General features: G+C 58.7%; 36 protein-coding genes and 2 riboswitches. Of the genes, 24 read left to right on the top strand and 12 right to left on the bottom strand.

The window, feature by feature from the left end:
* Positions 1-40: 40 nt before the first annotated feature.
* The 3 genes from ACFQZG_RS26960 to ACFQZG_RS26950 all read left to right on the top strand — a co-directional run bounded on the left by ACFQZG_RS26960 (position 41) and on the right by ACFQZG_RS26950 (position 7,201).
* Positions 41-3,910: a calcium-binding protein gene (locus ACFQZG_RS26960; protein ID WP_378157832.1), complete on the top strand. Its 3,870-nt coding sequence runs from the start codon at positions 41-43 to the stop codon at positions 3,908-3,910.
* Positions 3,903-4,364, top strand: coding sequence for a calcium-binding protein (locus ACFQZG_RS26955; protein WP_378157831.1), 462 nt, complete (start codon positions 3,903-3,905; stop codon positions 4,362-4,364). The genes ACFQZG_RS26960 and ACFQZG_RS26955 overlap by 8 nt, the downstream gene beginning before the upstream one ends.
* A 140-nt stretch (positions 4,365-4,504) precedes the next feature.
* Entirely contained in the window at positions 4,505-7,201 is a 2,697-nt protein-coding gene (locus ACFQZG_RS26950) for an SLC13 family permease (RefSeq protein WP_378157830.1), read from the top strand.
* A gap of 87 nt (positions 7,202-7,288) precedes the next feature.
* Here the strand turns inward: ACFQZG_RS26950 and ACFQZG_RS26945 are convergent, their stop codons facing one another.
* Positions 7,289-7,435, bottom strand: coding sequence for a YqzM family protein (locus ACFQZG_RS26945; RefSeq protein WP_378157829.1), 147 nt, complete (start codon positions 7,433-7,435; stop codon positions 7,289-7,291).
* 211 nt (positions 7,436-7,646) lie between these two features.
* On the opposite strand from ACFQZG_RS26945, the gene uvrC reads away from it, so the two are divergent.
* Entirely contained in the window at positions 7,647-9,593 is a 1,947-nt protein-coding gene (gene uvrC, locus ACFQZG_RS26940) for an excinuclease ABC subunit UvrC (protein WP_378157828.1), read from the top strand.
* A 577-nt stretch (positions 9,594-10,170) separates the two neighbouring features.
* Here uvrC and ACFQZG_RS26935 read toward each other — a convergent pair.
* Entirely contained in the window at positions 10,171-11,892 is a 1,722-nt protein-coding gene (locus tag ACFQZG_RS26935) for a hypothetical protein (RefSeq protein ID WP_378157827.1), read from the bottom strand.
* A gap of 272 nt (positions 11,893-12,164) precedes the next feature.
* Positions 12,165-12,346, top strand: a riboswitch (cyclic di-AMP (ydaO/yuaA leader).
* Positions 12,347-12,425: 79 nt separating this feature from the next.
* Between ACFQZG_RS26935 and ACFQZG_RS26930 the strand changes: the two genes are divergently transcribed.
* The 3 genes from ACFQZG_RS26930 (at position 12,426) to ACFQZG_RS26920 (ending at position 15,347) form a co-directional block, all read left to right on the top strand.
* A complete protein-coding gene (locus ACFQZG_RS26930) occupies positions 12,426-13,778 on the top strand; it encodes a TrkH family potassium uptake protein (RefSeq protein ID WP_378157826.1) in 1,353 nt (450 codons plus the stop codon).
* An 11-nt stretch (positions 13,779-13,789) separates the two neighbouring features.
* Positions 13,790-14,452, top strand: coding sequence for a potassium channel family protein (locus tag ACFQZG_RS26925; protein WP_378157825.1), 663 nt, complete (start codon positions 13,790-13,792; stop codon positions 14,450-14,452).
* A gap of 79 nt (positions 14,453-14,531) precedes the next feature.
* Entirely contained in the window at positions 14,532-15,347 is an 816-nt protein-coding gene (locus tag ACFQZG_RS26920; protein ID WP_378157824.1) for a polysaccharide deacetylase family protein, read from the top strand.
* Between the two features lie 9 nt (positions 15,348-15,356).
* Here the strand turns inward: ACFQZG_RS26920 and ACFQZG_RS26915 are convergent, their stop codons facing one another.
* On the bottom strand, positions 15,357-15,995 hold the full coding sequence (locus tag ACFQZG_RS26915; RefSeq protein ID WP_378157823.1) for a 3D domain-containing protein: 639 nt from the start codon (positions 15,993-15,995) through the stop codon (positions 15,357-15,359).
* Positions 15,996-16,004: 9 nt separating this feature from the next.
* A riboswitch (cyclic di-AMP (ydaO/yuaA leader) is annotated at positions 16,005-16,215 on the bottom strand.
* Between the two features lie 96 nt (positions 16,216-16,311).
* Complete coding sequence (locus ACFQZG_RS26910) at positions 16,312-17,202, bottom strand: LysR family transcriptional regulator (protein ID WP_378157822.1); 891 nt, start codon at positions 17,200-17,202, stop codon at positions 16,312-16,314.
* 199 nt (positions 17,203-17,401) lie between these two features.
* Between ACFQZG_RS26910 and ACFQZG_RS26905 the strand changes: the two genes are divergently transcribed.
* From ACFQZG_RS26905 to sdhB, 3 genes are read left to right on the top strand one after another with little or no spacing between them, the layout of a single operon-like run.
* On the top strand, positions 17,402-18,070 hold the full coding sequence (locus tag ACFQZG_RS26905; RefSeq protein ID WP_378157821.1) for a succinate dehydrogenase cytochrome b558 subunit: 669 nt from the start codon (positions 17,402-17,404) through the stop codon (positions 18,068-18,070).
* 60 nt (positions 18,071-18,130) lie between these two features.
* Positions 18,131-19,888 carry a succinate dehydrogenase flavoprotein subunit gene (sdhA, locus tag ACFQZG_RS26900; protein ID WP_378157820.1) on the top strand — a complete coding sequence of 586 codons (1,758 nt, stop codon included), beginning with the start codon at positions 18,131-18,133 and terminating at the stop codon, positions 19,886-19,888.
* 3 nt (positions 19,889-19,891) lie between these two features.
* Complete coding sequence (gene sdhB / locus ACFQZG_RS26895; protein WP_378157819.1) at positions 19,892-20,656, top strand: succinate dehydrogenase iron-sulfur subunit; 765 nt, start codon at positions 19,892-19,894, stop codon at positions 20,654-20,656.
* Between the two features lie 149 nt (positions 20,657-20,805).
* On the opposite strand, the gene ACFQZG_RS26890 is transcribed toward sdhB, so the two are convergent.
* Positions 20,806-21,642 carry a M15 family metallopeptidase gene (locus tag ACFQZG_RS26890; protein ID WP_378157818.1) on the bottom strand — a complete coding sequence of 279 codons (837 nt, stop codon included), beginning with the start codon at positions 21,640-21,642 and terminating at the stop codon, positions 20,806-20,808.
* Between the two features lie 205 nt (positions 21,643-21,847).
* Here ACFQZG_RS26890 and ACFQZG_RS26885 point away from each other — a divergent pair, with 205 nt between their 5' ends.
* Complete coding sequence (locus tag ACFQZG_RS26885) at positions 21,848-23,803, top strand: methyl-accepting chemotaxis protein (protein WP_378157817.1); 1,956 nt, start codon at positions 21,848-21,850, stop codon at positions 23,801-23,803.
* A gap of 68 nt (positions 23,804-23,871) precedes the next feature.
* Here ACFQZG_RS26885 and ACFQZG_RS26880 read toward each other — a convergent pair whose 3' ends face one another.
* The 4 genes from ACFQZG_RS26880 to ACFQZG_RS26865 form a co-directional block, all read right to left on the bottom strand.
* On the bottom strand, positions 23,872-24,180 hold the full coding sequence (locus tag ACFQZG_RS26880; RefSeq protein ID WP_378157816.1) for a winged helix-turn-helix transcriptional regulator: 309 nt from the start codon (positions 24,178-24,180) through the stop codon (positions 23,872-23,874).
* Positions 24,181-24,268: 88 nt separating this feature from the next.
* Positions 24,269-25,237, bottom strand: a complete 969-nt coding sequence (locus ACFQZG_RS26875) for a cation diffusion facilitator family transporter (RefSeq protein WP_378157815.1) — start codon at positions 25,235-25,237, stop codon at positions 24,269-24,271.
* Positions 25,238-25,521: 284 nt separating this feature from the next.
* Entirely contained in the window at positions 25,522-26,334 is an 813-nt protein-coding gene (locus ACFQZG_RS26870; RefSeq protein ID WP_378157814.1) for a histidinol-phosphatase, read from the bottom strand.
* Between the two features lie 15 nt (positions 26,335-26,349).
* Positions 26,350-27,252 (bottom strand): LysR family transcriptional regulator, encoded by a 903-nt coding sequence (locus ACFQZG_RS26865; protein WP_378157813.1) that lies wholly within the window; start codon positions 27,250-27,252, stop codon positions 26,350-26,352.
* A 178-nt stretch (positions 27,253-27,430) separates the two neighbouring features.
* Between ACFQZG_RS26865 and ACFQZG_RS26860 the strand changes: the two genes are divergently transcribed.
* The 3 genes from ACFQZG_RS26860 to ACFQZG_RS26850 all read left to right on the top strand — a co-directional run bounded on the left by ACFQZG_RS26860 (position 27,431) and on the right by ACFQZG_RS26850 (position 30,991).
* Positions 27,431-29,026 (top strand): MDR family MFS transporter, encoded by a 1,596-nt coding sequence (locus ACFQZG_RS26860; RefSeq protein ID WP_378157812.1) that lies wholly within the window; start codon positions 27,431-27,433, stop codon positions 29,024-29,026.
* Positions 29,027-29,030: 4 nt separating this feature from the next.
* A complete protein-coding gene (locus ACFQZG_RS26855) occupies positions 29,031-29,609 on the top strand; it encodes a PadR family transcriptional regulator (RefSeq protein WP_378157811.1) in 579 nt (192 codons plus the stop codon).
* 83 nt (positions 29,610-29,692) lie between these two features.
* The gene (locus tag ACFQZG_RS26850) at positions 29,693-30,991 is read left to right on the top strand and encodes an MFS transporter (RefSeq protein ID WP_378157810.1); all 1,299 of its coding nucleotides are present in this window, start codon (positions 29,693-29,695) and stop codon (positions 30,989-30,991) included.
* Between the two features lie 62 nt (positions 30,992-31,053).
* Here the strand turns inward: ACFQZG_RS26850 and ACFQZG_RS26845 are convergent, their stop codons facing one another.
* On the bottom strand, positions 31,054-31,998 hold the full coding sequence (locus ACFQZG_RS26845) for a zinc dependent phospholipase C family protein (RefSeq protein ID WP_378157809.1): 945 nt from the start codon (positions 31,996-31,998) through the stop codon (positions 31,054-31,056).
* A 241-nt stretch (positions 31,999-32,239) separates the two neighbouring features.
* Here ACFQZG_RS26845 and ACFQZG_RS26840 point away from each other — a divergent pair, with 241 nt between their 5' ends.
* From ACFQZG_RS26840 to ACFQZG_RS26810, 7 genes are all read left to right on the top strand, one after another.
* Positions 32,240-32,695: a chemotaxis protein CheX gene (locus ACFQZG_RS26840; RefSeq protein WP_378157808.1), complete on the top strand. Its 456-nt coding sequence runs from the start codon at positions 32,240-32,242 to the stop codon at positions 32,693-32,695.
* Between the two features lie 79 nt (positions 32,696-32,774).
* A complete protein-coding gene (locus ACFQZG_RS26835) occupies positions 32,775-33,554 on the top strand; it encodes an SDR family NAD(P)-dependent oxidoreductase (protein WP_378157833.1) in 780 nt (259 codons plus the stop codon).
* A gap of 21 nt (positions 33,555-33,575) precedes the next feature.
* Positions 33,576-35,114 (top strand): DEAD/DEAH box helicase, encoded by a 1,539-nt coding sequence (locus tag ACFQZG_RS26830; protein WP_378157807.1) that lies wholly within the window; start codon positions 33,576-33,578, stop codon positions 35,112-35,114.
* Positions 35,115-35,287: 173 nt separating this feature from the next.
* Positions 35,288-36,982, top strand: coding sequence for an S-layer homology domain-containing protein (locus tag ACFQZG_RS26825; RefSeq protein WP_378157806.1), 1,695 nt, complete (start codon positions 35,288-35,290; stop codon positions 36,980-36,982).
* A 186-nt stretch (positions 36,983-37,168) separates the two neighbouring features.
* Positions 37,169-38,263: an ankyrin repeat domain-containing protein gene (locus tag ACFQZG_RS26820; RefSeq protein WP_378157805.1), complete on the top strand. Its 1,095-nt coding sequence runs from the start codon at positions 37,169-37,171 to the stop codon at positions 38,261-38,263.
* A 116-nt stretch (positions 38,264-38,379) separates the two neighbouring features.
* Positions 38,380-39,171, top strand: a complete 792-nt coding sequence (locus tag ACFQZG_RS26815; protein WP_378157804.1) for an ABC transporter ATP-binding protein — start codon at positions 38,380-38,382, stop codon at positions 39,169-39,171.
* Complete coding sequence (locus ACFQZG_RS26810; RefSeq protein WP_378157803.1) at positions 39,164-40,495, top strand: ABC transporter permease; 1,332 nt, start codon at positions 39,164-39,166, stop codon at positions 40,493-40,495. The genes ACFQZG_RS26815 and ACFQZG_RS26810 overlap by 8 nt, the downstream gene beginning before the upstream one ends.
* 125 nt (positions 40,496-40,620) lie before the next feature.
* Here the strand turns inward: ACFQZG_RS26810 and ACFQZG_RS26805 are convergent, their stop codons facing one another.
* Complete coding sequence (locus tag ACFQZG_RS26805; protein WP_378157802.1) at positions 40,621-41,922, bottom strand: aminotransferase class I/II-fold pyridoxal phosphate-dependent enzyme; 1,302 nt, start codon at positions 41,920-41,922, stop codon at positions 40,621-40,623.
* 165 nt (positions 41,923-42,087) lie between these two features.
* Here ACFQZG_RS26805 and ACFQZG_RS26800 point away from each other — a divergent pair, with 165 nt between their 5' ends.
* Positions 42,088-42,873: a helix-turn-helix domain-containing protein gene (locus ACFQZG_RS26800; RefSeq protein ID WP_378157801.1), complete on the top strand. Its 786-nt coding sequence runs from the start codon at positions 42,088-42,090 to the stop codon at positions 42,871-42,873.
* A 143-nt stretch (positions 42,874-43,016) separates the two neighbouring features.
* On the opposite strand, the gene asd is transcribed toward ACFQZG_RS26800, so the two are convergent.
* Complete coding sequence (gene asd / locus ACFQZG_RS26795; RefSeq protein ID WP_378157800.1) at positions 43,017-43,808, bottom strand: archaetidylserine decarboxylase; 792 nt, start codon at positions 43,806-43,808, stop codon at positions 43,017-43,019.
* Between the two features lie 161 nt (positions 43,809-43,969).
* Here asd and ACFQZG_RS26790 point away from each other — a divergent pair, with 161 nt between their 5' ends.
* A complete protein-coding gene (locus tag ACFQZG_RS26790) occupies positions 43,970-45,115 on the top strand; it encodes a glycosyltransferase family 4 protein (protein ID WP_378157799.1) in 1,146 nt (381 codons plus the stop codon).
* Between the two features lie 92 nt (positions 45,116-45,207).
* Positions 45,208-50,691 carry a WIAG-tail domain gene (locus ACFQZG_RS26785; protein ID WP_378157798.1) on the top strand — a complete coding sequence of 1,828 codons (5,484 nt, stop codon included), beginning with the start codon at positions 45,208-45,210 and terminating at the stop codon, positions 50,689-50,691.
* The last annotated feature ends 135 nt before the right edge of the window (positions 50,692-50,826 follow it).

The raw sequence follows: 50,826 nt of genomic DNA, 5'->3' as shown, positions 1-50,826 counted from the left end.
CAAATTCTCCTCCAGTTATCCGTATTTTATCCAGAACGAATTGGCCAATATCTGCCGTAAGAGCTTCGTTCTCCCCCTCGGGGGAGGTTCCCATAAGAGAGTTTACACAAAATTATTGACAGACCCCATAGATTCTATTATGCAGCAGGCATCGAACGGCAGCAATATTACGATTACCGGTCAATCACTTGGCGGCTATGTTGCCAGTTTGGTTGCCGCAAACTATTGGAATACTTCTGCAGCGACTTCACATGGGTTAACGGCAGTTACATTTAATGCCCCCGGAGTGACATTTGAGCCTGCTCATAATCCTAGCATGTACAATAATTCGATTGTCAATTATGTAATATCATCGGATCTTGTGGGAAATTTCGGGACCCATCTAGGCAAAACCTACGTTTTCAACAAAGGGTTCCCTTTTGATCAGTTAAGCACTGATGTAACGTTTGATTCATGGACAAATTTTCAAAGTTACTTCGCCAAGATGCTTTTCGGAAGACATGATGCGAAACACTTTTTGTATCATGAGAATCCATCAAGTCTAGGGTCGTTGGTTGATTTTGATGAAAATAAACACGCAGACTACGTTAATAGTCAGACAGGAGACTTTGACTTAAGCAAAGCGACTCAGAAGAACTCCAACATGGCTGGGGTTATTGATTACTATATGAAAGATTTCTTAGAACCTCTCATGAGAACAAGCGCGATGACGATTCCCGGAGTAGGGAAATATGAGTTTGGTGCACTTCCTGCGGTCGACAATTTCTTCGAACTGCTTGGCGATTTATTCTTCAGCATGGTTCAAGATTCCCATGCTTATGTGCCAATTCGCTTTAGAAGCGGAACAGAAGGGAATAATATTCTTACGGGAAATAACGAGAATAACCTAATGCTCGGTAGAGAAGGCGACGATAGCCTTTACGGCTATGGCGGCAATGATATTATTTTCGGACAGCGAGGCAATGACAAGTTGTATGGCGGGGACAACGATGATGTACTATACGGTGGAAACGGCGATGACACCCTTGAAGGCGGGAGAGGCGATGATTATTTAAGGGGTGGCGGGGGAAACGATCATTATGTGTTTACAAAAGGATTCGGAAAAGATATTGTCTATGAAACTTTAGGATTGAGAGATAAGATCACGATTAACGGATATTCATTGAAGGATGTGTATATTACAAGAGAAGGGTACGATGTTACTCTTAACTTTAAAAACAGTACGGATAAAATTACATTAAAAAATTTCATGAATGTTGAGCAAATTGAGTTTAACAATTCTAAAAAAATCGAGCAAGTTAAGCCGTATAAATTAGTTGAAATGTATGAAGACGGACTTCTTTCCTTGAACAGCGGCGATGATTTTCTGACCAAAAGCAATCTTTATGGTCCTTCGTTGCTGGATGGCGGAATGGGAAGAGATACGTACTCCTATTTTCGCGGAGACGGGGTGGTCACGATTCAGGAAACGGGTTCTGACCATGACTCGTTGTCTATCTTCGGTGGATATACTTCTGAAAATGTAAAAGTATCTTACTCCGGCAATCAGTTAAGGCTTGATTTTTACATAAATGGAACCATTACCATGGACTCGATTGTCATCCAAAACTGGAAGATCGGGAAAGCTGACAATAAGGTTGAAAACGTAAGATTGGTGTATCGGTGGGATGCCGATCCTTCTCGCATGGAATACGAATCTTTCAGCCTCACAGAGAGCTTCAATGCTTATATTGTCGGAAAAAAAACATTCAGCAACGTGTCTTTGCCGCAGCTTATTGATGCGTATTCCGGAGGAACGGGAGGCGGCTCGGGGATTGATTCTGAGGAACTCGAGGCGCTGAAAGCCATTATTGAAGCTAGAACGGATGGACAACTAACCACGGATCTATCATGGCTCATTCAAGTAAGCATGCCCAACACGGCAGAGGGGACCACGGGCAACGATGAGCTAACGGGAAGCGAGGATTCCGATGTTATTCAGGCAATGGACGGCGATGATAAAATTGTCGGAAATGGAGGGGGAGACTATCTCTTCGGCGGTAATGGCGATGATCAAATTAGCGGAGCTGGAGACGATAATCGAATATCAGGAGATGCGGGAAATGATTCTATCGTTGTCTTAAACAAGGGTAACGGTAATATTTTGCATGGTGGCTTAGGAAATGACAATCTGCTTATGCAGCAAGGCGGAGATATGAACACGCTCGTTGGGGGCGATGGCAACGATTCACTTGTTTTTCTTGACAGAGGGGATGGGAACCTGCTGCATGGCGGGGCCGGGAACGATCAAATCTATTTATTAAGAGGTGGTAATTCAAACACATTGATAAGTGGCGAAGGAGATGAAAATGTCTACTTTGGCGGAGATTTAAGCGGTAATAGAATCTGGCTGGATGAAGGTGCAAATAGGTTAAATACATCAGGTGGCGGAAGAAACAATATAATTACGGGTGGCAACGGTGGAAATGAAATTAATATTGCCGCCTATTCTTCCAATGAAGGGTTTCATCAAAATGAAATAACAGTAAATAATGGAAATGACAGAGTTAGTATCCATAGCAATAATGGGATTAGTGAGAATTTCATACAGACTGGCAATGGTAATAATTCAGTCTGGATGGATGCTGCTGAAAATAATACGGTAATTTTCGGCACGGGTAACAGTGAAGTTGGATTCTGGGGTAAGGCCACAGATAACAATATTGTTTTCAATTCTGCGGCATCTGACGAGGCCAGAGCTCAATTTAATGAATACTCATCAAGGAATATAGTGAGGTTTGGAGCAGGGAATAATAGAACACAGTTTAATGTCGGAGCTAGCGACACGGAAGTGTATGGAGGAAATGGTATTGATGATATTGGTGTAAATACCAACTATTTATTGCCGAACAATAATAACAAATTTGATTTAAAGGGAGGAAATAATCAGCTTTATATTAATGGAGCTTCCAATAACAACATCATAACGGCCGGCAATCAGGATGACAGTGTTACGCTGAATGCCTATTCAATGAGTTTGAATAATGAAATATTGCTCGGAAACGGAAACAATAGTGTGCACATCAATGGTGACAACAGGAATGTGCATATTCGAACCGGATCAGGCGATGATTATATCAGTTATGCAGTAGTGAGTGATAGTATTGTTGAACTAGGCCACGGCAACAATGAATTTACTTTGGGATATGGAATGAACAACAAGGTGACGACAGGAACTGGAAACGATATTGCTACGTTCGTTGGTATGCACAATTCTACCGTTAATATGGGTAATGGCGATAACGAGATCGAACTATTCAGTTCTAGTGGTATTTCGGTTACGAGCGGTAGCAATGACGATTCGATCAGAATCTACTATGACGAGAATACGGCTCGTGCCGGTGGTGGTAATGATTATTTTGAGGTACATGGCAACAGTAACAAGTTGTACGGCATGGACGGGGACGATCTTTTTGATCTGCACGGAACGAATCATTATATTTCCGGCGGCAAAGGAAACGATATCTACCAAATTGAAAGCTTAGTCAATGGAACCATTGTCGAAGACGATGCGACTATCGGCAATGTGGATCGCATTCAAATGCATGAATCTATTCTTCCAGATGAAGTTAATGTGTCTCGTACGGGCAATCATCTTATTCTTGGTAAACTTGAATCGGATCTTAAAGTAACCGTTCAGAATTTCTTCGCTAACGCCAAGTATCAAATCGAACAAGTCGAATTTGCGGACGGGACAATATGGGGGGTGTCGGATTTAAATGCAAGAGCATCGCAAATGAGGGGCACGGAAATGGCAGATACATTACGCGGGTTTGATACTGACGATATGATTTATGGCTTAGCCGGAGATGATCTACTTTACGGCAACGGTGGGAACGACCTGTTATATGGTGGAGATGGAGGTGGATAAATTGTACGGTAGCGTCGGGGAAGACGTGATGGATGGCGGATCGGGAGATGATTACTTGGTCGGTTCGACAGGTGATGATACTTACATTTTCGGACGAGGGTACGGAATAGAGACAATTGTTGATGACGATCAAACTGACGGTAACATGGACACGCTGCAACTGGATTTTGCCTCGGGAGAGTTAGTATTCGCTAAGAAAGGAAACGACTTAACTATCGAAAAACCGGGGGCAGGAGATCAAGTCACGCTTAAGAACTGGTTTAGAGGTAGCAGATATCAACTCGAGAGATTAGAAGCACAGGGCAGCGTCCTATACAACACGCAGGTAGAGCAACTTATTCAATCAATGGCTTCGTTGAATATAACAAACGGGGCACAATGGTCAATTGCACTCAACGAGAGACCTCAGGAAGTGCAAAACGTACTTGCGCAGTTCTGGTCGACCAATGGCTAACGGATCGTACGATACGCGAACAGTCCGGGCGACCGGGCTGTTTTTTGTGCGATCCGAGCGACGGGAATCTATATAATTCGACACCGATATTGTAAAATAGTAGAGAAGGAATTATTGCTAGGAGAAGGATATATTTAACAATGGCGACGATAACGGAATTTCGTATATTCAACGGGCTGTCGAACATCGAGCTCGCGAAAATATTAGGCAGGTTGGATAAAAGAGAGCTCCCGGCGGGCAGCCGGTTGTTCGAGCAAGGCGATCCCGGGGACAGCATGTTCCTGATCGAGCGCGGCAAGGTGCAGCTGTCGACCGCGCTGCCGGGCGGGGCCAGCCAGCCGCTGGCGATGCTGAGCGACGGGGATACGCTCGGCGAGATGGCGCTGCTGACGGGGGAAGCGAGGTCGGCGACGGCGGTTACCGCGACGCCCGCGGTGCTGTTCGTGATGGATAAGGACATATTCGAGAAGCTGATCGTCGAGCACCCGCTCATTTCTACCTACTTCATCGGACTATTGTCCTCGCGGCTCGTCCAGACGAACGATCGGCTGCAGCAATCGAACGAAGCGAAGGCGAGATGGATCGCGCAAGCATTGGAAGATATGCCGGGGGATTGGCGGCGATTCCTAGAGGCTTGCTCGCTGTTCCCGCGGATGAACAGAAAGCTGGCGCGCGACTTGCTCGGCATCGAAGAGGTGGACCGGATCGGCGACTGGCTGTCTCGCCCGGAGGAGTTCATCCGGTTCGATCCGGGCTTGAGCGGCAGGCAGGAAGAGCAGGGAGCGAACGGCGAGGATGACTCGCCGGGTAGCACCGCCGATGCCGCGCAATGGTTCGCGATCGCGCCGGCCGTGCGCGGCACGCTTCGCGCGAGCTTGGCGGCGCGCATGACGGCTGCGCAGCTCGGCGAGCTTCGCGACACGGCGACGCGGATGTGGCGCGCCGACGGCGAATGGGCCGCGGCGATACGGATGTACGCCGAAGCGGAGCTGTGGGACGACGCGATCGGCGCGGCCGAGTCGGCGCCGGAGCCGTACGACGGCTTCGACGCGCTGGACCGCTGTCCCATCGAGGCGCTCGGGGGCGCGAGGTTCGCGGTGCTGGATCGCTATCTCCGTTATTGCGCGGCGCACGCGCGGGAAGCGGGGTTCGCGAGAGCCGAGGCGGCGCTGGACGCGAAGGGGTTGGGTTTCGGAACGGGGCAGCTCGTGCTGCTGCACGAGCGCGCGGCGGAGATATGCCGCGCGCTCGGCATGCAAGCGAAGGCGCTCGAGCATCTCGCGATGGCGGAGGCGCTGGCGACGGCGCCAAGAAGCGCCGCGGGAGCGGCTTCGACGGAATCGGACGCCGAAGCCGGTGAACGCGCCTACCGGCTCGCGAAGCAGAAGCTGGACCGCCAGCTCACGAAGGATCTGGCGTCCAAGGCCGGCAGCCTGCTCGGCGGCAACCGGTGGAGCGGGTTGGTCGCGCTGCTCGTCGCGGCCACGTGCCTCGGTTATTTCCACTTCGCCGATCCGGTCGCCGGACTGTCCCGGCACGGCATGGACTTCATCGGCATCGGGCTGGCCGCCGTCGCACTGTGGATCGTGAACGTCATCCCCGACTATATCGTCGCGCTCGTCATGGCGATGTTCTGGGTGCTCGGCGGCTTGGTTCCGCCGGAGGTGGCGCTGTCGGGCTTCTCATCGACGACGTGGCTGTACATGCTGTTCATTCTTGCCCTCGGAGCGACCATCACGAAATCCGGCATTCTGTTCCGGCTTTCGCTGCACGCCCTCAAGCGGTTCCCGGCGAACTACCGCGGCCAGTTATGGGGCATCGTGGCCGGCGGCACGCTGCTGAATCCGCTCATCCCGTCTTCCTCCGCGAAGGTGACGCTTGGCGTGCCGATCGCACGTACGCTGTCGGAGTCGATGGGCTTCAAGGACCGCAGCGACGGCGCGGCGGGGCTCGGGCTCGCCGCCATGGTGTTCTACGGCTTCCTCGCGCCGTTCGTGCTGACCGGATCCTATAGCAACGTGATGGCGTTCGGCCTTGTCGGAGGCGGGAAGACGCCGAACTGGTTCGAATGGTTCTTGTACGCGCTACCCGCGTTTCTCTTGTTCGCGGGTCTTATCCTGGCGTTCCTGTTCCTGAAGTTCCGCAACGTCTCGTCCGCCAAGCCGATCTCGCAAGAGGTGCTCGACGATCAATTGCGGCTGATCGGCAAGCTGTCGAAGGAAGAGCTCGTCACCGTATGGACCGTCGTCGGCTGCATCGCGCTCATGATCTTGCAGCCGCTGCACGGCATCGATAACGCGTGGGTCATGCTCGTCGGGTTCGCCATGCTCGTGCTGACGAAGACGCTCGACGCGCAGACGCTGAAGACGGGCGTGGATTGGACGTTCCTGCTGTTCATCGGCATCGCGTTCAGCTTCGCCGAAGCCGCGAAGAGACTCGGCATCGTCGAAGCGATGTCGTCGTACCTCGGAGACAAGATGTCGGCGTTCATCGACGTACCGGTCCTGTTCCTCGCGGCGGTCATGCTGCTATCGTTCGTCGTCACGTTCGTCGTGCGCGACGATCCGGCGCTCATTCTGCTCGTCGTGGCGTTGCTTCCGCTGGCGGAGCAGGCCGGCATCCATCCGTGGGTGCTCGTGTTCGTCATTCTGCTGTCGACCGATCCGTTCTTCTTCGCATATCAATCGCCGACGTATTTGACCGCCTATTACAGCGCGGAAGGGAAGTCGTTCAGCCATCGGCAAGGCCAGTGGATGGCGCTCGGCTACGCGGCTGCGGCGATGGCGGCGGTACTGGCGAGCGTGCCGTATTGGAAGTGGCTCGGCTTGATCGATTAACGAAGCAAGGGAACGAAAAAAAACGCATTCCGGGTTCCCCGCGGGGATTCGGAATGCGTTTTTTTTCGTTCGTTGGTTAGGCCGGAGTTACGAAATGATAAATTTAATGACAACCGCAACGGTGAACACGACGAACATGAAGCCGAACATGCCGATAAAGCCCATTGTCGTGTCTTGCAAGTCGTCGCGCGGTTCTTCGTTAATGTGTTGGCGCGGATCTCTCACGTTTTCCATGGTAAGCCTCCTGAGACGTTCGATACTGATAGTATACCCAACTTCGCTTTTTGTTGTAAAGACGTGCAAGTCGAGCGTTGTGACAAGTTTGCGACATCGGGGGCGCAGGCGAATCCGCAACGGCTCCCGTCTGTGGTACAATGGAGGAACGGATGTTCTGGCGGACGCATGTCCCCGGACGCCGCAAGACGAAGAGAACGGGGTGCCCCGCATGGATCATACGACGCCTCCGGCCGTAAGCCGAGAGGAAGCGATGGCGAACATTCGCCACAAGCTGGCGTTATTGCCGGATCAGCCGGGCTGTTACCTGATGAAGAACGGCGAAGGCCGCATCATATACGTAGGCAAGGCGAAGGTGCTGAAGAACCGCGTGCGCTCGTACTTCAACGGCAGCCACGACGGGAAGACGCAGAAGCTGGTCTCGGAAATCCGGGATTTCGAATATATCGTCACCGCGAGCAATACCGAGTGCCTCATTCTCGAGTGCAACCTGATCAAGGAGCATAACCCGAGGTACAATGTGCTGCTTAAGGACGATAAGTCGTTTCCCTATCTGAAAATCACGCACGAAGCGCATCCGAAGCTCGAGGTTACGCGGAGGGTCGTGAAGGATAAAGGCAAATATTTCGGCCCGTATCCGAACGCGTTCGCGGCCCAGCAGACGAAGAAGCTGCTCGACAGGCTGTACCCGTTGCGCAAGTGCAACGTGCTGCCGGACAAAGTGTGCTTGTACTATCATCTCGGCCAATGCGTCGCGCCGTGCGAATATACGGTCGATCAGGCGAAGTACGACGAGATGATCGCGGAGATCGCGCGGTTCCTGAACGGCGGCCATGCCGACATTCGGCGCGAGCTGAAGCGCAAGATGGAGGAAGCGGCCGAGGAGCTGGCGTTCGAGCGGGCGCGGGAATTCCGCGACCAGATGACGGCGATCGACGCGCTCATGGAGAAGCAGACGATTAACATGACCGACGCGATGGACCGCGACGTGTTCGGTTACGCCGTCGACAAGGGTTGGATGTGCGTGCAGATTCTCTACATGCGCCAAGGCAAAATGAACCAACGCCACATGTCCGTGTTCCCTTACTACGGGGATCCTTACGACGATTTTCTCAGCTATGTTACCCAGTATTACAGCGATAATCCGGCGCTTCCGCGCGAGATGCTGTTGCCGCTGCCTCCCGAGGAGGAGGCTCTGGCGGCGGATGTGCCGTCCGCGGGCTTGACCGGAGCGAGCGCGGTCGCCACGTTGGCGGCAGAGGATGCCGCCGGCGGCGGGGAAGCGGGCGCGGAAGTCGTCGCCGAGACGGGCGGAGAACTCGGCGATTCGCTGCGCCGCTGGCTGAAGATCAGGGTGGCGTTCCCGCAGCGCGGCTCGAAGCGGCAACTCGTCGCGATGGCATGCGACAACTCGCGCGTGGCGCTCGAGGAGAAGTTCAAGCTGATCGAGCGGGACGAGACGCGCACCGTGAAGGCGGCGGACGGCTTGGCCGAGCTGCTCGGCATTCCGAGCGCGAACCGGATCGAGGCGTTCGACAACTCGAACATTCAAGGCGCGTCGCCGGTGTCGGCGATGGTCGTGTTCGTCGGCGGGAAGCCGGATAAGAAAGAGTACCGCAAGTACAATGTGCGTTCGGTCGAAGGTCCCGACGATTACGAGACGATGCGCGAAGTCGTTCGCCGCCGTTACGAGCGGGTGCTGAAGGAAGGACTGCCGCTGCCGGACCTGATCGTTATCGACGGCGGCAAGGGGCATATCGCCTCGGTCATGGACGTGCTCTCGAACGAGCTCGGTCTCGATGTTCCGGTGTGCGGCCTTGCCAAGGATGCCAAGCACCGAACGGCGGAGTTGCTCGTCGGCGATCCGCCGGAGCCCGTGCCGCTCGCGCGCGACAGCCAGGAGTTCTACTTGCTGACGCGCATCCAAGACGAGGTGCATCGCTTCGCGATCACGTTCCACCGGGAGAAGCGGGCGAAAGGAATGGTCGCCTCCAAGCTCGACGCCATTCCGGGCATTGGGGAGAAGCGCCGCAAGCAGCTGCTCAAGCATTTTGGCTCGTTGAAGGCGATTAAAGAAGCGAAGCCCGAGGACTTCAAGGCGGTCTCCATCGGCGAGGCGTTGGCGGCGCGTATTCTAGAGGCGTTGAACGCGGAGTAGCGGGCGCGGAGCAGCCACACGGGTACGGATAGCGCGGTGGCATCGAGTTACTGAGGCGAGAGTGGCGAGGTTGCTCGTAATAACGCGGGGGCGTCGAGTTACTGAGGCGAGAGTGGCGGGATTTCTCGCAATAGCGCGGTGGCATCGAGTTAAAAAGGCAGTCGTTTCTGGAAGAGACCCCACGGGGGATGATCTTCCTAGAAAGACTGCCTTTTTGGTATGCACTTCGACTAATCCAAACTATAGCACGCCAACCGCCGCAATTCGCGCCTGCAGTTCGACTAACCCGAACTGCAGCTCGCGAATTGAAGTAAACATCGCCTACAGTTTGAGCAATCCAAACTACAGTACGCCAACCGTCGCTATCCGCACCTGCAGTTCGACCAAACCGATCTCCAGCGTCCCCTGACCCGAGGAGATAGTGACGATAAGCGATATAATGCCCGCAATCCGCGCCTGCTGTTCGACCCAACCGAACTTCAGCGTCCTCTGACCCGAAGGGATAGTGACGATAAGCGCTGCAACGCAGCCCCTCACGATCGCCGGCCGTGCCATAGCTCCAGCCTGGCGACAAACTTTACGCGGAACCCGGACGCCGGAGCATTCGATGAAGCCGCCAGATCGCGAGGCCGGCGAGCCCCGGCATGACGAGGCTGAACAATCCGCCCCAGTAATCGCCCGGCAACCCGTCGGTCATCATCTGCACGCCCATGAGGACGGCGTCGAGCGTCACGTGGGCGAAGATGACGGCCATGAGGCCGAAGCGAAGCATGAACCAGCCGAACAATAGCGACAGCAGCACCAGCTCGATGACGCGCGTGTACACCGGATACACCGCATAGCCGACGTGCCCGAACGCCCACAGCAAGCCCGGCGGCACCATGGCGGCGAACGTCAGCCAGGAAGCGGCGCGAGCCGACGGTTCCCGGCGAAGCAGCTTGCGCGCGCCGCCTACGAACCATTTGCGGAACAGACCGATGCCGAACAGGCGGCTCTGTAGCTCCTCGGAGATGCCGGCGCACCATGCGAGCACCGGCAGCAGCAACGGATACGTCATGTTGTACATGGACTGCGAAGGATCGGAGGAGGCGAACGACCCGAGAGATTGCTCCAGCACGATGAGCACGACCGATTGCGCGCCGAGCAGAATGAAGGCGAGGAAGTAGCCGGTCTTCATGCTTTTCAGCACCGCGTTGCCATATCCGGCTTCCTTCCATCTCGGCCACAGCGAATAGCCCATCGACTTCCACAAACCGTCTCCGCCGACGGCGGCTAAGTACGTGAGCAACGCCATCGCGCCATAGATGATGATGCTCACGGTAAGCAAGGTCGGATCGAATGCGTCGGACTTGTCGGTCGATACCCCCATCACGCTGGCGCGCATGCCGGGGATCATGTTGTACGAATAGGCGACGTAGAGCACGAAGAACAAGCCGGCCAGGAAAATGCCTCTACGGTACGAGCTATGCCCGACGTACGTTCCCGCCGCGACGATCGCGCAGACGAGCATGAACAGCTCCGGCAAGATGTACCCGTACTTGGACCACTCGGAAGCGAGATGCTCTTGCTTATCCATATAGCTAAGAAACTCCGCCGGAAGCTGCGTGCCGTATACGACGAATCCGCCTTTCCAAGGAGGCAGGGAGGAAGCGGTCGCTTCGAAACCGGCAGGCGCGCGCACGCTCAGCCACGGTTCCGCTTCGCCCAGCGGCTTCTTGGAGACGAACAAGGAGCTGCCGTCCGGCTGCGTTCGGCCGGTCCATTCCCAGTCGTCGCCATGAACGCCCCACGCTTCGGCATAGTGGAGTGCGCGAGCCGCTTGTTCCGCCCCGCCGCCGCTCTCCAACGCAGGCGCGGCGCCGCCCGCGGAAGCCCCTGCAACCGCGGCGTGCCGCCAACCGACGAGACTGCCGGTTTCCAGGTGGAGCAGCAGGCGCAAGGTGCCGCCATCGCCGGCCAGATGCAGATCGACGCGGTAGTAATCGGTCGGCATCGTCGCGTCCAGGCGATCGTCGTACGCCTTCCCAAGATCGTTCTTACTGTAATAACCGACCGCGTCGCTATCCGACAGGTGAGTTACGGTCGTCTCGGACACGTCGGAGCGCGCGACGCCGAATCTGTCCGCGGCCGCGGACAGCGCTTTATTCTCCGCTTGGGCGCGGGTTAAGACGTCGTGATCCTCGGTCTTGAATACCTGCAGGGAAGTCGGCAGAACTTGTATGAGAAGGAAGAGAGCCAAGCCGATCGCGGCGGTCCACACCCATCGGCGGGACAGTGTATCCTGATCATGTGCGGGCATATGCCTACGCATCCTTTCGTGGTAAGGCGTGAAGTAAACGGTTTCAGGGGACCGGGTCGTCCCGGCGTCCCGAATTATCCCTTAAGTATCTCGTATTTTTGGCGAAAATGAAAGAAAAGCCGTCGATAATCGATGTGCGGACGCATGAGCGACGGATCGGATGAGGTAACGGTGCTAATTATCGGCGAAACGCGGTTGTTTGCCTCCTTTTTGATGTTGTTACGTCTACCCGGAAAGCATATAATTCGATGGTACGTCCATGAACGATCCTATAAAAGAACCAGCCGAATTTCTTCACGGAAAACGGGGGAACCAACCGATCGCCGGTACAAGCTATTGTATTCGGAGATCCCGGGGTGAATTCCAGTCCGCTCGAAGCCGAGCGGCGGATAGGGCGCGTCTGTTTCGAGCCCGAACCCGACAGCTAACCTCGCAGGCTGCACGGAACAGGACTCGCATGCTAACGCGAAGCATTGGAGCTCCAGTGCTTCTTTTTTGTGCGTTCGAGAGCTATTAGCAGAGGGGAATACGGCATGTTCAATAAAGTCATTCGCTGGTTCAGCGCATCTCCCCCGAGAACGCTGCTGCTCGGCTTCGCCTTCGTCATCTTCTTAGGCGCGCAGTTGCTCAAGCTGCCGATCGCCTCAGCGGACGGGAAGTCGATCTCTTACATAGACGCCTTGTTCACTTCGACATCGGCCGCTTGCGTCACCGGACTCGTCGTCCATGATACCGGCTCCCAGTTCTCCACGTTCGGCCACTGGGTCATTCTCCTTCTCGTGCAGGTCGGCGGCATCGGCTTCATGACGATGGCGACGTTGTTCGCGCTCATTCTGAGAAGGCGCATCTCCTTGAAGGAAAGACTGATTCTGCAAGAGTCGCTCAATCAGGGCAGCATCGAAGGTCTCGTGCGGCTCGTCCGCAAGGTCGTCTTCTTCGCGCTCGCGATCGAATCGGTCGGCGCGGCGCTGTTCACAATCCGATTCAGCTTCGACATGAGCTTCGGGCAGGCGCTCTATCATGGCGTGTTCCACTCGATCTCGATTTTCAATAACGCCGGCTTCGACCTATCGGGCGACTTCAGCAGCTTCTCCCGCTACTCGGGCGATCTCTATATGAACCTCTTGTCGATGGCTCTCATCATTCTCGGCGGCTTCGGGTTCATCGTCCTTTCCGACTTATTCGACTTAAGGCACCGTAACGCCCGGCGCAGGCTGTCGCTTCATACGAAAGTCGTCCTTACCGTTAGCGGCGCGCTGATCGTTCTCGGAATGCTTATCATCTTCGTATTCGAATATACGAATCCGAACTCCGTCGGCGACAAGCACATCGGAGAGAAGCTGCTCGACGCGCTGTTCCAATCGGTCACCACGCGCTCGGGCGGCGTCACGACCGTTGACGTCGCGGATTTCCGCCAGGCGACGCAATTCTTCATTATTATATTGATGTTCATCGGGGCGTCTCCCGGTTCGACGGGAGGCGGCATCAAGACGACGACGTTCGCGGTTCTGTTCGGCGCGGTGCTGGCGATGATCCGGGGCAAGGAGGACGTCGTGCTGTTCCGTCTGCGGCTCGCGCAGGAGCGCGTATATAAGGCCGTTACCGTTACGTTGTTCTGTATCGGCATCGTGATGCTCGGAACGATGATCCTGTGCACGACGGAGGACGCGGCGTTCCTGAAAATCCTGTTCGAAGCGACGTCGGCGTTCGGCACGGTCGGCCTGTCGATGGGGTTGACGGGGGATTTGACGTTACCGGGCAAGCTAACCATTATTATGCTGATGTTCGTCGGCAGGCTCGGGCCGCTCACGTTGACCTATGCGTTGGCGCCGAAGCCGGAGCGAGCGAGGTTCCGTCATGCGGAAGGTAAAATCATAATCGGGTAGGAGCAACGCACATGAGACTTAATCAATTCGTCATTATCGGCTTAGGCCGCTTCGGTTCGAGCATCGGCCGCGAGCTCATCCAATTAGGCTACGAGGTGCTCGGCGTCGACCGCGACGAAGAGACGGTCCAAGAGCTGTCGAACGTGCTGACGCACGTCGTCGTGGCGGACGCGACGGAGGAAGAGGTGCTCCGTTCGATCGGGGCCCGCAACTTCGACTGCGGCGTCGTCGCGATCGGCGACGACATCCAGGCAAGCATCCTCGCGACGATTCTGCTGAAGGAGCTCGGAGTCAAGAAGGTCGTCGCCAAGGCGGTGTCCGACTTGCACGGACGCGTGCTGGAGCGGATGGGCGTCGATCGCGTCATCTATCCGGAGCGGGACATGGGCGTTCGCGTGGCGCACCAGCTCGTGTCGCCGAACCTGCTCGATTACATCGAACTATCCAAGCAATACACGATCGCGGAGCTTGCCGTGCCGCAATGCCTGTCGGGCAAGTCGCTCGACGACGTCAATCCGAGAGGACGGTTCGGCTGCAGCATCGTGGCGATCAATAAGCCGAAGGGCATCATTATCGCTCCGGTCGCGAAGGACGTGCTCGCGGAGAAAGACGTCATGGTCGTCATCGGGACGAACCAGCAGATCGAACAATTCCAGGAGTCGATCAACCGATAGACGATCGATTGCACGGGTATGAAATCATTGCCACTCGCTCAGGATATAGGGAGACGAACGGTCCCGGGAGGGTGGCGCAATGACAGGTAGGGGTAGAAGAATCGCGGTGATGGTGCTGGCGGGCACCGTCGCCTTTTTAAGTTTCGCGGGGCTTGCGCGCAGGGCGGAAGCCGTCCCGCCGGGCATTCAGTGGACGGAGCTCGAGCGCCGATTCGAAGGGGTGTTCGTGCTGTCCGCGTCCCGGGAAGTCCGGAAGGTGGCGTTGACGTTCGACGATGTTCCGGATCCGAGATTCACGGGGCAAGTGCTCGACGTCTTGAAAAAGAAGCGTGTGAAGGCGACCTTCTTCGCGATGGGCACGCGCAGCCAGAAGCATCCCGATCTGCTGCGGCGCATTCAACGGGAAGGGCATGACGTGGGCAACCATTCTTACAGCCATCCGGACTTCTCCAAGCTTCCGCTCGATAAGGTCAAGTCGCAGATTACCCGCGCGGAGACGGTCATCTCGGGCATCATCGGCTACCGGCCGAAGCTCGTGCGGCCGCCTTACGGCGAAATCATGCCCGAGCAGCTCGAATGGGCGAAGGCGCAAGGGTACACGGTCGTGAACTGGGACGTCGATTCGGCGGACTGGCGGCAATTGACGGCCGACGAGGTATTCCGCAACGTGACGAAGGCGGTGCGTCCGGGATCGGTGATCCTGATGCACGCGGGCGGCGGGGAAGGGCAAAGCTTGGCGGGGACGGTCAAGGCGCTTCCGCGCATCATCGATTGGCTGCGGGAGCACCATTACGAGCCGGTCGCGTTGACCGAGCTGCTCGGCATTCCGGCCGAGCGGACGAACGAAGGCTCCCTGAAGCAAATGTTGAATTTGCCTCCGGGAGCCTCGGAATAACCGTAACCGTTATTTCAGGATATACACCTTCACGTTCTGAACGCCGAAGCCGGACACGAACGAGCGGGAACCGGGCACGAAGATGTCGATGCGATTGCCTTTGATCGCTCCGCCTTTGTCCGTCGCGGTGCCGACCATGCCGCCGACGGGCAAGCCGTTAAAGTCGTAGCCCGTAATATACAGCTTCGAGCCGAACGGGATGACGGACGGATCGACCGCGATCGTTCCGAGCTTAAGCGCGTCGCCGAAGTAGTCGACGGGGCCCCAAGGGCCGTTCTCTTCCGCGGAAGCGGAGTAAGCGGTCGCCTTGATGTCGAGCACTTTCGAGAAGGCGAGCGATCGGCCCGCCGTCGTCGTGATCGATTGCGCCGTTACGGACGGCTCTTCGGCGGACTTCGCCGATACCGTTCCGTCTCCCGGAATCGCGAGCCTCAAGCCGGCGTATACGTTCTGCGGATCTATGTTCGGGTTGGCATCCAGCAACTGCCGGACCGGAATATCGTAATACTGGGACAGTTTCCAGAACGTCGTCGTGTCTGATGCGACGTGCGACGTTGCCGCGTGAGCGGTCAACGCGGGGACGAGCAGGGCGCCGCCCAGTACGAGCGACGCCGCGCGGGCGGCGAGTTTCTTCCTTGCGTCTTTCATCAATGCGTTGCCTCCTAAGATCTAGGGCCGGCGAGGTTAGCTGTCGGGTTCGGATTGGGAGATCAACCCTACGAGACGTCGAGCGGCACGATTGCCATTCCATACGATACGATTCACCCCGAGTAAGTCCGAACGGAACCAAGCGGTCATGCGATCGTTCCGTCCTCGCGTACTTTACTTCTTTTTCCCCCGCACCTGGCGGTTTAGGCCCGTTTTTTATTCTTGTAGAGGTTAACACAGCAGGCGGGCGGTTGGAACCGGCAAATCCCGGTAATCGGCGTCGAAGCCGCGCCGGGACTGCATTCGCCGATTTCGCTCAACGCTTGAAATAAGCGGTCATTTCCTCGATCAAGTATCGCGTGGCCGGCGCGATCCAGGCGGGATCGCCGTGGATGATCGAGGTCGTTCGCTTCGTCGCCTCCAGCTCGGGAATGCGGACGAGATACAAGTCGTTGTCTTCCAGCAGTTGCTCGCGCAAGTACGACTTCGGCAGCAACGTCCCTGCCCGGCAAGCGGACTGCAGGCGAATGATCGCTTCGAACGAGTCGATCTCCATCCGCACGTCCGGTTGGACCTTGTACTTGCGGAACAGCTCGTCCGTATGCGTGCGATACCAAGTGCCCGGCGCGAACAGAATCATCGGCAATCCGTTCAGGTCGTTCATCGCCAGCTGCGTTCTCTCTAATATATAGTGCGTTCTTGGGAGCACGAGTATGAGATGATCTTCAAATAAGGGTAAACTTGTAATGGCCGGATCGATGACGGCGGATCCGACGAGGCCGAAGTCGACTTTGCGTTCCTTCACGAGCGTCACGATCTCGTGCGATTTGCCCGTGATCGCCTTGATCTCGAGCTGAGGATGTTTCTCCGTCATCGCGGTAATCAACTCGGGCAGCGTCGTCTGGAGGGTGGTCAGGCTGGCCCCGATCGTCGCTACGGGCGACTCGGCGGACTTAAAGGCGTTCAGCTTCTGCAGGTAACCGCCGTGGAACCGGCGCAGCTCCAGCGCGAATTCGTAGGTGAGCTGTCCGGCGGGGGTAAGCTCCAGCCGCTTGCCGATGCGGCGGAACAGCGTGACCTCGAGCTCTGCCTCCAGCTTGGCGATCCGCCGGGATAGCGCGGGCTGGGAGACGTTAAGGCGTTCCGCGGCTTTGTTCAGGCTCGTTTGTTCCACGACCGTCGCGAATATTCGCATGTCCTCAAGCATTATCCGATGCTCCTTCGTTGTCGAATCGTCGTTCGATATGCGCATTCGTTATAAGTTATAATAAAAAATAAGCAGTTCCATTATAAGCGAAAATAGAGTAACCTTAAAGGCGGTGACGTCTGGTGACGAATGGGTGAACATCCATAATTCCGTCTCCGGACGACAAACGCACGGGTCACGAAAGGAGAAGTATACGGACATGAAAGGGAATTCTTACTTACCGCGCAAGCTACACTCCTTGCTCGGCGTCATCCCGCTCGGCTTGTTCTTGGTCGAGCACGCGTTGACGAACTACTCCGCATATGAAGAAGGACCGCAGGGGTTTAAAGACAGCATCGATTTCCTGCATGGCATGCCATTGCTGTTCTTCCTGGAGCTGTTCATCATCTGGCTGCCGATTCTGTTCCACGGGGTATACGGACTGTATATGGCGTTCCAATCCGACTTGAACATGGGCCGGTTCAGCTACTCGCGCAACTGGGCGTTCGCGCTGCAGCGCATTACCGGGGTCATCACGTTCATCTTCGTCGCGTGGCACGTCTATACGACGAGACTTCAAGTGACGTTCGGCAACACGACGTACGATGAACTGGGCTCGCACATGCACGACATCGTAAGCGATCCGGTCGTCTTTACCATCTACATTATCGCGGTAATCGCGGCAACGTTCCACTTCGCGAACGGCATCTGGGCGTTCCTGGTCAGCTGGGGCATTACGGTAGGTCCGCGCGCTCAGAAAGTATCCGCGAACATCTGCATGGTCATTTTCGTCATCGTGGCGGTCATGTTCCTGCTGTCGCTCTTCGCTTTCCGCGGAGACGAGTTCGATGCGGCGGCTGCAACGATCGCGTCCGTAACGGCAGGGTAATCATACGCATCGATAGACGGTTCGGCCGAGGCAGAACCGGATAGGGAGGAAGAACACGTAATGGCTACAGGCAAAGTGATAGTCGTAGGCGGCGGTCTCGCCGGTCTCATGGCAACGATAAAAGCGGCCGAAGCGGGCATGCGCGTCGATCTGTTCTCGCTCGTGCCCGTCAAGCGCTCGCACTCGGTGTGCGCGCAAGGCGGCATTAACGGCGCGGTTAATACGAAGGGCGAGGGCGACTCTCCGTGGGAGCACTTCGACGATACGGTATACGGGGGCGACTTCCTCGCCAACCAACCGCCGGTCAAGGCGATGTGCGAAGCGGCGCCGGGCATCATCCACTTGATGGACCGGATGGGCGTTATGTTCAGCCGCACGCCGGAAGGCTTGCTGGACTTCCGCCGGTTCGGCGGCACGCAATACCACCGCACGGCGTTCGCGGGCGCGACGACGGGCCAACAGCTGCTGTACGCGTTGGACGAGCAAGTTCGCCGTTGGGAAGCGGCCGGTCTCGTGCATAAGTTCGAGCACTGGGAGTTCACGGGAGCGGTGCTCGACGACGACGGCGTCTGCCGCGGCATTTCGGCGCAAGACCTGCGCACGATGGAGTCGGTTACGTTCCGCGGCGACGCGGTCATCTTGGCGACGGGCGGTCCCGGCATTATTTTCGGCAAGACGACGAACTCGGTCATCAATACGGGCACGGCAGCCAGCGCGGTGTACCAACAAGGCGTCTACTACGCGAACGGCGAGTTCATCCAGATTCACCCGACGGCGATTCCGGGCGACGACAAGAACCGCCTCATGAGCGAATCCGCTCGCGGCGAAGGCGGACGGATCTGGACGTACAAGGACGGCAAGCCTTGGTACTTCCTCGAAGAGAAGTATCCGGCGTACGGCAATCTCGTGCCGCGGGATATCGCGACTCGCGAGATCTTCGACGTCTGCGTCAACCAGAAGCTCGGCATCAACGGCGAGAACCGCGTCTACCTCGACTTGTCGCATAAAGATCCGAAGGAGCTCGACGTGAAGCTCGGCGGCATCATCGAGATTTACGAGAAGTTCATGGGCGACGACCCGCGGAAGATCCCGATGCAAATTTTCCCGGCGGTCCACTATTCGATGGGCGGACTGTGGGTCGACTACAACCAGATGACGAACATCCCGGGCCTATTCGCCTGCGGAGAGTGCGATTATCAATACCACGGCGCGAACCGTCTAGGCGCGAACTCGCTCCTGTCGGCGATCTTCGGCGGCATGGTGACGGGACCCAAAGCGATCGAGTACATCAAAGGCCTCAAGAAGTCCGCGGAGGACATCGCCGAGAGCGTGTTCGAGCGCGAGCGCAACAAGCAAGCTTCGAAGTACGACGCCATCACGAAGATGGACGGCAGCGAGAACGCGTACGTCATCTCCAAGGAACTCGGCGAGTGGATGACGAACAACATGACCGTCGTTCGCCACAACGACAAGCTGCAGCAGACGATCGACAAGATCAAGGAGCTTAAGCAGCGTTATACGAAGATCAACATCAACGATACGATCAAGTGGAACAACGCGGGAGCGGCGTATACGCGTCAATTGTGGAACATGCTCGAGCTCGCGGAATCGATGACGGTGAGCGCGCTCATGCGCGACGAGAGCCGCGGCGCGCACTACAAGCCGGAGTTCCCGGACCGCATCGACGACAAGTTCCTGAAGACGACGAAGGCGAAGTGGACCGCGGAAGGCCCGCAAATCTCCTACGAAGACGTCGACGTATCGCTCATCAAGCCGCGTACGCGCGACTATTCCGCGAACAAGAAGAAGGAGGGCTAAACGATGGCAGACACGGCAACGGCACAACGTACCGTCAAATTCATCATTACGCGCCGGGATCAACCGGAAGCCTCCTCTTACACGGAGGAGTTCGAGGTTCCTTACCGTCCGAACATGAACGTCATCAGCGCTCTCATGGAAATCCAGCGCAATCCCGTCAAGGCGGACGGCGCGAAGACGGCTCCGGTATGCTGGGAGTCGAACTGCTTGGAGGAAGTGTGCGGCGCATGCTCGATGGTCATCAACGGCAAGCCGCGCCAAGCGTGCTCCGCGCTGATCGACCGTCTTGAACAGCCGATCCGACTCGAGCCGATGAGCACGTTCCCGGTCGTTCGCGACCTCGTGATCAACCGCGAGCGCATGTTCCAATCGTTGAAGAAGGTCAAAGCATGGATTCCGATCGACGGCACGTACGATCTCGGACCGGGTCCGCGCATGGCGGAAGCGAAGCGCCAATGGGCGTACGAGCTGTCCAAGTGCATGACGTGCGGCGTATGCCTCGAGGCTTGCCCGAACGTGAACGACCGCAGCAGCTTCATGGGACCGGCTCCGATCTCGCAAGTACGCTTGTTCAACGCCCATCCTACGGGCGAGATGAACGCGTACGAGCGTCTGGAAGCGCTCATGGAAGAGGGCGGCATCGAGGGCTGCGGCAACTCGCAGAACTGCGTGCGCTCGTGCCCGAAGGGCATTCCGCTGACGACGTCGATCGCCGCGATGAACAAAGACACGACCAAGCACTTGTTCAAGAAGTGGCTGGGCATGTAAGAGAATTTGTTATGATGCCTGTCGGCGATCTTCGGATCGTCCGGCGGGCTTATTTTTTGGTAGAGGTACCTATGCCGACCGGCATAAAAAGCCCCGGCACCGATAGAATCTCGGTGCCGGGGCCGGCAGTAACGAATGATTGCGGTTGATTACTCCGTCGCGGCCGACTCGAATCGGGCGACTTCCACCGCCACCGAGTCGAAAAACTCCTCCAGCGTCGTACCCTCGTCCATGATCCGCTTCGCGACGTCGGTTCCGACAAAACGAATGTGCCACGGCTCGTACTGGTAGCCGGTAATCTCTTCCTTGCCCTTCGGATAGCGGAGAATGAAGCCGTGGTCGGCCGCATGGGCGACGAGCCACTTGCCTTCCGTCGTCTCTCCGTAGCTCTCCTCGAGGCCGTAGCCGACGCTTGCGCTCGACACGTCCATGGCGAGCCCGGTCTGGTGCTCGCTCTGCCCGGCGCGAGCGCTGAAGCGCGTCGCTTCCTCTTCGCCGTGCTTGTCCGCGTAGTAGGCGAACAACGACCGCTGCGTCGCGTAGGAACGATAGCCGGAGACGGCTTTCAGATCGATGCCGTCTTCCTTCGCCTTGGCGAACAGCGCTTCGAGAGCGGTCGCCGCTTCTTGGCGCAGCTGCTTCTTCGGCGCGTCGCCGGAGAAGGAGAAGTCGACGTTCGGGACGACGAGATCGACGGGCTCGTAATCGGAGGGCAGATTCCGCTTCTTGTTCGCCAGCACGAGCGTGCTGGACGCGTTCGTAACGACGGCGAGACCGCCGTCGCGATTCTCGATCGTTCGGTCAGGCAGGCTGGCGATGACATGCGCATCCTCCGGAGGGGCGGACGGTTCGGGCTGCGATTGCGACGGGACGGATTCGGCCGGATCGGCCGCGTTCTTCTTGCCGGATAAGCCGCTTGCTTGCGTCCAGATGCCTCCGGCCGCGATAACGGCGACGACGATTGAGAGCAGTAGCTTCTTATTCATGATGTCTTCTCATCCTGTCCTTCTGTTTGGGTTCCGTGTTCACCATTATAGCCCGGGTCGGCCGAAGAAAAATAGCGCTTTTTGTCTTATTTCCTCGGAAATAAGCAGGAAAAACCTACCGGTTCGTCAAATTCGTATGATTAGCAATGTTCAGGGGGATGCAGGGAAAATGAGGAGCCAGCGTAGGTTTTGGAGTTATTTGCGAGTGCAAGTGTTGCTATTGATGATCGTCGTCCTGCTATTGCCTCTCGGGGCGGTCGGATGGTTCTATTATTCTACGTTAAGCTCGGACTTAAACGATATCGAGAAGTCGCACGCGCTCGAAGTGAACGCGTCCGCTCACCGGCTCGTAGACCAGCTCGGCTTGCAACTGTCGAGTTCCACGATCACGAACGCCAAGTGGGGGGATAACTGGCAAGCGGTTAAGGATAAAGACGTCGCATGGATCGAAGAGAACGTGAACGTCTCGCTCGACATCATTCCGGGCCTAAGCTTCGTCGTGACGACCGACCCGGAAGGCGTCGTGCTAACGCAGGTCGGAGACGTGCCGGAATTCACGGGCCAGCTCGCGGATAAGTCCGTCATCGAGAAGCTGAAGGAGAAGCCGGACGTGTACGGCATGATCCAGACTTCCCAAGGGCTCGCCGTCATGGCGGCGTCCGTCATTACGGACGAGCAAGCGGTCGAGACGCCGTCGGGCGTGCTCATCTTCGGATCGCTCGTGTCCGACGAGGCGATGGCCGGCATCGGCACGTTATTGAATTCCGGCATCGCGATCAAGTCCGACAGCGGGCAGAAGCTCGGCAGCGACGACGAGACGGAGGCGTTGCTGTCCGAAGGAAACGTCCTGCCTTCGCTATCGGACGAACCGTCCTTCCGGACGGTTAACCGGAACGGCACGCCATACAGCGTCGTCAAGTCCTCGCACGAAGGCTTGAACGGCGCGGCGGTCGCGGAGCTGTCCGTGTCCGTGCCGGCGGAAGCGAGCGGAACCGTTCAGCGAGAGATGATCCAGCTGAGCGGCATCGTCGCGGTGCTCATCATCGCGCTCATCGTCCTGATCGCCATGATTCTGCGCCGCCGCATCATCGTGCCGCTCGTGAAGTTCGAGGAGTTCCTGAAGGGCGTATCCGCGGGCAAGCTGTCCGAGAAGCTGCCCGAACGCTATAGCAAGCGGGAGGACGAGATCGGCACGATCGCCCAGTCGCTCGAAGCGATGTCCGCGCAGCTGGAGAAGCTCGTATCCGGCATCCGGTCGACCGCGCACGTAACGTCCGAGGCGGCCGGCCGATTAACCGGCGACGCGGATCAAGCGGCGGAGAGCGCGGACCGTATCGCCGAGTCGATGCGGGAGGTGGCCGCGGGCGCGGATTCCCAGCGCGAAGGCATGAGGCGCGGAACGGACGTTACCCGGGAAATCCAGCTCCAGATGATGCACATCGGAGATCGCACGACGTCCGTCGCGGCGGTCGCCGAGCAAGCGACGAAGCATGCCGGAGAAGGCAACGATACGATCCAGCATGCGGTCGGTCAGATGGAGCGGATCGCCTCCGCGGTGGAAACTTCGGTGAAGGACGCGCGCATGCTGCACGACAAGTCGTCGCAGATCGGCCAGATGATCGAGGCGATAGCCGCCATAGCGCACCGGACGAACATCCTCGCGCTGAACGCGAACATCGAGGCGAGCCGCGCGGGCGAGCATGGCCGCGGCTTCGCGGTTGTGGCGGACGAAGTTCGCAAGCTCGCGATGCAGTCCAATAAGACGGCGGAGGAAATCACGCAGCGAATCGACGACGTCCAGCAAGGGATCATCGAGGTCGTGCGGACGATCGAAGAAGGCTACCGCGAGGTTCAGAGCGGCACGTCGCTCGTGAAAGAGGCCGGCAGCGCGTTCCAAGGCATCTCTTCGGGCATCGCGGACATGGAAGGCGAGCTTCGCGAGATCGCGGCCGCCGGACAAGAGATCAACGCGCGCGTCGAGGAGCTGTCTTCGCTCGTCATGGAGACGGAAGCCATCTCGGATTCGAGCGCGGAGCGTTCGCAGGAAGTCGCGGGCATCGCCGAAGCGCAGATGAGCGCCGTCAGAAGAGTGGCGGAAGCGATGGTTACGCTCTCCAGCCGCATTCGGGAGCTCGAGCAAGCGGTCAACCGGTTCCAATAAGCGGGAAGTCAACGAAAGAAGCAGCGCCGGAATCGTCCCGGCGCTGCTTCTTTATGTTGCAAGATCTTTTATAGCCAATTCTCGCCCCATGACTGAATCGACTGAATGACGTTCTCCAGGTGACGGCCTTTCTCGGTTAGCTCATATTCGATGCGCACGGGCATTTCCGGATAGACGGTGCGGGTCAGAATCCCGATCGCTTCCAGCTCCTTCATGCGGTCGGTTAACATTTTGTCGCTCATGTCGGGAATCTGTTCTTTAATATCCTTGAACCGCTTAGGCCCGCCAAGCAGCACCCGGATAATGAGACCTGTCCACTTTTTGCCGAGTAGCTCCGCGGCCGATTCGTACTTGGGGCACATTTTGGAATAGTCCATTCGGAATTCCCCCTTCGCCTTTTATTGTAGCATACCCACTTCAGAAAAGTAAGTAAGATTATTGCGGCGAATGGGACGAATGGAGCGTCTACTCGTGCAGGAGCTTCTCTTCTTGTTGGCGCAGGAACTGCTTGCCGTATTCGCCGTGCGGATGAATGTGGGCATGTTCCATCTGAATCGTCGAATGCGTAATGCCGAATCGCTCCTTGAGCACCTCGTTCACGGCGAGAATGATGCAGAACGGCTGGATGTCGGAGCGGACGAACATGTGGGCGGTAAGCGAATAATGGTCCGTCGATATCGCCCACAGGTGCATTTCGTGAACGTCCTCGACGCCTTCGACGTTCGCGAGCGCGGCTCGAATCTCGTCGAGATCGAATTTGTCCGGGACGGACTCCATGAGGATGGCGGTCGATTCCTTCAGGATGCGTCCTCCTCCGACGAAGATAATGCCGGCGATCGCCATGCTGACGAGCGGGTCGAAGAACAGCCAATCGGTGAAATAAATGACGACGGCGGCCACGATGACGCCCGCGGAGCTGAGCAAATCGCCGATAAAGTGCCACAAGGCGCTCTGGACGTTCAAATTCTCTTCTTCCTTCATGCTGCGGCTAAGCACGACGGTGAGCACGAGATTGACGACGAAGCCGATGCAGGCGATCGTCAGCATGAGGGAGAAGTCCATCTCCTCCGGACGGATGAAGCGCCGGATGCCTTCGACGAAGATGCCGACGGCGATGACGCAGAGCGCAAGACCGTTCAAGAACGAAGCGATAATCTCGAAGCGCAGGAATCCGAACGTGTACTTCGCGTTAGGCGGCCGGGTCGCGAGATAGATGGCGGTCATGCTAAGACCAAGGGCGATGACGTCCGAGATCATATGCGCCGAATCGGACAGCAGGGCGAGGGAGTTGGACATCAACCCGCCGACGATCTCCACGATCGTGAAGAACAGCGTCAGCATAAGCGTGATCCAGAGCGTCTTCTTGGAGCGCGATTGCTCCTTGACGTGCCGGAGATGATGATAATCGTAGTCTACTGGAATTGTGCGCGACATGAACGACAGCTCCTTCGGGTCGATATTCTTAGATGGTTCGCGATGACAAGCGATTTGTTACACGATTGCAATCTAGCTGTTACGGGACTGACGCAGACTCGGGCTACAATGAGTGCATGACCCCCTTTTTCATATGCTTGGAGCCTGCCGACGTTGGCAGGCTTCCTTTTTGTCATAAGGGTCAACTTATTTATATGAATTATAACATTAGAATAATTATAAATAAACAATTAAAATAAAACGATCTCCCGGACGAATCCGATGGAGATCGCTTGTCGCATCCGTTATAGCGGAACGACGACCTTCCGCTTCTGCCGGTAGAACACCCAGCGCGTAAATCCGATTTCCCGGAGCCTGCGCTGCACGAGGTCCCATTCGTCTCCGACGCGGCCCGGCACGTGGGCGTCCGATCCGAACGTAACGTCGGCGCCGAAGCGGAGCGCGCGTTCGAGAATCGCGTCCGTCGGGTACCAGCCGCCGCAATCCTTCGTGCTGCCGCTCGTGTTGATCTCAATGGCGATATCGTTGCGCGCGACCGCTTGAAGCGCCAAGTCGATCGCGGCTTCGGCGCCCGCGATATCGGCGAACGCAGGGTAGTACCCCTTCATCGCGTCGATATGGCCGAGCACCTGGAACAAGCCGCTGTCGGCCGATTGCGCGATCAATTCGTAATAGTGCCGCTTCTCGTCCGCATGAAGATCTTCGGGCACCTTCTTCCACCGGGTGCGGTTGAAGATGCTGACGCCGCGCGTCTGGTGGACGGAGCCGATAATGTAGTCGAACGGGTACGGCTCGTAAGAGGAGCGATACAGCTCGGCATGCTCCGGATAGAAGTCGGATTCGACGCCGAGCAGCACTTCGATACGACCCGCGTACTTCTCCTTCAGCCGCAGCACTTCCGCGATATAGTTCGGGAATTCGCTTCTGGCCATGGCGATGCCCGGCTGCGGGTGATCGTCTTCATGGGCGAAATAAGGCGAATGGTCCGAGATACCGATCGCTGTAATGCCGGCTTCGATCGCGGATTTCACGTAATCCTCGATCGTTCCCGACGCGTGGCCGCATCTGTCGTGGTGCGTGTGCAAGTCGAATTTCATCTGGTTCTCCTCCTGTCATTCACTGCTGATGAACTGGTCTTCCGGCATGCCCTTCAAGTCGTTCAGGAACTGTCTCATCGCGCTGTTCACGTACCGGCCCGACTTCGTCATGACGCCGACCGGATGGCTCGTCTCGAGCTCGTTCACCGGAATCATCTTCAGCGTGCCGCGCCGCAATTCGCTGGCGATCGACAGCTTCGACACGATGGCGGCGCCCAGGTTGAGCTCGACCATTCGCTTCACTTCCTCGCTGCTGCCAAGCTCCATGACGATGTTGGGCTGGATGGCGTTCTCGCGGAATATCCGGTCGACGAAGCGCCTTCCGAGCGTATCGGGAGACAACAGGATTAGCGGAATGTCCTTCAGCATGCCGATCGCGGCGCGCGGAACGGTCGCGAGCGGATGCCTCGGCGATACGACGAATTCGAACGTATCGTAGTACAGGACGTTCGTCTCGACTTGCGGGCTGCGATCGGACAAGTAGCCGATGCCGACGTCGACCGTGCCGTTCTCTACGCTGCTTAGCACTTGCGTGGAGGACATCGATAGGATCGACGTTTTAATGAGCGGGAATTGGTTCTGGAAGTAGGACAATACGCGCGGCAAAATTTGAATCGCGATCGAGGTGGTCGTCCCGAGCACGATGTGCCCTTGCGGGATATGGTTCAGATCCGACAGCTTCTGCTTCAGCTGTTCCACGATCGCTAATATTTGCTCGGCATGCTCGAGAAATACTTTGCCTCTGTCCGTTAACGCTACCGGATGGTTCCGATCGACGAGCACCGCGCCGAATTCGTCCTCGAGGCTTTTGATTTGGGCGGATACGGCCGGTTGCGTCAGGTTGAGCAGCTCGCCCGCCTTGCGGAAGCTGAGCGTCTTGGAGATCGTAAGCAGCGTTTCCAGCTGGCTAATGTTCAAGGTGATCGCCTCCGACATTGAATATATTTATCAGGTGAATCGAAAGATATAAAAAGCTTTTGTCATTTACTTCATTATAGGGGATTTCAAGGCTCGTCGCAAAGGGGATTGCAATATACTCAAATTTGAGTATAATCTTCTAGGCGGGTAATCAAATTTGAGTAAAAGGAAGTTGAGAATGGATAAAAGAAAGAGCAACGTAAACCTCGTCGTCGCCGGCTTGCTGCTGGGACTATTCATGTCGGCGCTCGATCAGACGATCGTGTCGACGGCGATGACGACGATCATCGAGAAGCTCGGCGGGTTGGAGAGCTTCATCTGGGTATATTCCGCGTACATGATCGCCATGGTCGTGGCGACGCCGATTTTCGGCAAGCTGTCCGACATGTACGGACGCAAACGGTTTTTCCTCGCGGGCTTGATATTGTTCTTATTAGGATCGATTCTATGCGGTACGGCAACGAACATGGATCAACTGATCATCTACCGCGCGATTCAAGGGATAGGCGGCGGGGCGATCATGCCGATCGCGTTCACGATCATCTTCGATACGTTCCCGGCGGAGAAGCGCGGCAAAATGATGGGCCTCTTCGGAGCGGTGTTCGGTCTGTCGAGCGTGTTCGGTCCGATCATGGGCGGCGCGATTACCGACTACATGAGCTGGAGATGGATTTTCTACATTAACGTTCCGATCGGCATCGTTGCCGTCATGTTCATTCTTCGCGGCTACCACGAGACGAAGGTAACCAAGAAGCAAACGATCGACTGGGCGGGCGCGATTCTGCTCGCGGCTTGGATTCTGCTCCTCATGTTCGGCCTGGAGCTCGGCGGCACGGACGGATGGGCATGGGATTCCGGCAAGACGATCTCGCTGTTCATCGGCGCGGCCGTGCTGCTCGCGGCGTTCCTGTTCGTCGAGACGAAGGCGAAGGATCCGATCATCAAGCTCGGCCTGTTCAAGTCCCGGTTGTTCACGGGGAGCATGGGCATCGGACTGCTGTACGGCGGCGTCATGATGGCGAGCGCCACGTATATCCCGATCTTCATGCAAGGCGTATTCCATCTGTCGGCGACCAATACGAGCACGGTGCTGACCCCGATGATGCTCGGCGTCGTCGTCAGCGCGCAACTGGGCGGACGGATCGGAACCAAGTTCCGTTACCGCGACGTGTTGTTCCTATCCGCGCTTACGCTGACGGCAGGTTCCGTATTGCTCGGCTTCGTCATGGATCCGTCGACGAGCCGCGCGCTCATCACGCTGTTCATGGTCATCATCGGCCTCGGCATGGGCGTCTCGTTCTCGCTGCTTAACATCTCGACGCTGGGCGCCGTTCCTCCTCAATACAAAGGCTCGGCTTCGTCGCTCATCGCGTTCTTCCGGACGATCGGCTCCGCTCTCGGCGTGGCGGTGTTCGGCACGCTGCAGAAGCACGAGTTCCAGCAGGGCATCAAGGAGATCGAAGGCATTCAGAACCTCCCGGCCGAAGTCGTCGAGAGCATCAAAGGCGGGCAAGCGCTGCTCAACGCGAAGTTCCAGGAGGCAATCCCGGCGGGTATGGTGGATCAACTGCTCTCCAAGCTGTCAGACTCGATCATCTACATCTTCCAATGGTCCGTGCTGCTGCCGGTGTTAGCGTTCATCTTCGTGTTCCTGATGGGGCGCGCGCGCATGGAGATCGCCAAGCCGGGCGCTCACGGAGCTCCGGACGCGAAGGGACCGCAAGGCGGCGGGGGAGCCGCCGGCAAACCGGAGCCTTCCTACGACAGAGGCTAAGCCGATGTCGATGAAGCTGCTCATCCTGGGGCTGCTGATGGAGAAAGACCGGCACCCCTACGAGATCAGGCAAACGATCAAAGGGCGCAACTGGCATATCTCGTTCAACGTCAAGGACGGCTCGCTCTACTATGCGGTCGATCAGCTTCGTCAAGACGGGCTGATCGAGGCTGCCGAGATCATTCCGGTACCCGGGGAGAGCCGTCCTGACAAGACCGTATACCGGATTACGGAGCAAGGCCGCAGCGAGTTCATGGACTTGCTCACGAATCAGATGGAGAGGCCGTCGTATCCGCAGCATCCGATGTTCGTCACGATGCCGTTCATCTTGCATGCCGATGCCGAACGGGTGGAAGACGACATCGGCAAGCACCTGGAAGCTTGCGCGTGCAGGATCGATCGTCTACGGACCGTATTGGCCGTGAAGCAGGACATGCTGCCGCGAGGCTCGGTTCATCTGATCGAAGGGATGATCGCGTTCAGCGAGACGGAGCGGCGGTGGCTGGAGAACGTCCTGGCGGATTCGAAGTCGGGAGAGCTGTACGCGAGAAAGTGCAGCGGCGACGGCAAGGCTTACGAGTAAAGGGAACGTTAAGAGCGTATTAAGTTTGGCGATCGCTATCGTTCCGGAAGGTACCAACGCAGGATTTCGGTGCGTCCCGTCGAATGTATCCGTCACAAGCCTTATGGACGAGAGGGGCATTCACATTGCGCGATCAACCGAGAACGATCAAGTCCTGGGTAATGTACGACTGGGCGAACTCCGCGTTCGCCACGACGATCATGGCCGCGGTCATGCCGATCTATTACATCGAAGCGTTGAACGGCACGGACGCGGGCTGGGGATTCACGCAGTCGATCGCCGGCGCGATCATCGCGCTGCTATCGCCGCTATTGGGCGCGATCGCCGATCATTCGAACAGCAAAATTCCGTTCCTGCGCTTATTCACGCTGGTAGGAGCCCTCGCCAGCATGATGCTCGTCATTCCTGGAGAGGGAGACGTGCTGATGGCATCGGCGCTCGTCGTCCTCGGCATGATCGGCTTCGGAGCGGGCAACACGTTCTACGATGCGCTGCTTAACGATATTACGTCTCCGGGGCTGCGGGAGAAGGTGAGCGCCCGGGGGTTCTCGATGGGGTACTTGGGCGGAGGCGTGCTGCTTGCCGTCAACGTCCTGTTCATCCAGAAGCCGGAGTGGTTCGGGCTGGCGGATAGCACGGCGGGCTCGCAGGTTTCGTTCGTTACCGTCGGCATCTGGTGGCTCATCTTCGCGCTGCCGTTGCTGACGCGAGTGAAGGAACAGAGGAACGCCGCATCTGATACATCGGCCTTGGAGCGAATTAGGGCGGGGGCGTCGAGACTTCGCGAGACGTTCTCCCGCATCCGGCGCTACCCGGAGCTATGGAAGTTCATGGTCGCGTATTGGTTCTTCTTCGACGGCGTCAACACGGTCATCGTCATGGCGACGAGCTACGGCAAGTCGATCGGGATCGAGACGGGACCGCTCATCACGGCGCTGCTCATCACGCAGTTCATCGGGTTTCCGGCCACGTACCTATTCGGTAATCTTGCCGTCAAACTCGGCGCGAAGCGGATGCTCTTCGTCTCGCAGGGGATATACGTCGCCATCGTCATCCTCGGCTACTTCATGACGAATGCCGTTCACTTCTACATCCTTGCGGCGCTCGTCGGACTCGTGCAAGGCGGTTCGCAGGCGACGGCGCGTTCGATCTACAGCAAGATGATCCCGGAGGGAAGAGCGGGGGAGTTCAACGGCTTCCTGTCGTTCACGAGCCGGTTCTTCTCGTTCGGCGGTCCGCTCGTCTTCGCGCTCGTTCGCGTGTTCACCGACTCCAGCCGTACCGCGATCCTCGCGGTCGCTTTCTTCTTCATCATGGGAATGATCTTGCTCTCGTTCGTGAACACGGCGAAGGGCGAGCGTGAGGCGCTGCAAGAAGGGTGAGAGGTAGAGGGTAAAAACAAAAAACGCCGTTTCGGCGTTTTTTTGTTGTCTATTCAAGCGGCTCACGGTACGATCGACTCCGCGTACGTGATCCACGCTTCGCCGCATGGCCGGCCCGTCTCGTAAGAGACGTCGCCGAGCAGTGCGGCGAATGTCGCGCGAAGCGGTGCAGCCGCATCGACGTCCGGCTCCGAGAGCCATGCGAATGCTGCAGCGGTCAAGGCGCGTCCGTCCGCGAGAGCCGTGTCCCACAAATCCATCGCGCTCTCTCGGCGGACGATCGTGCGGTCGCAAGGGTCGATCCACGGCGCGCGGGCTTCGTTGAGTACGTCCCAATCGGGCAACCGTCTCGGCGGCGAGAAAGGCGCGATCTGCCCGAACAGAAGCTTGCCCTTCCAGCCGCTCGGATCGAAGAACAGACGCTGCGCGCCGATCATCGAGCGGACGGCTTCGTCGAGCAGCGCCGGAGTCAGGTCGTCCGCGAGCGCCGGATAGTGTAAGACCGAGATTCGTGCAAAAGCGTCGGAGAAGCCGCCGGGCAGCCCGGATCCCGTATCGATCTCCGGCGCGGCAGGCACGAGTCCGGTATGAATGCTCGCTCGCAATTGCATGACCGCAGAATCCATCGCCGTCTCGAAGCGATGATGGTGCCACTTGCGGAAGCCGGACAAGCTGAACACGAGCGGATGGAGATGGCGGTCGAGCACGTGGTGAAGCAAGAAGCCGACGACGTAGGCGTAAACCGGATCTTCCGGCCGCCGCGCGCGCGCCTCTTCGAACAACGACAGCAAGAAGGGCCCGCAGCGTACGTTATGTTGCAGCGTTCCGAGTCTGTTCAGCGGCGTGGAAGACTGCCAGGGCAAGTAATGATGATAGAAGAGGAAGTCCGGTCCTTGACAACCGAGTTGAAAAGCGGCTTTCCATGCGGCGCCCTGCATCGCGTCTTCGCGGCCGACGGCGGACAGGATTTCGCGGCCGAATTGTATGTGCGCCCATAGGTTCGGCATTCGATCACCTCTTGCATTTATTGTAACATCGACGGGTATTCCCGACTACGCAAGAACGTCGGGACGGCACAATTGGAACGAGGTTTTTCGACAACAAGCGGCGCGCGGACCCGATTCGTTCCTCCGGAAGTCCCGTTCGTTCTACAAAAACTGTATACTTGTCGGATCGATTTCAGTATAATAGTGGAAAGCGGTTACGGTAACGGTTCCAATCTTTTCATGCAAAGGGGCGCGTTCAGACATGAAGGCCGAATACATCAACCCATTTTTAGAGTCCGCGCGCATGGTCATCGAACAAATGGTTCAAATTCGTCCAAGCACGGGTCAACTGACCGTCCGGGATATTAAATTCGCGGATCATCACGTCTGGATTCAGATCGGGCTTACCGGCCAGATGACCGGCGACATCGTGTTCGGCTTGAGCGAGACGGTCGCGCTGCGTATTATTTCGGCGATGATGGGCGGCTACGTCATTACGGAGATCGACGAGATGGGCAAGAGCGCCATTTCCGAGCTGGGCAACATGATCAGCGGCAACGCGAGCACGATGCTGTACAACCAAGGCGTGCATGTCGACATTACGCCGCCGAGAATCGTCGAGGCGAACGTCAACGGATTCGGATCGAGACGCGCGCTTGCGGTTCCGCTCATCATGGACGGAATCGGCGAGATGGAGATTCAAGTGTTGATCGCATAATCCTATCACTATCGCCCAAGCCCCTTCAGGGGCTTTTTCTATGGCATTCGCTTATGATGGCTTAGGAGGGGGAATGAATATGGTATCGCTGAACGGACGGGTCGTGCTGATTACGGGCGCATCGAGCGGCATCGGCGCGCTGACGGCGAAGCTGCTGGCCGAACGGGGCGCGATTCCCGTGCTGACGGCTAGGTCGAGAGAGAGGCTATCGCGATCGTCCGAACAGATCCGGAGCGAACATGCCGTATACGAGATGGACGTACGTTCGGAGGAGCAAGTGGCCGACGTCGTCTCCGCGGTTCATGCCCGTTATGGTAAAATAGATATTCTACTCAACAATGCCGGCTACGGCGAATTTCTATCTTTCCTCGATGCGCCTCTGGCGCATTTCGAGGAGATGATGGACGTCAATTATATGGGCACCGTGCGCTGCTCGCATGCGGTGCTCCCGCTTATGCTTCAAGCCGGAGGCGGGCACATCGTGAACGTCGCGTCGATGGCTGGCAAGATGGCGACGGCGAAGTCGACGGGTTACGCCGCCACGAAGCATGCGGTGCTCGGCTTCACGAACGCCCTTCGGAGCGAGCTGCGAGGAAGCGGAGTGTTCGTGTCGGCGATCAACCCGGGGCCGATCGATACGCCGTTCTTCGAGAGGGCGGATCCGTCCGGCCAGTACGTCCGAAATGTCGGTAAGTTCATCCTGTCGCCGGAACGCGTCGCCGAAGCGATCGTCTACGTCATGGAACGGCGGAAGCGGGAACTGGATTTGCCATGGGCGGCGGGCGCGGGCGCGAAGTTCGCGAGCGTATTTCCCCGAGCGGCGGACAAGCTGTTCGGGAAGTTCTTGAATAAGAAGTAGGAAGTCGAAGGAGTCGTTCTAATGGGATTCGAACAATTAGGATTAAGAATAGAGCTGGCGGGCAAGCTCGCCGAAGCGGGCATCGCGGAGCCGACGGGGGTCCAGAAGGAAGCCATTCCGGCGCTGTTGTCCGGTAAGGACGGCGTCATCGTCTCGCCTACGGGAACGGGCAAGACGCTGGCGTACCTGCTGCCGCTGCTGAACCGGATCGACGGCTCCCGCCGCGACGTGCAAGCGATCGTGCTCGCGCCGACGCAGGAGCTGGCGATGCAGATCATGCGCGAGGCGCAGAAGTACGGAGAGCCGCTCGGCATCCATGCGGTGGCGCTCATCGGCGGCGCGTCGCTCGCCCGCCAGCTGGAGCGGATGAAGACGAAGCCGGCGCTCGTCGTCGGCACGCCGGGACGCGTTCGCGAAGTATCGCAGACGAAGAAGTTGTCGTTGCACGCGGTATCGCACATCGTCGTCGACGAGACGGACAGGCTGTTCGCGCTCGGCGGCAAGAGCGACGTGGAGCACTTGATGAGACATTGCGCGCGCGATCGGCAGACCGTGTTCGTGTCCGCGACGCGATCGGATGCAATGCGCGACGCCGAGCGCAAATGGCAGAAGGAGCCATGGGTGTCCGACGAGACGGCGATAGCGGGCGACAACGGATTGTCCCCGACGCTGAAGCATTGGTACTTCCTGTGCGACCGTCGGGATAAGATCGATCTGATCCGCAAGCTCGTCCGCCATATGAAGCCGTCGTCCGCGCTCTTGTTCGTCAATGACACGGAGAAGATCGGCGAGCTGCTCTCGAAGCTGCGGTACGAAGGGTTCTCCGTCGACGCGCTGTACGGCGACACGCCGGGACGCGAGCGGGGCGAAGTGATGCAGCGGTTCCGCAAGGGCAGAACGTCGCTCCTCATCGCGACAGACGTCGCCGCCAGAGGACTCGACATTCCGGGACTTCCGCTCGTCGTGCAGCTCGAGCCGGCGCTGGATGCGGACCATTACGTGCACCGGGCGGGCCGTACGGCGAGGATGGGCAAGGAAGGCACGTCGATTACGCTTATTACCGCGCAGGAGCGGTTCATTATCGATAAGCTGGAGAAGCAGCTGAGCATTCAGGTCGCGCCGAAGATGCTGTTCGAGGGACGAATCGTCGCTCCGGAAGAAGCGGGCGCCCGCAAGAGCAAGGAATTCGAGCGCAAGCTCGGAGAAGGCGACCGCGACCGCAGGGAACGGAGAGAGACGAAGCCGCTTGCCGGTAAATTCGAGAAGGCGCCCGAGGCGCAGCCGCGCGTCGGCACCGGGGAAGCGAAGCCCGCGCCGCGCGTCGGCGGCGGAGACGCCAAGCCTGCACCTCGCGGCGGGTCGGCATTGACTTCGGCATCGGCGCCCGCGTCTGCAGGCGTGAAAGCGAAGTCGTCCGCGGCTCCTACGAAGCCGGCGTCAGCCCAAGCACCCGCGAAGCCGGCGAAGCAGAAAGCGAACCGCGAGCGCGACCGGAAGAACAAAGGCGCGCCGAAATGGCTCAAGGAGAAGCGCGAGTCGTCCGCGCCGAAACCCGAATAACGAGGTCGTTCGTGGGACCCATTACCCGAGTTTGCGTCGGGTAGTGGGTCTTTTGCCGTTCTTTGGTCTTATTTTTCCACTAGGACCGCCTCATAATGGAGAATGCTCCCGAATGTTATAGGCAGACGGTTAATCGCCGCAAAAAAACGATGAACAGAAGGAGTGTTAACGTTATGACACACACACCATCGATCATGAAGAAAACGGCTGTCGCCCTGCTCGCGACCAGCATGCTCGCGGGGAGCGCGGTAGGCGTAGCTTCGGCTCATTCCAAGAACGACAACCATGGCAAAGATAACAATAAAAACAACTCGCATAAAGCCGAAGTGAAAGTAAACCTGAACTTCCGGGATTTGAACGAGAAGGATTGGAAGTGGGCTTACGAGCACATTATCCGCCTTGCTTCCCAAGGCATCTTCAAGGGCGACCAGAATGGCGATTTCCGACCTAGCGCCAACGTGACCCGCATCGAATCGATCATCGCGGCGGTCCGCCTGCTCGGCTTGGAGAACGACGCGACGACGAATCCCAAATACACGAACGCCAAGCTGCCGTTCAGCGACGCCAAGCTCGTCAATCCGGCTTACATCGGTTACGTCGCGGTAGCGCTCGAGAACGACTTGTTCGCCGAGACCGAGACGACGATCAACCCGAGCAAGCCGGCTACCCGTCTGTGGGCGTCCGTCCTTCTCGTGAAAGCGTTGAAGATCGACGTCAAGCAGTACCTGAACGACGACGACTCGAACGACGTGGTGTTCAAGGACGCGAAGGACATTCCGGCCGGATCCGCTCACTACGTGGAAGCCGCGGTCGCGAACAACATCATCACCGGCGTAGAAGTGAAAGGGAAAGACAACAACGGGCGCGGTCATGGCCGCGACGATGACAAATGGTCCCAGACTTACAAGGTGTTCCTGCCGAACAAGCCGGTCACCCGCGCGGAGCTCGCGACGATTCTCGACCGCGTCGACCAGCAGCTTCCGGATGACGGCGCGCAAGCGATCACGGGTTCGATCCAATCGATCGCCGGCGGCAGCATCGTCGTGAAGAAGGGCGACAATACGTCAGTAGCCGTGCCACTCGACGCCAACGTGTTTATTTTCCGAGATAACGTCAAGTCTCCCGCGTCCGCTCTGAAAGTCGGCGACGTCGTGCTCGTTCGCACTTACGAGGGCAAAGCCGTATTCATCGAAGTGACGAAGAACGGCACGCCGACGCAGCAGGTTGCCATCAGCGACGTGCGTATCGGGTCCAGCAATGCGAATCCATCGATCGCCAAGGTCGGCGACACGATTACGTTGTCGTTCAAAACGACGGAGCAAGTGTCGAAGCTGGGCAACTTCAAAATCAACGGCAGCAACCCGAAGACGTTCGTTTCCGTAGGCGCGGGCAATAGCTGGACGAACGTCGCGACTTACGTCGTCGAAGACTCGGATCCGGTAGGCAAAGTCACGTTCCAGATTAACGTTCAGAACTCGGCGGGCATCTACTCCGTTACGACGGAAGCGACGAACGACCAAAGCTCCGTTACCGTCGTTAAGCTCGCGCCGGTCATCTCTAACGTCGGCTTGACGTCGAGCAACGCGGATCCGAAAAAAGCGACGGTAGGCGATATCGTGACGCTGACGTTCACGACGAACGAAGCCGTTACGAAGCTGAGCAACTTCAAGATCAACGGCAGCAACCCGGACGTCTACACTTCCGTTAAGCAGTCGGACAACAACTGGAAGAACATCGCGACTTACGTGATCGATTCCTCGGATCCGAAAGGCTTGCTGAACTTCCAGATCAACGTGAAAAACGATGCCGGCCTGTATTCCGTCACGACGGAAGCGACGACGGACGGCAGCTCGATCACCGTCTATTAATCGGTAAAGCTTAAGCTGTCGAGATTCAGGACTCATTCGTATAAGGTATAGAAGCAGGGCGATTGCGCGGGGGAGGCCGCGCGGTCGCTTTGTTTTTTTGGCGCGATTCGTTGCTTGCATGCGGTTTCCAAGGCTTGGGATATAAGATATACTCGAAGCAGTCTATCTTGGAGGCAGGGGAACAACATGAAGAAACTAGTCGCGGCAATGATCGTCGTATCGCTGCTCATGATGGCTTGCGGCACCGTCGGCGCCGCTTCGGCCGGCCCGAAATTCATCATGAACGGCAAGCAGGTAACGGACAAGCCGCTGAACAGCAAGGGCGAGTATTACTTCCGGACCGCCGCGGCGGAGAAGCTATTCGGAATCAAGCTCGTACTCGACGCGAAGAAGAAGAAAGCCGCGCTGACCGTTAATAAGAAACAAGTCCAATTGGAGTTGCTCGTAGCGAACAAGCAATACTATGTCTCGATATCCAGATTGGCATCGTTGCTTAAGGTTCTCGTACGTTACGATAAATCTTCGAACGCTTATTACCTCATCAAGCAGAGAAGCGCGGCGGAAACCCAGCGAGCGCTGCAGACCGCTTGGAAGACGAAGGACCTGAATCTGATGCGAGAGCTCGTGCTGTCGGGAACCAAGCTCGATCTGGACAGAACGCTGTTCCTCGCCTCGACGAATAACGGCATCGAGATCGCGGAGTATCTGATCTCCCAAGGAGCCGACATCGACTACGTCGATCCCGTCAGCGGCAATCAAACGTTGACGAACGCGATCGCCCGGGGCTACGAAGACTTCGCCGTCAAGATGATCGTTCTTGGCGCGGATGTTCATTACGGTCCTCAATATCGGTGGACGAATCTCCATTACGCGGTATCGGAGCAGCAGATCAAGGTAGTCGAGGCGCTGCTGCAGCACGGGGCGGACCCGAACGTCGGCTACTACGGACGATATGGACGCGATCCCGAAACGCCGCTCGAGCTAGCTGCCTCTAAGGTGCAGCTCACGGACGAGAACGGCAAGACCGGCGTACGGATGCCGAACGCCGCGATCATCGCTCTTTTATTGAAATTCGGAGCTTCGCCCGCGAACGACGATTCGTTGGCGAATGCGGTTCGCGCCGAAGCCGTAGAAGCGGTAGAATTGCTGCTGAAGGCAGGCGCCGATCCGAATCGGAAGAACGAAGCAGGCGAAACGCTAATGACGAGCGCCGGCATCGATCCGTCTTCCGAAATCGGCAAGCTGTTAGTTAAGGGCGGAGCGAGCGCCCAATCGTTCTAGAACGGCTGGTATCGCCCTCGGCAGAAGCCGAGGGCGGCTTTGTTTTTTGTGCGGGGCGCGGATGGTCGATATAATGGAAGGATATCGTTCGATGCAAGCGAAGGGGGATTCGCATAATGGCGTTGCCGCAACAACGAATGACGGTGCCGGCTCTGGAGATGACGCGGTTGGTCGGGGGCTATAGCTCTCGCAAGCCGGTGCTGCACGGCGTATCGATGATCGTCCGGCCCGGCGAGCTCGTCGGATTGATCGGGTTGAACGGCGCGGGGAAGAGCACCGCGATCAAGCATATACTCGGCCTTATGGTCCCGCATAGCGGGGAAGTGCGAATCGCGGGCGCGACGCTGGAGGACGATCGGGAGAAGTACCGCGCGATGACCGCCTACGTGCCGGAGCAGCCGTCGTTGTTCCCGAACTTGTCGGTTCGGGAGCACATGCGATGGACGGCGATGGCGTACGGGCTGGAACGGGAATCTTCCGAACGGACGATGGCAGAGCTTGCTGAGACGTTCCGGATGACCGAAGCGCTCGGCTCGCTGCCCGGCACGCTGTCGAAGGGAATGAAGCAGAAGGTCATGCTCATGAACGCGCTGCTCGTCTCTCCGCCGCTGCTCATCATCGACGAGCCGTTCCTCGGATTAGACCCGCTCGCGATCCGGGGATTGCTGGCGGCGCTCGAAGACGCGCGCGCGAAGGGCAGCGCGATTCTGCTAAGCTCGCACATTCTGCCTGCGCTTGAACGTCGGGCGGACCGGCTCTACGTGCTGCATCGCGGGAACGTCGTGGCGGAAGGCTCGCCGTCCGCGGTCAAGGCGCAAGCCCGTTTCTCGGACCCCGAGTCGACGCTGGATGACGCTTTCGAAGCGCTCGTGGTCGCCGCCGAGGGAGGAGGCGACGGACGTGCGTAACGGGGAAGCGGAGCTAACGACGGAGAAGAGCGGCAGGCCGAGGGGACGAGCCTCGAGCGGGCTCGGCGAACGGCAGGAGCAAGCCGAGTTCCTGCGCGGGCTGCGGGCTGCGCGGGCGTCCGCGTTCCGCGGAGAGATCGTGCCTTACTTCCGCTACGTGTTCCAGAGCGGCTTCGGCTTGTTCGCTTCGGCTTGCCTCTTCGCGGCGTTCATCTGGTACGTCGATCTGATCAAGGCGGTGCCGGAGGATTGGCCGGTGAAGACGGTCGGCATCGCCGCGTTGACGGCGGCAGCGGTATGGGCGCCGCTGCGCACGTACATGCAGGCGGCGGATACGATATTCTTGCTGCCGATGGAGGCGCAGTTGCTGCGCCATTACGTCGGTCCGGCCGTTCGCGGAGCGGTCGTTGCCGGAGGCGCTAGGGCGTTGGCCGTATTCGCCCTGTACGCGCCGATCTACGATCGGTCGCCGGCGATGGCGGGAGTCGCGCCGGAGAATCCCGCCGCGTTCGCGGCGCTAGCGCTGCTCGTCGCCTGCGTTGGCAGCTTGAATGTCTACGCCGGCTGGCGCGAGCGGCAGCTTGCATCCGCGGGATGGCGAATATCGCTGCGGGTAGCGCGATGGGCGCTGACAGCGGCGGCAGTCGGGGTGTTGCTGCTTAAGCCGCTTGCCTGGTCCGTACCGTTCTTGGCGCTATGCGCGGCGATTCCTTGGCTGCTATGGCGATCGGCGCAGAAGCATGCGTTGCCGATGGAGCGGCTCGTTCAAGAGGAGGAGGCCATCAGGCGGCGTTGGATGGGCTTCCTCGGCTGGTTCGTCGACGTGCGGAGCGAGTCGGCGAAAGCTTATCCGCGGAGATGGATCGCCTGGATCGGCGAGCGTATCGATTGGCGGCAATCCAAGGCGTGGCATTACTTGTACGCGTTGACGTTATTGCGGAGCGAAACGTTCGGCGCGTTGTTCCGGTGGACGCTCATCGCGGCGGGCGTATTGGCGGTGTCGGTCAACGCTATCGCCGATGCCGTCATTTACGCGATCGCCGTGCTCGTCGCGGGCATGCAGCTGAGCGAGCTGAAGCGGCTGCGGTTCGTGGAGACGGCGGACGCGCTGCCGATCGCCCCGGAAGGGCGTCATCCGGCCGCGGCCTCCGTGGCGCGCGTCGCGGGCGTGTCGGTGGCAGCGTTGCTAGCCGTCGTCGCCGCGGCGACTGCGGGCGGGGCGTTCAGCGCGGAGTATGGCCTGACGGCGTTCGCGGCCGGCCTGCTCTGGACGGGGTGGCTCGTGCCTCGCCGCATCGCGAAGCGATCCGAGGATGAGGATTGAGGGTACCCTATGGGATAGTGATGCAAGGGAGCACAACCGGCCATCTTTCCGCAAGCATCCAACGCACGCAAATAAAACGCCCGTACCGTTCACTAAGAACGGTGCGGGCGTTTTTGCATCGCAACTTAAGCTCTACCAGCCTTCACGTCTTGAACCGCGAGGTGAACGCGATCGAACAAGTCTTCCAGATCCGACTCCTCGGTACAAGAGAACGCGACGCGCAGATCGGACGAGCCTAGCGCGATCGTGCCAACGCCGTACTCGTTCAGCAGCCGTTGGCGAACCGCTTCCGCGTCTACCGCCAGCTTCAAGCACATGAAGTATCCGGAGTTGAAGCCGTAGTAAGGCAGGTCGTCACCGTACTTGCCGCTGTCGAGCAACTGCTTCACTTTGTTCGCGCGGCCCTTCATGATGTCGAACTTCTCTTGCTTCTGCGCCTCGAATTCAGGCGACTTGAGCGCGTGCAGCACGAACGTCTGCGACGGGTGAGCGGCGCTGGATATCGTCGCGCGGATAATGCCGAGCGTCTTCTGCTCGAGCGCGGCGAGCACCGCGTCGGGCAAGCCGCCGTACGTAATGAAGCCTACGCGGAAGCCCCATACGTATTCTTCCTTCGTCGCGCCGTCGACTTTGATCGGGAGGATGCGCTCGTGCAAGCCGCATAGCTGTCCGAACAGCGACTCTTGCAGCGACTGCTCGAAGAAGAGGCCGAAGTAAGCGTCGTCGGTCACCGCTACGACGTTGATGCCGGCTTCCGCGGCGTCCTTCAGGGCGGCGACGATCGTGCGTCCTTCCTCCGCGTCCGGCGTATAACCGGTCGGATTGTTCGGGAAGTTCAGCAGGACGATCGCTTTGCCTTTGTCCTTCTGGGCGAGCAAGGCGTCGCGCAAGCCGTCCGCGTTGAAGCGGTTATCCGCGTTGTACAGCGGATAGTAGACCATCTCGGCCCCGCGGCGAACGCCGAACGTCAGCTCGTAGTTCTCCCAATTCTTGTCGGGCACGACGATCGCGTCGCCGATGTCCGCGAACAGGTCGGCCACGATGCTGAGGCCGTGCGTCAACGCGTTCGTGACGATAGGGAGACTCGTCTTGACGCCGACGAGCGACGGGTTCTCCTTCACCATCTTCTCTTTCCATACGGTGCGCAGCTCTTGCTTGCCGGCAGGAGGCGCATATTCATAAATATCTTTGGGGTCGTAGGAGGATAACGTCGATTGAATGACGCCCAGATGCATCGGAATGCCCTTCTCCGTCGCGATGCCGATCGTCGCGTTGTAGCGGTTCGCCTTCTGCTTCGCTTCGGCGCCTTGACTCAGGATGCCGATCTTAGGGAAATACAAGGATTTACCTAAGCCGGAGAGCATATTCAATACGTTCGGAGATTGCGCTGCGATCGTCTCGTTCAACTGTCGTGCGAGCGGATTCATGTTATGACTTCCTTCCGGATCATCGTTATCGGTCAGCTTGGAGCAAGTTGTCATTAGGAGATATTATACACCAACGGCGGTGCACCGTCATCTACATTGACAGAACCGGCGAACACATTTACATTGAGGCTAGAAGACGTGTTGCGACGGGGAGGACGCTGTCGAATGCTGAATATTCAGCCTTCATCTTACGTATTGTTGAGCGCATTCGCCAAAATCTCGTGCGAGCCCGGCTGGAAGTGGCAAAAAAGGGAAAAGCCGCTCGCCAATTACGATTTATTCTATGTATGGAGCGGCGAAGGGGAAGTTGTCCTGAACGGCAAGCCGCACGCGGTCGGCAAGGGCAGTTGCTTCCTGTTCCGACCCGGAGACCATCCGACCGCGACGCACAATCCGCAGAAGCCGCTCGTGCTGACGTATATCCATTTCGACGTGTCGGAGCCGGTGGATACCGTTCCGGAGCCGTATCGCGTGCTGAACGAGACGTTCGATTTCGAGCATTTGCTGTCCCGTTACGTCCGGTTATTCCTCGTTCGCACGTTTGCGGCGGAGGAAGAGGCGAGACTGATTCTGAAGCAACTGATCATCCATCTGCTGCGATCGGATCAGGACGAGCCCGTCGAACGCAGGGCGAGCAATCAGTTAACCGAGAGCATCCACGAGGTCGCCAACTTCATTCAGCAGCATCCGGGCAACGCGCATCGGGTCGATGACCTGGCTGCCCGCGCGGGCCTGTCTACGCGGTACTTCTCGATCAAGTTCAAGGAACTGATCGGCGTATCGGTGCAGACGTACATGATCCGGTCGCGCATCGAACGCGCGCAGCACTTGCTCATGCACGCCGGGATGAACGTTACGGAGGTCGCCGACGCGCTCGGCTATCGCGATATTTTCTTCTTCAGCAGGCAATTCAAACAATATACGGGCAAGAGCCCCTCGGAAATCAGGTAAGATACTCAATAACACAAAGAACGCCTCCATTCCCACGGCTTCGTGGCGATGGAGGCGTTGTTGGGTAGCGCGCGAATACGCATAGCGGTAAGCGGTCCCGTTATCGTGCAAAACCGACTCGCTTCGAATGAACCGATCTCGGCCTATTCCACGCGTTTCAGCGTGCCGAGAATCTCGCCCATGCGCACCCGGTCGCCGACATTCAAGTCAGCTCGGGGAGACAGCGTGCCGTCCTGCGTCAGCAGGACGATCGTGGAGCCGAACTCGAAGTAGGCGAGCTCCTGGCCCCGCGCCAGCTTCGTCGGCCGAGGCTCGACGTACTTGATGCTGCTGACGTTGAGGGCGCCGACTTTGACGACGGCGACTTCGCCGATGTCGTGCCGAACGTACGTGACGAGCCGCTCGTTGCGCGACAGCACGCGTCGCATCTTGGTCAGCCCGAATTCGTTGACCGGGTAGACTCGGCCCGCGATGTGCTCCGTCTCGACGACTTCGCCTTCGCAAGGCGAATGAATCCGATGATAATCGGTCGGACTCAGGTAGAGCACCCAGTAATAGCCGTGCGAATATTGCGCCATGCGCGGCGAACCGTTCAACAGCTCTTCGATCGTGTAGTCTTGCCCTTTCACCTGCAGCATCAACCCGTCCGAGATCGTGCCGCAAGCGGTAATCTTGGCGTCGACCGGACTGATCAGCGCGCCTGCGGTCTCGTCGATCGGGCGGCTGCCCGGCTTCAATCTCCGCGTGAAAAATTCGTTCAACGAACGATACTCCTCGAGCTTCTTCTCCGCTTCCTCCACCGGAATGCGATACACCGAAGCGAACTTCGGAATCCATCTGCGGCTGAAAGCCGATTTAGCTAAATTCCCGGCGATCCGGGAAACGAATTTGCGTGAGGACAGCTCCGTCATCATGCGCAGCAGCGAGTGTTTCATGCAGCCGTGCACTCCTTTGTCGTGTAATCATTCTGAGTCAGTGTGACATATCGGTACGCAAAGTGCAATAGTTTCGGTTTCCATGTCAAAGGCCCAAAACATTAGGTTCGGTATTGTATATGCTGTCACGAGCAAGATGGGCCTATGAGGGGTTGAAGCGAATGAAAGCAGCTTTCGTCACGCCCGGGGCGTTCCCGGTCCCTTCGTCCATGGGCGGTTCAGTAGAGCGCGTCGTCGAGAAGGTCGTGCCGAGGCTCGCGCGGAGGCTGAACGTCGTCGTCTACGGCCGCACGGCCAAGCGACTGGCCGCCAGGGGCGAATTGGGCGGGGCTCCGATCGAACGCTATCCCGCCAGCGACAAGAACCGATATTTCGAGAGCGTATGCCGCGGTTTGTCGCGGGAGAGGCCGGAGATCATCCAGGTGGAAAATCGCCCGAAGTGGGTGACTCGTCTAAAGCGGCGTTTTCCGAAAAGCAACGTATGGCTGAATTTGCACTCGACGACGTTCCTCGCGGCGAAGCACCTGAGCGGCCGGCAACGCGCGCGCTCCTTCCGGGCGGCGGATCGCATCATCGTGAACAGCGAGTTCCTGAGATCTTACATCGCGCGCATCGAACCCGGGTGCAGCGCCAAAATCCGCGTCAACCACTTGGGCGTGGAGGCAGCCCGTTTTCCGGCACGGTCGAGTCCGGAGGGACAGGCGCTTCGGGCTTCGGGCCGATCGAAGCGCGGCTGGGAAGGCCGCCAAATCGTGCTGTTCGTCGGACGGCTCGTTCCGCAGAAAGGCGTTCATCATCTGCTATCCGCCGTGCCGGGCATCGTGGCCAAGCATCCGGAAGCGCTATTCGTCATCGTCGGCAGCGCCGCGTACGGCTCTCACCGTCTCACCGCCTACGTCCGCAAGCTGCAACGCCAAGCGAAGCCTTGGCGGAAGCACGTTTATTTTCAACCGTACGTCTCCCATAACGAAATTCCGGGCTGGCTCGCCATGGCCGATCTGGCGGTCGTTCCTTCGGTCGGGCGGGAAGCGTTCGGTCTCGTGAACGTGGAAGCGATGGCGGCAGAGCTGCCGGTCGTGGCGACGAGGGCGGGCGGCATGAAGGAAGTCGTGGCGGACGGAGAAACCGGTTATCTGGTCGCCAAGGAATCTCCGGGCATCGTGCGAGAGCTAACGGCCCGAATTACGGCGTTGCTCGGCGACGAGGAGCTTCGGTTAGCGATGGGCCGCAGGGGAAGAGACCGTGTCATGAGGATGTTCCTCTGGGAGCATACCGCGGAGCGATGGCTCGAGTTCGCCGGAGAATGAAAGGCGACGGGGTCAACCGCCCATCCTCGTGACGTGCCCATGGGTGAATGCATATGATACTGCAGATTACGATAGATAGGAAGGAGACGGACATGAAAAAGAAAAAGGCACCAAAGCAGCCGAAGCCGCAACCGAAATCCCGCCGACCGTTATACTACGTCGACAATCCGAACAAGCTGGAGCTCCAATGGCTGGATGACATAAAGAAGCCGAGCGATAAGCCTATCACGGTGCATGGCGCCGCGCCGACTCATCATTGGGAGCAGGAACACGCGGATACCCGCCTGCAGTTGGTCAAAGCGAAAGCGGCGGGCAGAACGTCCCCGAGCGTCGTTCCGATCGAGATCCACAGGCTCTCGGAGCCGTCCGAATACCGCCCCGTATCCGAATACGTATCTACGCCGCTGCAAGTAGAGGAGCTCGTCGCCGCCGTGACGGGCGAGAGCGCCGAGACGGCCGAACGCCGAGCGGAGGCGCAGGCGGACGCGGACGCGATCGCCCGGCTGATCGCGGAAGACGAGGTCGCCGAGCAAGAGGCCAACGACGCGCTGCTCGAGTCCCGCGAGCTTCGCGCGTTCAAGCTGGAAGAGAAGCGTCTGCCGAGCCGTCCGGCTCCCCTCGTCTATACGGACGATATCGCCGACGAATCGGTGACCGGAGATAAGCTCGCCCCGTTCTCCGTCGACGCCTCCAAGCTGGCCGCCGAGGCGGTCGATACGAACGCGCTCGCGGATTTCGCCGTTACGGCGATCAAGCTGGCTGACGGCTCCGTGACGACTTCGAAGATTGCGACGGAGTCGATACTCGGCGACCATATCGCCAAGAACGCGATTTCCGGCCAGAAGATCCGCGACCGGTCGATTACGGGAGATAAGCTGCGCGACGGGAGCGTGTCTTCGGAGAAGCTGGCGGATCGGACGATCAGCGCCGACAAGCTCGCCGAAGGCTCGATCCAGGCGAAGCATCTAAGCGTATCGATCATCACCTCGGATTTGCTGCAAGACCATAGCATAACGTCGGATAAAATCCGCAGCGGCGCGATTCGGGGCGACAATCTGGCGAACGACGCCATCGACACGTCGAAGCTGGCGGACGGTTCCGTGACCGCCTCCAAGCTTCGTAACGGCGCGGTTACCGGCGAGAAGCTGGCTGGCGGCGCGGTCGAATCCCGCCATTTGTCGCAAGGTCTCGTGCTCGCCGAGCACGTCGCGGTCGGCGAGCTGCAGGGAAAGCATTTGGCCCCGGACGCCATTACGGCGGAACATCTCGCGGACGGGGCGGTCGGCGTTCGCCAGCTGGCGGATCGCTCCGTATCGGGGGCGAAGCTGGCGTTCGAATCGGTCGGACGGGAGCAACTTGGCAAAGGAGCCGTGCTAAGCCCCCATCTCGCCGAAGAAGCCGTTGAGACGAAGCATGTCGCGGACGGCGCGGTTACGGCATCCAAGTTGGCCGAACAATCGGTCACGACGCTTAAGCTGGTAGACCACTCGGTTACTTCGACGAAGATCGCGGATCAGACCATCGTCTCCGGCAAAATCGCTGACGAGGCGATACAAGCGCGCCATCTCGCCAAGGGGAGCGTAGGCGCCGAGAAGCTGGCGGAAGGCAGCGTCGAGTCTCGGCATATCGCGGAGCGTTCGGTTGAGAACGCGCATATGGCGTTGCGTTCGATCGGCAGGGAACATCTGCGGGATAAGCTGATCGGAGCCGATCAACTGTCGGCCGGGTCCGTTAACGGGCAACATCTCGCGGACGGCTCGGTCGGCGCGGCGCAGATCGCGGACGGAGCGGTCGGCGCCGCCAAGCTCGCCGACAAATCCGTCGGCGAGAGGCAGCTGGGCATCGCGAGCGTACGCGCGCCTCACCTCGCGTTCGAGAGCGTAGGCGCGGAGCAGCTGGCGTCCGGCTCGCTTCGGCCGTACCACTTCGGTCCGGAAGTCGTCATGGGCGACGCGGTCGCCTCCGAAGCGATCGAAGGCCGACACGTTGTCGAAGGGGCGATTCGGCAAGAGCATCTCTCGGAGGGATCCGTAGGGACGCGGGCGCTGCAACCGGAATCGGTAACGGAACGGATCGTCGCACCGGGCGCCATCGGCGAACGGCAGCTCGGCGCGCGCTCCGTGTTCTCCCACCATCTGACCGACCATCTCGTCACGTCGTTGAAGCTGTCGCCGGAATGCGTATCGACCGACAAAATCGCGGACTTTTCGGTGACCACGCCGAAGCTTGCGGATGCGAGCGTAACGGCGGATAAGCTGGATGAATACGCGGTATACGAGAGGGCGCTGCAGGATGGCGCCGTATCCGGACGCGCGCTCGCCGACGATGCGATCGAAGGCAGGCATCTGCGGCGGGAATCGATCGAGTCTCGCCATCTGGGCGACGGCTCCGTGACGAGCGGCGCTCTGGCGGGCGGCGCGGTGACGGCGCGGCACGTGGCGGATCGGGCGATTCTCTCGAACCACTTGGCGGAAGAAGCGATTCACGGCATTCATCTGGCCGAGCAATCCGTATTCAGCTCGCACCTGTCGGACGGAAGTATCCGGGAGCAGCATCTGAACGATAGCGCCGTGACGTCGTCGAAGCTTGCCGCGGTCAGCGTGGACGGAGAGCATTTGCGGCCGGGCGCGGTAGGCTACGGGCATATCGCGAATCAGGCGGTGTCTTCGGTCCATCTCCAGCTCGAATCGATCGATTCGATGCATCTGCGCAAAGAGAGCGTGATGACCGAGCATCTGGCTGTCGATAGCGTCGACGAGACGGCGCTGATCAACGGAGCCGTCACGACGATGAAGCTCGGGGACGAGAGCGTAACGGGCGCCAAGCTGGCGCCGGGCAGCGTCGGCAGCGGCCACGTACAGCTGGAGAGCATCGGCGGCAAGCATCTGAAACCCGAGTCGGTTCAAGGCTTTCACTTGCGCAAGAACGCGATTACCCTTACCCATCTGGCGCCCGACCTGCTCGAGATCGCCAAGTTGGCGGAACGCCGCGTGAACGCCGAGCGAATCGAGGCGCAAGCCGTCGAAGCGGTCCATCTGAAGCAGGATGCGGTGACGACGGCGAAGCTGGCGGACGCGGCCGTGACGGCGGAGAAGCTGGCGGACGGAAGCATCGGAGCGAGCAAGCTGACGGACGGCAGCGTGTCGACGAGCAAGCTCGGCGACGGAAGCGTATCGTCGGGTAAGCTGGCCGAAGGCTGCGTCGTATCCGGCAAGCTGGCGGAAGGCAGCGTCGTATCGGGGAAGCTGGCGGAAGGCAGCGTAACGGCCGAGAAGCTCGCGGAAGGCAGCGTCCTGGCCGGCAAGCTGGGCGATGGAAGCGTGTCTTCGGCGAAGCTGGCGGAAGGCAGCGTTCTGGCCGGCAAGCTGGCGAACGATAGCGTAACGGCAGAGAAGCTGGCGGAGGGCAGCGTAACATCCGGCAAGCTGGCGGAATGCAGCGTATCGGCGAGCAAGCTGGCGGACGACTCGGTGACAGCGGAGAAGCTGGCGATCGGCGCCGTGACGGCGGAGAAGCTGGCGGAAGCGAGCGTGACCGCCGGGAAGCTCGGAGACGGAAGCGTGGGCACGGGTAAGCTGGCGGACGAGAGCGTGACGTCTGCGAAGCTGGCGGACGGAAGCGTAGGCACGAGCAAGCTGGCGGACGAGAGCATTACGTCGGCGAAGCTGTCGAACGGCAGCATCGTCTCGAAGAAGCTCGCCAAGGAGAGCGTGACCGCCGAGAAGCTCGCGGAAGGCAGCGTGAGCTTGGAGAAGCTGTCGGCCGGCGTATTGGAATTGCTGGCCCGTCTTCAAGAGCCGGCAAGGCTCGATCGGCTGTCGGCGGACGTGGACGCGTTGCAGGCGCAAGCGCTGCAGCCGGTAAGTCCGGAGAAGCTGTCCGGCGACTTGCGGGAGCTGTTGGCGGAGCTGCAGGAGCCGATCGGCATCGAGAAGCTGTCGGCGGACGTTCGGGAATGGCTCGGGGAGACGCAGAAGCCGGTCGGGCTTGAGAAGCTGTCGTCCGACGTTCGGGAGCTTCTCGGGAAGACGCTAGAGCCGATAGGCTCGGAGAAGCTGTCGGCTGAATTGCTGGAGCTGCTGGCGGAGCTGCAAGAGCCGGTCGGTATGGAGGGCTTGTCCGCGGACTTGCGGGCGCTGCTCGGGGAGACGCAGAAGCCGGTCGGGCTTGAGAAGCTATCGACCGATGTTCGGGAGCTGCTCGGGAAGACGCTAGAGCCGATAGGCTCGGAGAAGTTGTCGGCCGAACTGCTGGATCTGCTGGCGGAACTGCAAGAGCCGGTCGGTATGGAGGGCTTGTCAGCGGACGTGCGGGCGCTGCTCGGGCAGACGCAGGAGCCGGTCGGTCTGGAGAAGCTGTCGGCCGATCTGCTGGAGCTGCTGGCGGAGCTGCAAGAACCGGTCGGCTTGGATCAATTATCGGCCGACGTGAAGGAACAGCTGGCGGAATCGCGAGGACCGGTCGGCTTGAAGAAGCTGTCGCCGGACGTAAGGCACTTGCTGGCGGAATCGCAGGAACCGGTCGGTCTGGCGAGGTTGTCGGATGACGTAAGGGAGCTGCTGGCGGAATCGCAAGAGCCGGTCGGCCTGGAGAAGCTGTCCGATGTCGTGAGGGACCTGTTGGCGGAATCGCAGGAACCGGTCGGTCTGGCGAGGTTGTCGGATGAGGTAAGGGAGCTGCTGGCGGAATCGCGGGAGCCGGTCGGCCTTGAGAGGTTATCGGATGACGTAAGGGAGCTGCTGGCGGACTCGCAGGAGCCGGTCGGCCTGGCGAGGCTGTCGGATGACGTAAGGGATCTGCTGGCGGACTCGCAGGAGCCGGTCGGCCTGGAGAGGCTGTCGGATGACGTAAGGGAGCTGCTGGCGGACTCGCAGGAGCCGGTCGGCCTGGCGAGGTTGTCGGATGAGGTAAGGGAGCTGCTGGCGGAATCGCGGGAGCCGGTCGGCCTTGAGAGGTTATCGGATGACGTAAGGGAGCTGCTGGCGGACTCGCAGGAGCCGGTCGGCCTGGCGAGGCTGTCGGATGACGTAAGGGAGCTGCTAGCGGACTCGCAGGAGCCGGTCGGCCTGGAGAGATTGTCGGATGACGTAAGGGAGCTGCTGGCGGAATCGCTGGAGCCGGTCGGCCTGGAGAGGCTGTCTGCCGAAGTGCAGGAGCTGCTGGCGCAAGCGCTGGAGCCGAAGCCTGCCCCGTCGCCGCCCGCGCCTCCGGTCGCGTTCGAGCTGCAGGAAGGCAGCGTAACCGCCAAGCATGTCGCCGAGGGCAGCATCGGAGCGGCGCAGCTCGCGTTCTTGCCGGTTGCCGCCGCTCAGCCCGGCGTCTCGCTTCTGTTCGGAAGCCAGGCTTACGGCTTCCAAGGAGCGCTTGAATCGATCCGGCTCAGGATATCCTTCTCCGAGCCGTACGCGGACGCGTCTTACGTGCTCGTCGCGATGTGCGATCATCCGTCCTGCGTCTGCTACTTGCGGGGCAAGACGGCTGCTTCCGCCGAGATCGAAATCCTGCGCACGCGTCTTGGGCCGGAGCCGAACGGTTATATCCAATGGATCGCCGTAGGCGCGAAAGCCGTTCAATAACCGATTGGAAGGGGCTGTCCCAAAAGGACTCGCTCACAGTAAAAAACGGTTCACATCGCGTCTAGATGGACAAAAACAGGAGGTACAAGGGATTATCCTTGTGCCTCCTGTTCACGTTTTCGGTCTATGGACGCC

Origin of the sequence: Cohnella sp. GCM10027633, from assembly GCF_042675445.1 — a bacterium.
Taxonomy (GTDB): Bacteria; Bacillota; Bacilli; order Paenibacillales; family Paenibacillaceae; genus Cohnella.
This window is presented reverse-complemented; position numbering and strand designations above follow the sequence as displayed.

Bases quoted from the DNA above. Each gene is read 5' to 3' on its own strand.
- ACFQZG_RS26950 (WP_378157830.1), top strand. From the start codon at position 4,505: ATGGCGACGATAACGGAATTTCGTATATTCAACGGGCTGTCGAACATC.
- ACFQZG_RS26800 (WP_378157801.1), top strand. From the start codon at position 42,088: ATGCTGAATATTCAGCCTTCATCTTACGTATTGTTGAGCGCATTCGCC.
- ACFQZG_RS26905 (WP_378157821.1), top strand. From the start codon at position 17,402: ATGAAAGGGAATTCTTACTTACCGCGCAAGCTACACTCCTTGCTCGGC.
- ACFQZG_RS26835 (WP_378157833.1), top strand. From the start codon at position 32,775: ATGGTATCGCTGAACGGACGGGTCGTGCTGATTACGGGCGCATCGAGC.
- ACFQZG_RS26855 (WP_378157811.1), top strand. From the start codon at position 29,031: ATGTCGATGAAGCTGCTCATCCTGGGGCTGCTGATGGAGAAAGACCGG.
- ACFQZG_RS26790 (WP_378157799.1), top strand. From the start codon at position 43,970: ATGAAAGCAGCTTTCGTCACGCCCGGGGCGTTCCCGGTCCCTTCGTCC.
- ACFQZG_RS26915 (WP_378157823.1), bottom strand. From the start codon at position 15,995: ATGAAAGACGCAAGGAAGAAACTCGCCGCCCGCGCGGCGTCGCTCGTA.
- ACFQZG_RS26860 (WP_378157812.1), top strand. From the start codon at position 27,431: ATGGATAAAAGAAAGAGCAACGTAAACCTCGTCGTCGCCGGCTTGCTG.
- ACFQZG_RS26920 (WP_378157824.1), top strand. From the start codon at position 14,532: ATGACAGGTAGGGGTAGAAGAATCGCGGTGATGGTGCTGGCGGGCACC.
- ACFQZG_RS26875 (WP_378157815.1), bottom strand. From the start codon at position 25,237: ATGTCGCGCACAATTCCAGTAGACTACGATTATCATCATCTCCGGCAC.
- ACFQZG_RS26820 (WP_378157805.1), top strand. From the start codon at position 37,169: ATGAAGAAACTAGTCGCGGCAATGATCGTCGTATCGCTGCTCATGATG.
- ACFQZG_RS26805 (WP_378157802.1), bottom strand. From the start codon at position 41,922: ATGAATCCGCTCGCACGACAGTTGAACGAGACGATCGCAGCGCAATCT.
- ACFQZG_RS26825 (WP_378157806.1), top strand. From the start codon at position 35,288: ATGACACACACACCATCGATCATGAAGAAAACGGCTGTCGCCCTGCTC.
- ACFQZG_RS26840 (WP_378157808.1), top strand. From the start codon at position 32,240: ATGAAGGCCGAATACATCAACCCATTTTTAGAGTCCGCGCGCATGGTC.
- ACFQZG_RS26870 (WP_378157814.1), bottom strand. From the start codon at position 26,334: ATGAAATTCGACTTGCACACGCACCACGACAGATGCGGCCACGCGTCG.
- sdhB (WP_378157819.1), top strand. From the start codon at position 19,892: ATGGCAGACACGGCAACGGCACAACGTACCGTCAAATTCATCATTACG.
- ACFQZG_RS26830 (WP_378157807.1), top strand. From the start codon at position 33,576: ATGGGATTCGAACAATTAGGATTAAGAATAGAGCTGGCGGGCAAGCTC.
- ACFQZG_RS26935 (WP_378157827.1), bottom strand. From the start codon at position 11,892: ATGCCCGCACATGATCAGGATACACTGTCCCGCCGATGGGTGTGGACC.
- ACFQZG_RS26785 (WP_378157798.1), top strand. From the start codon at position 45,208: ATGAAAAAGAAAAAGGCACCAAAGCAGCCGAAGCCGCAACCGAAATCC.
- ACFQZG_RS26890 (WP_378157818.1), bottom strand. From the start codon at position 21,642: ATGAATAAGAAGCTACTGCTCTCAATCGTCGTCGCCGTTATCGCGGCC.
- sdhA (WP_378157820.1), top strand. From the start codon at position 18,131: ATGGCTACAGGCAAAGTGATAGTCGTAGGCGGCGGTCTCGCCGGTCTC.
- ACFQZG_RS26845 (WP_378157809.1), bottom strand. From the start codon at position 31,998: ATGCCGAACCTATGGGCGCACATACAATTCGGCCGCGAAATCCTGTCC.
- asd (WP_378157800.1), bottom strand. From the start codon at position 43,808: ATGAAACACTCGCTGCTGCGCATGATGACGGAGCTGTCCTCACGCAAA.
- ACFQZG_RS26910 (WP_378157822.1), bottom strand. From the start codon at position 17,202: ATGCTTGAGGACATGCGAATATTCGCGACGGTCGTGGAACAAACGAGC.
- ACFQZG_RS26930 (WP_378157826.1), top strand. From the start codon at position 12,426: ATGTTCAATAAAGTCATTCGCTGGTTCAGCGCATCTCCCCCGAGAACG.
- ACFQZG_RS26880 (WP_378157816.1), bottom strand. From the start codon at position 24,180: ATGGACTATTCCAAAATGTGCCCCAAGTACGAATCGGCCGCGGAGCTA.
- uvrC (WP_378157828.1), top strand. From the start codon at position 7,647: ATGGATCATACGACGCCTCCGGCCGTAAGCCGAGAGGAAGCGATGGCG.
- ACFQZG_RS26815 (WP_378157804.1), top strand. From the start codon at position 38,380: ATGGCGTTGCCGCAACAACGAATGACGGTGCCGGCTCTGGAGATGACG.
- ACFQZG_RS26850 (WP_378157810.1), top strand. From the start codon at position 29,693: ATGTATCCGTCACAAGCCTTATGGACGAGAGGGGCATTCACATTGCGC.
- ACFQZG_RS26945 (WP_378157829.1), bottom strand. From the start codon at position 7,435: ATGGAAAACGTGAGAGATCCGCGCCAACACATTAACGAAGAACCGCGC.
- ACFQZG_RS26925 (WP_378157825.1), top strand. From the start codon at position 13,790: ATGAGACTTAATCAATTCGTCATTATCGGCTTAGGCCGCTTCGGTTCG.